Source organism: Pseudomonas sp. PI1, assembly GCF_000812405.1.
In the GTDB taxonomy this organism is placed as follows: Bacteria; Pseudomonadota; Gammaproteobacteria; order Pseudomonadales; family Pseudomonadaceae; genus Pseudomonas; species Pseudomonas citronellolis.
In genome coordinates this window covers 1-57196 of the sequence record NZ_JWMC01000039.1, presented here as the reverse complement: position 1 = coordinate 57196, position 57196 = coordinate 1, and the positions used below count along the sequence as shown (strand labels likewise).

The following is a 57196-nucleotide window of genomic DNA, read 5'->3' as shown; positions in this document are numbered from 1 at the left end:
GCTCCAGCCGTGCCTTGAGCGCCGCCAGCGGCGTGCGCAGTTCGTGGGAGGCTTCGGCGATGAACTGCGACTGGCGCTCGAACAGGCTGCGCAGGCGCACGGTGAAGTGGTTCAGCGCCGCCACCAGCGGGCGCAGTTCGCGCTGCACCGCCACCGGCGGCAGGGGCCGCAGGTCGTCCGCCTGGCGCTCCTCCACCGCCGCGCGCAGGCGGTCGAGCGGGCGCAGGCCGGCGCTCACCGCGTACCAGACCATGACCAGCGCGGCCAGCGCCGACAGCGCCAGGTTGAGCAGGGTGTCGGTGAGCAGCTCGCGGGCCAGGCGCTCGCGCGCGCCGAGGGTCTCGGCCACGCGGATTTCCGCCATGCCGTTGACCGTCGGCTGGCTGACCGGCTGCAGCAGGCTGACCACGCGCACGCCCTGGCCCTGGTATTCGCTGTCGTAGAAGCGCGCCAGCGCCGGATAGTCGTCGGTGCGCAGAGTTCCCGGCGGCGGCGCCGGCAGGTTCTCGTAGCCGGAGATGGACTGCCCGCGGGTGTCGATCACCTGGTAGAAGATGCGCCCGGCGCTGTCGTAGGCGAAGCTGTCCAGGGCCACGTAGGGCACGTTGGCGCGCAGGCTGCCGTCGCTGTCGTAGAGGCCGTCGGCGATGTCCCGCGCCGAGGCCAGCAGGGTGCGGTCGTAGGCGATGTCCGAGGCGTGGCGGGCACGCTGGTAGGTGGCCAGGCTGCCCAGCAGGAGCAGCACCAGCAGCAACCCGCCCAGGCGCCACAGCAGGCGCCAGCGCAGGCTGCCGGAACCGGGCAGGGCCAGGCGCCGGAGCACCTCAGGCATCCACGGCCTCGAGCAGGTAGCCCAGGCCGCGGAAGGTGACGATGCGCACCGCGTCGCCTTCCAGCTTCTTGCGCAGGCGGTGCACGTAGATTTCGATGGCGTCGGCGCTGGCGTCCTGGTCCAGGCCGAACACCTGGGCGGCCAGCTGCTCCTTGCTCAGCACCCGCCCGGGGCGGGCGATCAGCGCTTCCAGCACGGCCTGCTCGCGGGAGGTCAGGGTCAGCGCCTCGCCGGCCAGGCTGAAGCGCCGCGCGCCCAGGTCGTAGACCAGCTCGCCGCAACGCTGCTGCTGTTCGCCGCCGAGCACGCTGCGCCGCAGCAAGGCCTTCACCCGCGCTTCCAGTTCGCTCAGCTCGAAGGGCTTGGCCAGGTAATCGTCGGCGCCGAGGTTGAGGCCATGGACGCGGTCCTTGACCTCGCCGCGGGCGGTCAGCATCAGCACCGGCAGGGTCTTGCCGCGGCCGCGCAGGCGCGCCAGCACCTCGAAGCCGTCCAGGCGCGGCAGGCCGACATCGAGAATGGCCAGGGCGTATTCCTCGCTGGCCAGGGCCAGGTCGGCGGCCACCCCGTCGCGCAGCAGGTCGACCGTCCAGCCCGCGCCCTTGAGCGCCTGCTGCACGCTGTCGCCCAGTTGCGGATGGTCTTCGACCAGAAGGATGCGCACGGCGGTATTCCTCGCTCGGATGTGGACAGGTGCACGCAGTTTACCCGCCCACGGGCGCCTGTGAACGGCTGAAAGCCTGGTGAAAGGCAGCGGCGCTAGGATCGCCCGTCAGACGACGCAGATCGTCCCAAAATCGGCTGGCGGCGTGGCGCCATCCACACAAGAACAAGAAATGGAGTCCACCGATGCTGACTGTCCAGCACCCGGCCCGTGGGGCCAATCCCGTCCTGTTCCGTGTTTTTCCCGCCGGTTTCGGCGCGGCCCTGGCCCTCGGCGGCCTGGCCGGGGAAGCCGACGCCTCCGGCTTCATCGAAGACAGCAGCCTGAAGCTGCAGACGCAGAACATCTACTTCAACCGCGACTTCCGCGACGGCGCCGGCCAGTCCAAGCGCGAGGAGTGGGCGCAAGGTTTCATCCTCGACTTCCAGTCCGGCTACACCGACGGCACCGTCGGCGTCGGCCTCGACGCCCTGGGCATGCTCGGCCTCAAGCTCGACTCCAGCCCCGACCGCACCGGCAGCGGCCTGCTGCCCACCCACGACGACGGCCGCGCCGCGGACGAGTACAGCAAGCTCGGGCTGACCGCCAAGTTCAAGGTCTCGCAGACCGAACTCAAGCTCGGCAGCCTGATCCCCGACCTGCCCACCCTGCAGCCCAACGACAGCCGCCTGTTCCCGCAGATATTCGAGGGCGGCCTGCTGGAGTCCCGCGACCTGCCCGGCCTGACCTTCACCGGCGGGCGCCTGGAAAAGGCCATCGACCGCGACTCCACCGATGCCCAGGACCTGGCGCTGAACAACAAGAACAAGCGCTTCACAGGCAGCGTCGCCGGCGAGCACTACGACCTGGCCGGCGGCGACTACAAGTTCGACGAGCACTTCACCGGCCGCTACCACTACGCCGAGCTGGACGAGGTGTACCGCCAGCACTTCGTCGGCCTGCTCAGCAGCCACAAGCTGGGCGACGGCAAGCTGACCACCGACTGGCGCCTGGCGATCAGCGACGACGACGGCGCCGCCCGCGGCGGCAGGATCGACAACCGCGCCTTCAACGCCATGCTCGGCTACGCCCTCGGCGCCAACAAGTTCAGCATCGGCTGGCAGCAGATGGACGGCGACAGCGCCTTCCCCTACATCGACGGCAGCAACCCCTACCTGGTGAACTTCGTCCAGGTCGGCGACTTCGCCGAGACCAAGGAACGCTCCTGGCAACTGCGCCACGACTTCGACTTCGCCGTGTTCGACATCCCCGGCCTGACCCTGATGAACCGCTACCTCAAGGGCGACAACGCCGAGATCAACGGGCGCGCCGGCGAAGGCCGCGAGTGGGAACGCGACACCGACCTCAAGTACGTGGTGCAGAGCGGCCCGCTGAAGGACTTCGGCGTGCGCCTGCGCAACGCCACCTACCGTTCCAACTTCGCCCGCAACGCCGATGAAACCCGCGTCTACCTCACCTATTCCCTGGCGATCTGGTAAACAACAACAAGAAGAGGCCCCGATGATGACCAAGCTCCGCACCCTCCCCCTGCTTCTCACCGCCGGCGCGCTGTTCACCGCCGCCGTCGCCCACGCCGAGCCCAAGCGCCCGGAATGCATCGCCCCGGCCGCCCCCGGCGGCGGTTTCGACCTGACCTGCAAGCTGGCGCAGAGCGCCCTGCTGGACGAGAAGCTGCTGAGCAGCCCGATGCGCGTCACCTACATGCCCGGCGGCGTCGGCGCGGTGGCCTACAACGCCGTGGTCGCCCAGCGCCCGGCCGACGGCAACAGCATCACCGCCTTCTCCAGCGGCTCGCTGCTGAACCTGGCCCAGGGCAAGTTCGGCCGCTACGACGAGAACGCGGTGAAGTGGCTGGCGGCCATCGGCACCAGCTACGGCGCCATCGCCGTGCGCAGCGATTCGCCCTACAAGAACCTCGCCGACCTGGTGGCCGCGCTCAAGGCCGACCCGAGCAAGGTGGTGATCGGCTCCGGCGGCACCGTCGGCAGCCAGGACTGGATGCAGACCGCGCTGGTCGCCAAGGCCGCCGGCATCGATCCGAAGCGGCTGCGCTACGTCGCCCTGGAAGGCGGCGGCGAGATCGCCACGGCGCTGCTGGGCGGGCACATCCAGGTGGGCAGCACCGACATCTCCGACTCCATGCCGCACATCCGCGCCGGCAAGATGCGCCTGCTGGCGGTGTTCGCCGAGGAGCGCCTGCAGGACGAGGGCATGGCCGACATCCCCACCGCCAGGGAGCAGGGCTTCGACATCGTCTGGCCGGTGGTGCGCGGCTTCTACGTCGGGCCCAAGGTCAGCGACGAGGACTACCAGTTCTGGAAGGCCTCGTTCGACAAGCTGCTGGCCTCGGAGGACTTCGCCAAGCTGCGCGACCAGCGCGAGCTGTTCCCCTTCGCCATGACCGGGCCCGAGCTGGACAGCTACGTCAAGCAGCAGGTCGCCCGCTATCGGCAGATGGCCCATGACTTCGGCCTGATCCAGTAAGCCGCGAGGTTCCCGACATGCACGCCCCCCACTCGCTGCCGCAGCGGCTGTTCGCCGGTGCCTGGCTGCTGGCCTGCCTCGGCCTGGCCGCCGTGGCCTGGAACTACCAGGCGCCCTTTTCCTACGAACCGGTGGGCCCGCGCGCCTACCCGCTGCTGTGCCTGGCGCTGATGGCGATCGGCCTGGCCTGGCTGATCCTGCGGCCGACGCCGGCCCGCCACGACGACGAGGCGCCGCTGGAAGGCGCGCTGCTGCGCAAGGTGGTGGCGTGCATCGGCCTGCTGCTGGTCTACGCCGGGCTCTTCGAGCCGCTGGGCTTCATCCTCGCCAGCGCCCTGGTGGGCAGCTTCATCGCCCTGCTCTACGGCGGCAAGCCAGCCGTCAGCGTGCTCACCTGCACGCTGCTGAGCATCGGCCTGTACCTGCTCTTCGACCGCACCCTGGACGTCCCGCTGCCGCGGGGCGTGCTCGACTTCCTGCCCTTCTGAGGACACCGTCATGGATACCCTGAGCTATCTCGGGCAGGGCTTCGGCGTCGCCCTGAGCCCCTACAACCTCGTCACCGCGTTGATCGGCACGCTGATCGGCACCGTGGTCGGCCTGCTCCCGGGCCTGGGCCCGATCAACGGCGTGGCCCTGCTGATCCCGGTGGCCTTCGCCCTCGGCCTGCCGCCGGAGTCGGCGCTGATCCTGCTGGCCGCGGTGTACCTGGGCTGCGAATACGGCGGGCGGATCTCCTCGATCCTGCTGAACATCCCCGGCGAGGCCTCCACCGTGATGACCACCCTGGACGGCTACCCCATGGCGCGCAACGGCCTGGCCGGCGTGGCCTTGTCGCTGTCGGCCTGGAGCTCGTTCATCGGCGCCTTCATCGCCACCTGCGGCATGGTGCTGTTCGCCCCGCTGCTGGCGAAATGGGCGATCGCCTTCGGCCCGGCGGAATACTTCGTGCTGATGGTCTTCGCCATAGTCGCGCTCGGCGGCCTGGCCGGCGACCGGCCGCTGAAGACGCTGCTGGCGGCGCTGCTCGGGCTGTTCCTGTCCAGCGTGGGCATCGACGCCAACAGCGGCGTGTACCGCTTCACCTTCGAGAGCATCCACGTCGCCGACGGCATCCAGTTCGTGGTGCTGGTGCTGGGCCTGTTCTCGGTCAGCGAGATCCTCCTGCTGCTGGAGAAGACCCACCACGGGCACAAGGCCGTGGAAGCCAGCGGGCGCATGCTGTTCAACCTCAAGGAGGCGGCCTCGGTGTTCGTCGTCAACCTGCGCTGCGGCCTGCTGGGCTTCGTCATGGGCGTGCTGCCCGGCGCCGGCGCCACCCTGGCCAGCGCCGTGGCCTACATGACCGAGAAGCGCTACGCCGGCGCCAGCGGCAAGTTCGGCCAGGGCGACATGCGCGGCCTGGCCGCCCCGGAAACCGCCATCGGCGCTTCCGCCTGCGGCGCCCTGGTGCCGATGCTGACCCTCGGCGTGCCCGGCTCGGGCACCACCGCGGTGATGATCGGCGCGCTCAGCCTGTACAACATCACCCCCGGCCCGCTGCTGTTCCAGGAGCAGCCGACCATCGTCTGGGGCCTGATCGCCTCGCTGTTCATCGCCAACCTGATGCTGATCATCCTCAACGTGCCGATGGTGCGGGTGTTCACCCGCATCCTCGCGGTGCCGAACTGGGCGCTGGTGCCGGGCATCGCGATCATCACCGCCATCGGCGTGTACGCCGTGCATGCCACCACCTTCGACCTGTTCCTGATGGTCGGCATCGGCATCCTCGGCTACATCCTGCGCAAGCTCGACTTCCCGCTCTCGCCGCTGCTGCTGGGCTTCATCCTCGGCGGGCTGATGGAGCAGAACCTGCGCCGCGCGCTGTCGATCTCCAACGGCGAGCTGGGCATCCTCTGGTCCAGCCCCATCGCCATCGGCACCTGGGCCCTGGTGGCGGCGATGCTCGGCCTGCCGCTGTACCGCGCCTGGCGCCGCCGCCTGGCCCGGCGCAACGCGGCGCTGGCCGGCGCCTGAGAAAGACCGACCACGCTCGCCGCGTTCTCTCCTGCGGCGATTTCAGACCCGCCTTGCGCGGGTCTCTTTTTGCCTGGGGTGGGCGCTGGTAAGCCCCGCGATGGGTATCGCTTCGCTCAACCCATCCTACGAGGGACTGCAGGTGCGCCAAGGGGCTTTCGGCAAGATGGCTCTAGCTTGCAATACCCATCGGCTGGGCGGGTCAGCGCGGCGCCAGGTGCACCACCATCAACTGCACGCTCTCGTTGCCGCGGTATTCGTTGACGTCCAGCTTGTAGGCCACTTCCGCCCAGCGCACCGTCGGGTTCGGCCAGACCTCGCGGTCGACGTTGAAGGCGATGCCGTCCAGCTGCAGCGAACCGCACTCGGTCTTGAGCACCAGCTTCAGGTGGCGCTCGCCGACGATGCGCTGCTGGACGATCTGGAACACCCCGTGGAACAGCGGCTCGGGGAAGTGCTGGCCCCAGGGGCCGGCCTGGCGCAGGGCGCGGGCCAGTTCCAGGTGGAACTCGGTCAGGCTCAGCTGGCCGTCGGAGAGGATGCGCCCGGTGAGGTCGTCCTCGCTGAGCTGGCGGCGCACCTCGGCGTCGAAGGCCGCGGCGAAGGCGCCGAAATGCCCTTGCGGCAGCGACAGGCCGGCGGCCATGGCATGCCCGCCGAACTTGCTGATCAGCCCCGGGTGGCGCGCGGCCACGGCGTCCAGCGCATCGCGGATGTGCAGGCCCGGCACCGAGCGCGCCGAACCCTTGAGGCTGCCGTCGCCGGCGTCGGCGAAGGCGATGGTCGGGCGGTGGTAGCGCTCCTTCAGGCGCGAGGCGAGGATGCCGATCACGCCCTGGTGCCAGTCCGGGTCGAACAGGCACAGGCCGAAGGGCATTTCCTCCACCGGCAGCTCCTTGAGCTGGGCCAGGGCCTCGCGCTGCATGCCCTGTTCGATGGCCTTGCGGTCCTGGTTGAGCTGGTCGAGCTGCACCGCCATGTCGCGGGCCAGGGCCTCGTCCTCGCAGAGCAGGCACTCGATGCCCAGGGACATGTCGTCCAGGCGCCCGGCGGCGTTCAGCCGCGGGCCGAGGATGAAGCCCAGGTCGGTGGAGGTGATGCGCCGGGCGTCACGCCCGGCCACTTCCAGCAGCGCGCGCAGGCCCGGGCGGGCGCGGCCGGCGCGGATGCGCGCCAGGCCCTGGTGCACCAGGATGCGGTTGTTGGCGTCCAGCGGCACCACGTCGGCGACGCTGCCCAGGGCCACCAGGTCGAGCAGCTCGGCCAGGTTAGGCTCCGGCGTGCCGCTGCGGGCGAACCAGTCCAGCTCGCGCAGGCGCGCGCGCAGGGCGAGCATCACGTAGAAGATCACGCCAACCCCGGCCATCGCCTTGCTGGGGAATTCGCAGCCCGGCTGGTTGGGGTTGACGATGGCGTCCGCCGCCGGCAGCTCAGGGCCCGGCAGGTGGTGGTCGGTGACCAGCACGCGCAGCCCGGCGGCCTTGGCCGCGGCCACGCCGTCGATGCTGGAGATGCCGTTGTCCACGGTGACCAGCAGCTCCGGGCGTTTCTCCAGGGCGACCGCGACTATCTCCGGGGTCAGGCCGTAGCCGTATTCGAAGCGGTTCGGCACCAGGTAGTCGACCCAGGCCGCGCCGAGCAGGCGCAGGGCCAGCACGCCGACGCTGCTGGCGGTGGCGCCGTCGGCGTCGAAGTCGCCGACGTAGAGGATGCGCTGGCGCTTCTCCAGGGCGTCGACCAGCAGTTCGACGGCGGCGTCGATGCCCTTGAGCTGGCGGTACGGGATCAGCCGCGCCAGGCCCTTGTCCAGCTCCTCGGCGGACTTCACGCCGCGGGCGGCGTAGAGGCGGGTCAGCAGTGGCGGCAGGTCGCCGAGGTCGGGCAGGGTTTCCGGCAACGGGCGGGGGTCGATGCGCATCAGAGCTTTCCAATCCTTCCATTTCAGCCTGACCTTGCGCCTTGCGAGCTAGAGCACGGCTAGGCGAAAACAGGCACGGGCGCGGAGTTTACCGAGTGTAAATGAGCAAGCCCGGGCCTGTTTCGACACAGCCGGGCCGACGCGCAGCTAGCGCAACTCAGCGTTCGCCCATCAGCCATTCGAGTTGCAGTTCATGCTGGCCGTTCTCATCGGTGACGAAGATCGTCCCCTCGCTGATCATCACGGTCCAGTTGATCGAGCGCGGCAGGTCGCGGGCCAGTTCCTCCAGCGGCTCCTGGGGCACGGCGGCGACATTCAGGTTCTTCAGGTGGCGCACGCCGTCGAGAACCTTGGTGGTCCACACGCGCAGGTTGCCGTAGGCCAGCAACGAGAGCTTCTCGCAGCGCCGCGAGCACCACACCAGGCGCTCGCTGTCCGGCTGGCCGACCTCGATCCAGTGCAGGATGCGGTCGTCCAGGCTCTTCTCCCACAGCGACGGTTCCTCGACGTCCGACAGGCCGCGGCCGAAGGCCAGTTGCTCGTTGTACCAGAGCACGAAGGCGATCAGGCGGACCGCCAGGCGCTCCTCGGTTTCCGAGGGGTGGCGGGCGACGGTGAAGCGCAGCGTCTCGTAGACGCCGCGGTCCAGGTCGGTGAGGCTGATGTCGGCCTTGTAGGGGGTGGCAGAGAGGGCCATGGTCTATCCCAGCGATGCGAAGGCGGCAAGTCTACCCCGATTGCGCCGGCCCTGCCGCCCCCGTCGCGCTCAGCGGTGGCCGCGGCCCTCGCGCCCCGGCCTGGGGGCCGACAGCTCGATACGGTTGCGGCCCTTGGCCTTGGCCAGGTACAGCGCCTGGTCGGCCAGCGACAGCAGCCGCGCCAGCTCGTAGCCGCCCTCCTCGCTGGTGGCCACGCCGATGCTGACGCTGAGCAGGCCATCCGCGACGAACGGCACCTCGGCGAACTCCCGGCGGATGCGTTCGGCCACCTGGCAGGCGGCTTCGGTGCCGGCGCCGATCAGCAGGCAGGCGAACTCCTCGCCGCCGATGCGCCCGAACACGTCCTGGCGGCGCATGCGCGAGGCGGTGATGCGGCTGAATTCCTGCAGGGCGCGGTCGCCCACCGGGTGGCCGTAGGCGTCGTTGAGGCGCTTGAAGTTGTCCAGGTCGCAGACCAGCAGCGCCACCGGCTCGCCACGCTCGGCGCACAGGCGCAGCAGGCGCTCGCCGGAATCCATGAAGGCGCGGCGGTTGCCGATGCCGGTCAGGGGGTCGCTCAGGGCCGCCGAACGGAACTTCAGCTCGGCGCGGTCCTTGACCATGGTCAGGGTGGTGAAGGCCAGGCCGACGGCGACCATCATGGTCTCGAACACCAGCAGGGTGAACAGGGTGGTGTAGGTGCCGGCGGGCACCACCGGCACCTCGCCGCGGTCGACGAAGATGCGCAGGGTGTAGAAGCCGGCGTGGAACAGCAACAGGGCCAGGGTCGGCCGCAGCGGCACTTCCAGGCGCTGGCGGCTGCGCCACAGCTCGGCGGCGGCGAGCAGGCAGTAGACCACGGTCAGCGCCGAGTGGACCTGGATGCGCAAGACCATCGACTGCAGGAAGACCGGCCACAGGCACAGCAGCAGCCAGAGCACGGCGCCCGCGGCCACGCCGGGCCAGTAGGGCGCGCGCCCGGCGAACACCCGCATGCTGGTCCACAGCAGCGCGCAGGAAAGCGCCACCACCATGTTGCCGGCGACGATGGCCAGCGTCTCCAGGCCGAAGCTGCGCAGGGCGATGAGGAAGGTGGACAGCGCCCCGAGCAGGAGCATGGCGGCCATGTAGCCAAGGGTCGGCTCGCGGCGCCCGCCGTACCAGGCGAAGAACATCAGCACGCCGACCAGGGCGAGGATGTACAGGTCCACCAGCAGCAGGGTGGGCAGGCTCAGCGACATGCGCCCTCCTTCGGCATCCCGTGCGCAGGCGACGTAGGGTCGACGGAAGGAGGAAGATCAACGGCGCCCATGAGCGGATACCCGGCCGGCCTGAAAAGGGTGTGGGAATGCTCCCTACTCTACGCGTCCAGCGTCGATCGCGGAACGCCTTCACAACCGATCGGTCAGCTTTGCCCGCGCCGCCGCCCCGGCCATGGCTTGCGGCGGGCCGGCGACGGCCCTAGAGTCGCCCCACTGCCCGACTGACGGAAACCTTCGATGAACGCCACCGCCAAACCCCTCGCCGGCCTCAAGGTCGTGGAACTCGGCACCCTGATCGCCGGCCCCTTCGCCGCGCGCCTGTGCGCGGAGTTCGGCGCCGACGTGACCAAGATCGAGTCGCCCGACGGCGGCGACCCGCTGCGCAAGTGGCGCAAGCTCTACGAGGGCACCTCGCTGTGGTGGTTCGTGCAGGCGCGCAACAAGCGCTCGCTGACCCTCAACCTCAAGCAGGAAGCCGGCCGCGAAGTGCTGAAGAAGCTGCTGGCCGAGGCCGACATCCTCATCGAGAACTTCCGCCCCGGCGTGCTGGAGAAGCTCGGCCTGGGCTGGGACGTGCTCCACGCGCTGAACCCCAGGCTGGTGATGGTGCGCCTGTCCGGCTTCGGCCAGAGCGGCCCCTACAAGGACCAGCCGGGCTTCGGCGCGGTGGGCGAATCCATGGGCGGGCTGCGCTACATCACCGGCTTCGAGGACCGCCCGCCGGTGCGCACCGGCATCTCCATCGGCGACTCCATCGCCGCCCTGTGGGGCGTCATAGGCGCGCTCATGGCGCTGCGCCACCGCGAGGTCAACGGCGGCCAGGGTCAGGTGGTGGACGTGGCGCTGTACGAGGCGGTGTTCGCCATGATGGAGTCCATGGTCCCGGAGTTCGACGTGTTCGGCTTCATCCGCGAGCGCAGCGGCAACATCATGCCCGGCATCACCCCGTCCTCGGTGCACACCACGGCCGACGGCAAGCACGTGCAGATCGCCGCCAACGGCGACGCCATCTTCCGCCGCTTCATGCTCGCCATCAGCCGCCAGGACCTGGCCGACGACCCGCAATTGGCCGGCAACGACGGCCGCGATGCGCGGCGCGATGAACTGTACGGGGTGATCGACCGCTGGGCCCGCTCGCTGCCGCTGGAAGAGGTGCTGAAGGTGCTGAACGAGGCCGAGGTGCCGGCCAGCCGCATCTACTCCGCCGAGGACATGTTCGCCGATCCGCAATTCCTCGCCCGCGAGATGTTCCTCTCGGCGAAGCTGCCGGACGGCAAGCCCTTCAAGATGCCCGGCATAGTGCCCAAGCTCTCGGAAACCCCCGGCTCGGCCGAATGGATAGGCCCGAAGCTGGGCGAGCACAACGATGCGATCCTGGCGGAGTTGGGCTACGACGCAGAACAGATCGCCGCGTTGCGGCGGGATGGGGCTGTTTGATAGCGGTGAGCACGCTCTTGTAGGAGCGAGCTTGCTCGCAAACTGGAGTCACCTGCGACTTCGACGCCATGGCTTGGCTCCGTCCCCTCTCCCTAACCCTCGGCTGCGCGCCCCGCCCTGAAGGGAGAGGGGACCGTTGGGCAGAAACGGCTGTTCTGGAGTTAGCCGGCAGCACCGAAGGTTTCCGGCTGAAACCATTCCTCCTCTCGGCACGGACCAGCCCCCTCTCCCTTCAGGGAGAGGGTTGGGGAGAGGGCGCTCTTCAGGTCAAGCGCCGAGATTGCCGGCGAAGCCCCATTCGCGAGCAAGCTCGCTCCTACGAAAAGAACGGAACCACCCGACTGATCCACGCTGGAAAATCCACTACCTGATCCTTTCGGCGCCCATTCCGGGCGCCCCGCAGAGGAGAAGGCTCCATGGAGATGAACCAGCACTGCCTGGACACGCTGCGCAAGCTGGCCCAGGGCATCGACCCGCGCAGCGGCCTGCCGCTTCCCGAGCAGGATGCCTGCCAGGCGCCGGAGGTGATCCGCGCCCTGTTCCAGGCCATCCAGGCCCTCGAAGCCCAGAGCAAGGTACGCCCGCCGCCGGAGCAGGCCGGCAAGCCCTGGAGCGAGGAAGAGGAACAGGCCCTGCTGCAGCGCTTCGACGAGGGCGAGCCGATTACCGCCATCGCCCGCGCCCATGGCCGCACCACCGGGGCCATCCGCGCCCGCCTGGTGCAGTGCGGGCGCCTGTAGAAACACGAATGCCGCCGTCCCGGGCCGGGACGGCGGCATTCGCGATGGAACCGGCGGGCTCAGGTGTCGTAGCTGAGCACCTGGGCGGCACGCTGGCGCAGTGCCAGGATGACGTCGTTGCAGATCCGCCCCTCCTGCACCGCCAGGTCGCGGCTGATGGCTTCCAGCGCCTCCTGGCAATTGCGCTCGTCGGCCAGTTGTTCGCCACTGAGGACGCGACGCAGGACGACCTCGCCTTCGGAAGTGCTCAGGCTCAGCACCCGGCCACCGTCCGGACGCGCGGGTCCGAGATCGTGGGCGTACTGGCTGAAGATGGCTGCGAGCAGGGGCTCGAGTCGGTCCATGGGGTTCTCCTGGGATACAACGGATACGTCAGCAAAAGACCTCTATCTGAAGGAAAAAGTTCAATAACCTCAGATATTTGCCCCGCAAACGAAAAAGCCCGCCAAGCTGGCGGGCTCTTCCTGCGGCCGGTTTAGAGCGGCTTGCCGCGGTTGCCGTGGGCGCTGACGAAGGCCTGGACCTTGGCTAGTTCGTTGGGCAGCACGGTGCAGCGTTCCTCGCGCTGGAACAGGTCGGCCAGGTGCGTCGGCAGCGCCGGGGCCGCCTCGATGCCGGCCTTCTCCACCGCTTCCGGGAATTTCACCGGGTGTGCGGTGCCCAGGGTGACCATGGGGATGGCCAGGCTGCGGCGGCATTCGCGGGCGGCGCGCACGCCGATGGCGGTGTGCGGGTCCAGCAGTTCGCCGCACTCGGCGTAGACCTCGGCGATGGTCTGGCAGGTCTGCTCGTCGTCCACCGCCAGCGAATCGAACAGGCGGCGCGCCTCGGTCCAGCGGTCATCCTCGACGGACAGCTTGCCGGTGGCCTTGAAGCCGTCCATCAGCTCGGCGATGGCCTTGCCGTTGCGGCCGTGCAGGTCGAACAGCAGGCGCTCGAAGTTGGACGAGACCATGATGTCCATGGACGGCGACAGCGATGCGTGCAGGGTGTCCTTGTCGTAGCGGTTGCCGGACATGAAGCGGTGCAGGATGTCGTTGCGGTTGGTCGCCACGATCAGTTGGCTGACCGGCAGGCCCATGTTGCGCGCCAGGTAGCCGGCGAAGATGTCGCCGAAGTTGCCGGTGGGCACCGAGAAGGCCACCGAACGGGCCGGCGCGCCGAGCTGGATGGCGGCGTGGAAGTAGTAGACGATCTGGGCCATGATCCGCGCCCAGTTGATCGAGTTGACCGCCACCAGGCGGGTGCCTTTCAGGAAGCCCTGGTCGGCGAAGCTGGCCTTGACCATCTCCTGGCAGTCGTCGAAGTTGCCTTCGATGGCGATGTTGTGGATGTTTTCGCCGAGGATGGTCGTCATCTGCCGGCGCTGCACCTCGGACACACGGTTGTGCGGGTGCATGATGAAGATGTCGACGTTCTCGCAGGCCTTGCAGCCTTCGATGGCCGCCGAGCCGGTATCGCCGGAGGTGGCGCCCATGATCACCACGCGCTCGCCGCGCTTGGTCAGCACGTGGTCGAGCAGGCGGCCGAGCAGTTGCAGGGCGAAGTCCTTGAAGGCCAGGGTCGGGCCGTGGAACAGCTCCAGCACCCACTCGTTGCCATTCAGTTGGCGCAGCGGCGCCACGGCATTGTGGGCGAAGACGCCGTAGGTCTCCTCGAGGATCTTCTTGAAGTCGGCGTCGCTGATGCTGCCGGCGACGAACGGGCGCATCACCCGGAAGGCCAGCTCGTGGTACGGCAGGCCGGCCCAGGAGGCGATTTCCTCGACGGTGAAGCGCGGCAGGTTTTCCGGCACGTACAGGCCGCCGTCGCTAGCCAGGCCAGCCAGAAGCACGTCTTCGAAGTTCAGCGCGGGCGCCTGGCCGCGGGTACTGATGTAGCGCATGTTAGAAACCTTTCTTGAAAACCGATAAAAGCGCTGGAGGCTTGAGGCTGGACGTAGAAGCCTTCTCGTCCAGCCTTCAGCCTATAGCCTTACGCGAGCTGCTCTACACGAATGCGTACGACATTGCCGACCACGTCATCCAGCGCTTCCAGCGCGGCGATGGCTTCGATGATGCGGGACTCGAGCACGCGGTGGGTAACCAGGATCATCGGCACCAGACCGTCATGCTCTTCGACTTCCATCTGCATGATCGATTCGATGTTGATGCCGCGCTCGGAGAGGATGGTCGCCACCTGGGCCAGTACGCCCGGGTGGTCCTTGGCCTGGATGCGCAGGTAGTAGGCGCTTTCGCAGGCTTCGATCGGCAGGATCGGGTGGTCGGAGAGCGAGTCCGGCTGGAAGGCCAGGTGCGGCACGCGGTTCTCCGGGTCGGTGGTGAGCACGCGGACCACGTCGACCAGGTCGGCGACCACCGAGGAGGCAGTGGGCTCCATGCCGGCGCCGGCGCCGTAGAACAGCGTGGAACCGGCGGCATCGCCGTTGACCATGACCGCGTTCATCACGCCGTTGACGTTGGCGATCAGGCGGTCGGCCGGGATCAGCGTCGGGTGCACGCGCAGCTCGATGCCGGCATCGGTGCGGCGGGCCACGCCCAGGTGCTTGATGCGGTAGCCCAGGGCCTCGGCGTAGTTCACGTCGGCGGTGGTCAGCTTGGTGATGCCCTCGGTGTAGGCCTTGTCGAACTGCAGCGGGATGCCGAAGGCGATGGACGCCAGGATGGTCAGCTTGTGCGCGGCGTCGATGCCCTCGACGTCGAAGGTCGGGTCGGCTTCGGCGTAGCCCAGCGCCTGGGCTTCCTTGAGCACGTCGGCGAAGGCGCGGCCTTTCTCGCGCATCTCGGTGAGGATGAAGTTGCCGGTGCCGTTGATGATGCCGGCCAGCCAGTTGATGCGGTTGGCCGCCAGGCCCTCGCGGATCGCCTTGATCACCGGGATGCCGCCGGCCACCGCGGCCTCGAAGGCGACGATCACGCCCTTCTCGCGGGCCTTGGCGAAGATTTCGTTGCCGTGCACGGCGATCAGCGCCTTGTTCGCGGTGACCACGTGCTTGCCGTTCTCGATGGCCTTGAGCACCAGCTCGTGGGCCAGGGTGTAGCCGCCGATCAGCTCGATGACCACGTCGATTTCCGGGTTGTTCGCCACGTCGAAAATGTCGGCAGTGATGGGGGTGCTGCCGGTTTCGCATTTCGGATTGGGGCGACGGGCGGCAATCTGCGCAACCTCGATACCACGCCCGGCACGGCGGGCAATCTCCTCGGCGTTGCGTTTGAGTACATTGAAGGTACCGCCACCGACGGTCCCCAACCCACAGATTCCCACTTTCACCGGTTTCACGCTGAAACTCCCCATCATCGCGGCAAACGGGGTACGTCCCGGCCCGCGGCGCATGCGCGGCGAGGGCGGGGACGTACCGTACGAAGGCCGGGCGAGCGCCCGGCCTCATGGTTAAAGGAACCGCACATTACGAAGCGGCTCCCTATTAGTCAAATCAGGCGCAGGGCCCGATTCACTTGGTGTCCAGCACCAGCTTGGCGATTTCGCCGGCGCTCTGGTAACCCGGCAGCATCTGGCCGCTTTCGAGGATGATCGCCGGGGTGCCCTGCACGCCGACCATCTGGCCCAGCTGGAACTGCTTGTCCACCGGGTTGGGGCACTGCGCGGCCTTGATTTCCTTGCCGTGGAACATCTCGGTCATGGCCGCCGCGCGGTCCTTGGAGCACCACACCGCCTGCAGTTGCTGGTCACCCGGGGACTTCGGCCCCTGGCGCGGGAAGGCCAGGTAGCGCACCTCGATGCCGCGCTTGTTCAGCTCCGGCACCTCGGCGTGCAGCTTCTGGCAGTAGGGGCAGGTGGTGTCGGTGAACACGGTGATGTGCGCCTTGGCCTTGCCCTGGGCGGGGAACACCACCATGTCGCTGGCCGGCAGAGCATTGATGGTCTTGGCCACGCCGGCCGCCTCGGCGACCTCGGTGATGTTGGTGGCCGCGCCGTCCTTCACCTGGTAGATGTTGCCCTGCACCACGAAGTTGCCGTCGGTGCTGGCGTAGAGCACCCGGCCGCCCTTGAGCTGGACCTGGTACAGGCCCTGCACGGGGCTGGCGCTGATGGTTTCGATGGGCAGGTCGGGCTGCAGCGACTGCAGGGTCTTGCGGATGGTCTGGTCGGGCTCGGCGGCCAGGACGAGGGTGCTGGCGAGGCCCAGGGCCGCGGCAGCCAGGAAACGGGACAGACGCATGGAAAACTCCTGTGGATGAACCTCGCAGCCTACCACAGCAGAGCCTGCGGACCGAACCGCGAGCTTGTAGCACGAGGCTTCAGGGCGCGCCGTTGGTCGATCAGGTCAAGCGGCGGATAACGCGAACGGTTGTTCGTCCTACACCAGACAGGCCTATCTTGCCGGCTGCGCCGAGGCGCGCCTCAACGGATGGGTTGAGCCTTGGCGAAACCCATGCGGTCGTGGTGATGGGTATCGCTTCGCTCAACCCATCCTACGGGGGTGTCCGGCCCATCGCGGACGGAGTCCGCTCCTGCGCTCAACCGCGCGGGTGGTGCTGGGCGTGCAGTTCCTGCAGGCGCGCGCGGGCGATGTGGGTGTAGATCTGCGTGGTCGACAGGTCGCTGTGGCCCAGCAGCATCTGTACCACGCGCAGGTCGGCGCCATGGTTGAGCAGGTGGGTGGCGAAGGCGTGGCGCAGGGTGTGCGGCGACAGCGACTTGCCGATGCCGGCGACCTTGGCGTGGTGCTTGATGCGGTACCAGAAGGTCTGCCGCGTCATCTGTTCGCCGCGCAGGCTGGGGAAGAGCACGTCGCTGGGGCGGCCGCCGAGCAGGTCGTCGCGGGCGTTGCGCAGGTAGCGTTCGAGCCAGACGATGGCTTCCTCGCCCAACGGCACCAGGCGCTCCTTGCTGCCCTTGCCAAACACCCGCACCACGCCCTGGCGCAGGTTGAGCTGTTCGAGAGTCAGGCCGACCAGCTCGCTGACGCGCAGGCCGCAGGCGTAGAGCACCTCCAGCATGGCGCGGTCGCGCAGGCCCAGCGGGTCCTCGGTCTCCGGCGCGGCCAGCAGCGCTTCCACGTCGGCCTCGGACAGCGACTTGGGCAGCGGCTTGCCCAGTTGCGGCAGCTCCACCTGCAGGGTCGGGTCCTCGGCGATGAGTCCCTCGCGCAGGCAGTAGCGGTAGAAACCGCGCACGCCGGAGAGGAAGCGCGCAGTGGAGCGGGCCTTGTAGCCCTGGGCCAGGCGCCAGGCCAGGTGGTCGAGGATTGCCTCGCGGCCGGCGCGCTCCAGGCTCACGCCCTGCTCCCCCAGCCAGCCGTTGAACAGCGCCAGGTCGCTGCCGTAGGCCAGGCGGGTGTTGTCGGCGAGGCCCTTTTCCAGCCAGAGGGCGTCGAGGAAGCGGTCGATCAGTGGGTGCGCAACGGGATTCACGGCGGTTTTCGGATTCTAAAGCGGACGGGGCGCAGCTAGTCTTCCACAGGCGGGCCGTCCGCGGCCAGCCATCCCCTCGTCAAGGAATCCTCCGCATGGATGAAACCCGAGTTCTGCTTTCCCTCGGCGGCATCGGCGCCGGCGCCCTGCTCTGCCAGTGGCTGGCCTGGCGCCTTCGCCTGCCGGCGATCCTCTTCCTGCTGCTGTCCGGCATCCTCGCCGGGCCCCTGCTCGGCCTGCTCGACCCGCAGGCGCTGTTCGGCCCGCTGCTGTTCCCCCTGGTCTCGCTGTCGGTGGCGCTGATCCTCTTCGAGGGCAGCCTCACCCTGCACTTCAGCGAGTGGCGCGAGATCGGCAAGGTGGTGCAGCGCATGGTCACCTGGGGCGCGCTGTTGACCTGGGGCGTGATCGCCCTGGCGGTGCACTGGCTGCTGGACTTCAGCTGGGAGATGGCGCTGCTGTTCGGCACCCTCACCCTGGTCACCGGCCCCACTGTGATAGTGCCGATGCTGCGGGTGGTGCGGCCGAAGGCGGCCATCGCCAACATCCTGCGCTGGGAGGGCATCGTCATCGACCCCATAGGCGCGCTGCTGGCGGTGGTGGTCTACAGCTTCATCGCCGCCAGCGACACCGGCAGCGGCTGGCGCCACAGCCTTGGCGCCTTCGCCGGGGTGATCGCCTGCGGCAGCGCCTTCGGCATCCTCGGCGGCCTGGCCCTGGGCCAGGTGCTGCGCCGCCAGTGGCTGCCGGACTACCTGCACAACCTGGCCGCGCTGTCGGCGGTGCTGGGCATCTTCATCGGCGCCAACCTCACGGTGCACGAGTCCGGCCTGCTGGCGGTGACGCTGATGGGCATGTGCCTGGCCAACATGAAGGGCGTGGACGTGCGGCAGATCCTGCACTTCAAGGAAAACCTCAGCGTGTTGCTGATCTCCGGCCTGTTCATCGTCCTCGCCGCGCGCCTGGACCTGTCCGCCCTGCTCGGCCTGGGCCCGGCGGCGCTGCTGGTGCTGGCGCTGATCCAGTTCGTCGCCCGCCCGCTGAACGTGCTGGTGAGCAGCGCCGGCTCGTCGCTGAACTGGCGCGAACGGGCGCTGCTGGCCTGGATAGCACCGCGCGGGATAGTCGCGGCGGCGGTCTCGGCGATCTTCGCCATCCGTCTGCAGGAGGCCGGTCACCAACAGGCCCAGTTGCTGGTGCCGCTGACCTTCCTGGTGATCATCGGCACCGTGGTCCTGCAAAGCGCCACCGCGCGGCCCCTGGCGCGCCTGCTGAAAGTGGCGGAGCCGGCGCCCAGCGGCTTCCTCATCGTCGGCTCCAACCCGGTGGCGCGGGCCATCGGCACGGCGCTGAAGAACGCCGGCAGCCGCGTGCTGCTCACCGACTCCAGCTGGGAGAACATCCGCGCCGCGCGCATGGACAACCTGCCCACCTACTTCGGCAACCCCACCTCGCAGCATGCCGAGGCGCACCTGGACCTGGTCGGCCTCGGCCACCTGCTGGCCCTGTCGCCCTCCGGCGAGCTGAACACCCTGGCCTGCATGCGCTTCCGCCACGAGTTCGGCGCGCGCCTCTTCAGCCTGACCAGCGGCCAGGAGAGCCGGCGCACCGACAAGCACCGCGCCAGCGACCAGCACCGCGGGCACAACCTGAGCCCGCGCGAGCTGAGCTACCCGCAGTTCGCCGGCCTGCTGTCCCGCGGCGCCGAAGTGCGCAGCACCCTGCTCAGCGAGAGCTTCGGCTGGGAGCAGTACCAGGCGCTGTACGGCAACGCCGCCACCCTGCTGTTCGCCCGCGATCCGTCGGGCTGGATGCACGTGGCCAGCAGCACCCGGCCGCTGAACCCCGCGGAAGGCTGGCTGGTGATAGCGCTGATCGAGGAAGGCGCCCACGCGGCCGGCAAGGAGGACGACCGGCAGTCGGAATGAGCCGGGATCGGCTGGCGAATCGTCCGTCAGCCTATCCTAAGATGGGTGACAGGGCGGAGTGCCGGAGGCAATGATTGCACCACGCCATCATTCTTTCAGCTCCACGGTCCACAACCATGCCCAACACCCAGAATTCCCGCCTCGGCCAGATTCTCGTCAGCAAGGGCCTGATCAGCGCCGCCCAACTGGACCAGGCGATCCAACTGCAATTGCGCAACGGCCTGCGCCTGGGGGAAACCCTGATCGCCCAGGGCTGGGTCAGCGAACGCCAGGTCAAGCGGGCGCTGAAGAAGCAGAACAACCTGCGCCTGGCCGCCACCCTGGTGGCGGCCCTGCTCGGGCCCTTCCAGTTGGCCAGCGCGGACATCCAGCGCCAACAGGCCCCGGCGATCAGCCAGAGCCACCAGCAGCGCGGGCTGAAGCCGCTGAGCGACAGCGAAATGAGCGGCATCAACGCCCAGGGTTTCGATGAAACCCTGCAGAGCCTGTTCGTCAGCGCCGAGGCCGGCGACGGCGTGGGCACCATGAAGCAACTGGCGCGCCTGGTGCTGCCGGTGGTGGACAGCCTGCAGGCCGAGACCTCGATGAAGGACGTGGTCTACGACACCGAGCACATGGCCTCCAGCCTCAACCCCGACGGCTCGATCAGCCTGCGCCTGCCCAGTTCCATCGGCGAAATGCGCTTCGACAACATCCGCGTCGCCGGCGCCCCGCAGAGCCAGAGCATGGGCAGCCTGAGCCTGCAGGACATCGACCTGTCCCAGGCCTCGCTGCACGTCAGCATGCGGCCCTGAGGAAGCCGGGAAGCCCGCTCCTACCGTACCGGCAGGCACGGCTCTTAGTAGGAGCGAGCTTGCTCGCGAACCGCATGGCACCGCGTTTGTTCGCGAGCAAGAACCAGGCGTCCCCCTCGATCCTACGAAGAGCACCTACGCCGTCGTTCTCGGCAGCGGCATTTCGGGCCAACGGCGGATAACCGCGAACGGTTATGCGCCCTACGGTTCCGGAGGCACAGTTGTAGGAGCGCGCCCTGCGCGCGAAATCGCGGACAGGGCCCGCTCCTACAGGCGTCCCCGGCAAATCGCAGGCATGAAAAAAGCAGCCCGAGGGCTGCTTTTTTCCGGATCGACTGGGAGTCGTGGACTCAGACCAGTTTTTCCTTGATGCGCGCTGCCTTGCCGGACAGTTCGCGGAGGTAGTACAGCTTGGCCTTGCGCACGTCGCCGCGACGCTTGACGCTGACGCTGTCGACCAGCGGGCTGTAGGTCTGGAAGGTACGCTCTACGCCTACGCCGTTGGAGATCTTGCGAACGGTGAACGCGCTGTTCAGGCCGCGGTTGCGCTTGCCGATCACGACGCCTTCGAAGGCCTGCAGACGCTGACGGTCGCCTTCCTTCACTTTCACCTGGACGATTACGGTGTCGCCGGGGGCGAACGCCGGAATCTCTTTGTTCATCTGTTCAGCTTCGATCTGCTGAATGATCTTGTTGGTCATCTCAGTGCTCCTAAGACAAGCGCTTGGCGCTCGCCATCGATACGTTAACTATCGTCCCGCTGGCGGATGTATTCCTCCAGCAGCTTCTTCTCTTCTCCAGAAAGCGAGCGGCAATCCAGAAGATCGGCACGTCGTTCCCAGGTCCTTCCAAGGGACTGCTGCAAACGCCAGCGCCGGATGTGTTCGTGGTTGCCGCTTAGCAGCACCTCGGGAACACGTTTGTCTGCGTACACCTCGGGTCGGGTGTAGTGCGGACAGTCGAGCAGGCCGTCGGTGAACGAGTCCTCCTCGGCGGAGTCCACGTGGCCCAATGCACCGGGCAACAAGCGTGTGACCGCGTCGATCAGCACCATGGCCGGAAGCTCACCCCCGGACAGGACATAATCGCCAATCGACCATTCCTCATCCACGTGCTCTTCGATGAAGCGCTCGTCGATGCCTTCGTAACGCCCGGCTATGAGGATCAACCATTCCTCGTTCGCCAGTTCCTTCACGGCCGCCTGCGTCAGTTTGCGGCCCTGCGGCGACAGGTAGATCACCTTCGCCGGTCCGCCTGCGGCTTGCCGGGCATCGCCCAGTGCGCCTTCCAGCGGCTTGATCTTCATCACCATGCCCGGACCACCGCCGAAGGGCCGGTCGTCCACCGTCTGGTGACGGTCATCAGTGTTGTTGCGTGGGTTGAAACACTCGAGCCGGATCAGCTCCTGTTTCACCGCACGGCTGGTGATGCCGTAGTCACTGATGGCGCGGAACATCTCCGGAAAGATGCTGATGACTCCGATCCACATGGGTTGAAACTCCTACCCTGCGGGTCAGAAATCCGCGTCCCAGTCCACCCTGATCTCGCCAGCTGCTAGGTCCACCGATTGCACGCATTGCTCCGTATAGGGCAACAGGCGCTCGCGGTCATCCAGGCTGCCCGCACAGGGCTTGACCACCATCACGTCGTTGGCGCCGGTCTCCAGCATGTGGTCGAGTATCCCGAACAGTTGCCCGTTCGTGTCGATCACCTTGAGACCTTCCAACTGGCTCCAGTAGAACTCGCCGTCGTCCAGTTCCGGGAGCTCGCTGCGCGGTACCAGGATCTCGAAATCCGCATAGGTGCGGGCGACTTCGCGATCGTCCAGTCCCTTCAGCTTCGCCACCAGGACATTGCCCTGCACGCGGCCACTGACCAGTTCAGCCTGTCGAACCTCGGTGCCACGCTTGAGCGTCCAGCGCCGGTAGTCCAGCAGGTTGTCCAACGGGTCGGTAAAGGAATACACCTTCACCTCGCCACGAATGCCATGCACGGAAACTATCTTGCCGAGTACGATCATTTCCTCGGCGGCAGGCATCGTGTTCATCAATCTCAGGCAGCCTTGGCGGCGTCCTTGAGCAGTTGAGCGACGCGCTCGGACGGTTGAGCGCCTTGGCTCAGCCAGTAGTTGACGCGCTCCTGGTTGACCGAGAGTTTGACTTCGGCGCCAGTGGCGACGGGGTTGAAGAAGCCGACGCGCTCGACAAAACGGCCGTCACGAGCGTTGCGGCTGTTGGTCACGGTCAGGTGATAGAACGGGCGCTTCTTGGAGCCGCCACGAGCCAGACGAATGGTTACCATGCGTACGTTGTTCCTATGGTTTGCTTGCAAAAAAGAAATGCAGCCCTCGGGCAAGGAGCCCGAAAGGCCGCATATTCTATGAGCTAAAGCCCCGCGCCGCAAGCCGCAGCACGTCGGCCCGCCAGCCAGGCGGGCCTGCGGGTCACATCTTCGGCATGCCGCCGGGGAACATGCTCCCCATGCCGCGCATCATCTTGGCCATGCCGCCCTTGGCGGTGACCTTCTTCATCATCTTCTGCATCTGCTTGTGCTGCTTGATGAGGCGGCCGACGTCCTGCACCTGGGTGCCGGAGCCCATGGCGATGCGGCGCTTGCGCGAGCCGCTGATCACTTCCGGGTCGCGGCGCTCGGCGGGGGTCATGGAGTTGATGATCGCCTCCATCTGCTTGAACTGCTTCTCCGCCGCGCCCTGGGCGTTGCCCATCTGCGCCAGGTTGACGCCGCCGAGCATCGGCAGCTTGTCCATCAGGCTGCCCAGGCCGCCCATGTTCTTCATCTGCTGCAGCTGGTCGCGGAAGTCCTCGAGGTCGAAGCCCTTGCCCTTCTTGATCTTCTTCGCGAGCTTCTCGGCCTTCTCGCGGTCCATGTTCTGCTCGGCCTGCTCGATCAGGCTGAGCACGTCGCCCATGCCGAGGATGCGCGAGGCCACGCGGTCCGGGTGGAAGGGGTCGAGCGCTTCGCTCTTCTCGCCCATGCCGAGGAACTTGATCGGCTTGCCGGTGATGGCGCGCACCGACAGCGCGGCGCCGCCGCGGGCGTCGCCGTCGACCTTGGTCAGCACCACGCCGGTCAGCGGCAGGGCGTCGTTGAAGGCCTTGGCGGTGTTGGCGGCGTCCTGGCCGGTCATGGCGTCGACCACGAACAGGGTTTCCACCGGCTGGATCGCCGCGTGGACCTGCTTGATCTCGTCCATCATCTGGCTGTCGACGTGCAGGCGACCGGCGGTATCCACGATCACCACGTCGATGAACTTCAGCTTCGCCTCGCGGATCGCCGCCTCGGCGATGGCCACCGGCTTCTGGCTGGTGTCCGAGGGGAAGAAGGTCACGCCGATGTCGTTGGCCAGGGTTTCCAGCTGCTTGATCGCCGCTGGGCGGTAGACGTCCGCCGAGACCACCAGCACCGACTTCTTCTTGCGCTCCTTGAGGAAGCGCGCCAGCTTGCCGGCGGTGGTGGTCTTGCCCGCGCCCTGCAGGCCGGCCATGAGGATGACCGCTGGCGGCGCGGCGTTGAGCGCCAGGTCCTCGTTGGCCGCGCCCATCAGCTCGACCAGCTCGGCCTGCACGATCTTCACGAAGGCCTGGCCCGGGGTCAGGCTCTTGGACACCTCGGTGCCGACCGCGCGCTCCTTGATGCGGTTGACGAAGTCCTTGACCACCGGCAGGGCCACGTCGGCCTCGAGCAGGGCCATCCGCACTTCGCGGAGCGTATCCTTGATGTTGTCCTCGGTCAGCTTGGCTTTGCCGGTGACCTGGCGCAGCGTTTGCGAGAGGCGGTCTGTAAGATTTTCGAACATGCGCGTTCCTATCGGGCCGGCAGCGGCCGGGGTGGGCGTGGCAGCAAGCGCGGGATTATAACCAACTGCGAAGGCCACAGACACCGCCGATGATCCCGCCGCAGCGAGAAAGCGAAGCGTTCCCGGCTGCTTTCTAGGCATGGGCGTTCTGTGCCAAACTCGGCACCTTTCGAAGGATTCGCCCAAGACGCTATGCACCCTCTGCTGCCCAGCCTGCTCGCCGCCCTCCTCTACCTGGGCGCCACGGCCTACCACGGTGTCTGCCTGGCGCGCCGCGCCGCGCCGAACAAACCCCTGCTGCTGGTGCTCGGCCTGGCCGCGCTGGTCGCCCAGTGCCTGGGCCTGACCCCGCAACTGCTGACCGACGCCGGGCTGGTGCTGGACTTCTTCAACGCCGCCAACCTGATCGCCGCGGCGGTGATCGCCCTGACCCTGCTGGCCTGCCTGCGCATCCCGGTGGAGAACCTGCTGCTGTTCCTCTTCCCGCTGGGCATGCTGACCGCCGCGCTGTCGGTGCTGGTGCCCCACGGCACCCTGGAGCCGATCAACGAGCAGCCGGGCATCCTCGCGCACATCCTGCTCTCGGTGCTGGCCTACGGCCTGCTCACCATCGCGGTGTTCCAGGCCCTGCTGCTGCTGGTGCAGGACCATCGCCTGAAGCACAAGCACCCGGCCGGGCTGATCCGCAACTTCCCGCCGCTGCAGACCATGGAAAGCCTGCTGTTCGGCTTCCTCTGGGGCGGCTGGGTGCTGCTCTCGCTGTCGCTGGTGTCCGGCTGGCTGTTCCTCGACAACCTGTTCACCCAGCACCTGGCGCACAAGACCATCCTCTCCTGCTTCGCCTGGGTGGTCTTCGCCGTGCTGCTGTGGGGCCGCCACCAGCTCGGCTGGCGCGGGCACAAGGCGATCCGCTGGACCCTGGCCGGCTTCTGCCTGTTGATGCTGGCCTACTTCGGCAGCAAGCTGGTCAAGGAATTCATCCTGCACATCTGAGGCCGGCGGCGCCTGGGCGCCACGGAACGCTGAGGGCACCCGACGCATGGGCGACATCCATCCCGGCTACCTGGTCGGCCTGCTGGTCTTCCTGCTGCTGTGCTCGGCGTTCTTCTCCAGCGTCGAGACCGGCGTGCTCAGCCTGGACCGCTACCGCCTGCGCCACCAGGCCAAGCAGGGCAACCGCGCGGCGCGGCGCACCAGCTGGCTGCTGCTGCGCACCGACCGCCTGCTGGGCACCATCCTCATCGGCAACAACCTGGTCAACGTCATCGCCTCGTCCCTGGCCACCCTGCTGGCCCTGCGCCTGTGGGGCGACTTCGCGGTGGCGCCCACGGCCCTGGCGCTGACCCTGGTGCTGCTGATCTTCGGCGAGATCACCCCCAAGACCTACGCCACCCTGCGCCCGGAACGCGTGGCCTTCCCCGCCAGCCTGCCGCTGCTGTGGCTGCAGCGCCTGTTCAGCCCGCTGCTGTGGCTGATGAACGGGGTGAGCAACGGCATCCTCCGGCTGTGCGGCCTGGACCCGGTGCAGCGCCGCAGCCGGCCGCTGAACAACGACGAGCTGCGCAGCGTGGTCAGCGAATCCAGCGAGAAGCTCAGCGCCAACCGCCAGGACATGCTGCTGAGCATCCTCGACCTGGAAAAGATCACCGTGAACGACCTCATGGTGCCACGCAACGAGGTGCAGGGCATCGACCTGGACGACGACGTGGAAAGCATCATCGGCCAGCTGCGCAACACCACCCACACGCGCCTGCCGGTGTTCCGCAACGACATCAACCAGGTCGAGGGCATCGTCCACATGCGTCAGATCGCCCGCCTGCTGACGCACAACCAATTGACCAAGGACAGCCTGCGCGCGGCCTGCCTGGAGCCCTACTTCATTCCCGAGAGCACGCCGCTGTCGACCCAGCTGATCAACTTCCAGAAGCAGAAGCGGCGCATCGGCATCGTCGTCGACGAGTATGGCGAGGTGATCGGCATCATCACCCTGGAAGACATCCTCGAGGAGATCGTCGGCGAGTTCAGCAACGCCGACGCCCTGCGCAACCCGGACATCCACCCCCAGGCCGACGGCACCTACGTGATCGACGGCTCGGCGAACATCCGCGAGCTCAACCGCGCCCTCGGCTGGCAGTTGCCCAGCGAGGGGCCGAAGACCCTCAACGGCCTGGTCACCGAGGCCCTGGAGCAGATCCCCGACTGCCCGGTGTGCCTGCGCATCGGTCCCTACCGCCTGGAAATCCTGCAGTCCGGCGAGAACCGCGTGAAGAGCGTGCGCGTCTGGCTCACCGGGCGCGCCGCCGCGCCAGCGCCGGGCAGCGCCGACGGGCTTGCCTGAGCGGCCGGCCCGCGCCCTATAATCGCCCCCTGCTTACCCAGCATCCCGCGCCTGGGCCTGCGCTACCCGCGCAACGCCCGGCGCCAGTCGACCGCCCGCCAGCCCGAGCCCGGCCCCGTGCCTGCGCCCGGCGAAGCACCCGGCCTCGCCCCGACCCGCCGCGAGGTTCCCGTCCCTGCCCCTACCCGGGTGGCGCTTCCCGCCTCGCGCACGGGCATAGCCTCCATCGCCGCCGGACACGCCCGCAGAGCCGTGCCGGCCATGACTGACAGGGACATCCCATGACCACCGCCAGCCTTGCCGCTGCCGCCGAACAGCAACCCGCCAACTCCACCGCGCGAGTCGCGGTCGCCAGCTTCATCGGCACCGCCATCGAGTTCTACGACTTCTACGTCTACGCCACCGCCGCCGCCCTGGTGATCGGCCCGGTGTTCTTCCCGCAGACCTCGGGCACGGCGCAGATGCTCAGCGCCTTCATCACCTTCGGCATCGCCTTCCTCGCCCGGCCGCTGGGCTCGGCGCTGTTCGGCCACTTCGGCGACCGCGTCGGGCGCAAGTCGACGCTGGTCGCCTCGCTGCTGCTGATGGGCCTGTCCACCACCCTGATCGGTCTGCTGCCGGGCTACGACAGCATCGGCGCCTGGGCCCCGGCGCTGCTCTGCCTGCTGCGCTTCGGCCAGGGCCTGGGGCTGGGCGGGGAATGGGGCGGCGCCGCGCTGCTGGCCACGGAGAATGCCCCCAGGCACCGCCGCGCCTGGTTCGGCATGTTCCCGCAGATGGGCCCGTCGATCGGCTTCCTCGCCGCCAACGGCCTGTTCCTCGGCCTGGCCATGACCCTCAGCGAGGAACAGTTCCGCGCCTGGGGCTGGCGCATTCCCTTCATCCTCAGCGCACTGCTGGTGATCGTCGGCCTCTACGTGCGCCTGAAGCTGTCGGAAACCCCGGTGTTCGCCAAGGCCATGGAACGCCAGGAGCGCTCCAGCCTGCCGATCGCCGAGCTGTTCGCCCAGCACTGGCGCCCGGTTCTGCTGGGCGCGCTGGCCATGGTGGTGTGCTACGCGCTCTTCTATATCTCCACCGTGTTCTCGCTGAGCTACGGGGTGACCAGCCTGGGCTACAGCCGCGAGCAGTTCCTCGGCCTGCTGTGCTTCGCGGTGCTGTTCATGGCCGCGGCCACGCCCATCTCCGCCTGGCTGAGCGACCGCTACGGGCGCCGTCCGGTGCTGATCGTCGGCTGCATCGCCGCCATCCTCTCCGGCTTCACCATGCAGCCGCTGCTGAGCCAGGGCTCGTCGGTGGAAGTGGCGATCTTCCTGGCCCTGGAGCTGTTCCTCATGGGCGTGACCTTCGCCCCCATGGGCGCCCTGCTGCCGGAACTCTTCCCCACCCGCGTGCGCTACACCGGCGCCTCGGCGGCCTACAACCTGGGCGGCATCCTCGGCGCCTCGGTGGCGCCCTACATCGCCCAGAAGCTGGTGGGCATGGGCGGGCTGAGCTGGGTCGGCGGCTACGTGTCGGTGGCGGCGGCGCTGAGCCTGATCGCGGTGCTGTGCCTGCACGAGACGCGGGAGCGGGAGCTCTGAGCGGCGCCGATCTCCTGTAGGAGCGCGCCCTGCGCGCGAATCGCGGGCAGGGCCCGCTCCTACAAGAGCCCCGTAGGATGGGTTGAGCGAAGCGATACCCATCGCCGTGGCAACCTCTTGCAGGAGGGACGACCCGTAGCGGATCTCATCCGCGAATCGCGCCGATACGTCCGGCCATCGCGGACAAGGTCCGCTCCTACGGGGCATGGTGTGGCGGGGCGCAGGGGCAACTGTCTTGCGCCGAGGTGTTCTTCGTAGGATGGGTTGAGCTTGCGAAACCCATGTGGTTGCGGCCATGGGTATCGCTTCGCTCAACGCCATCCTACGAAAAGCCGTGCTTCCTGGAGCCGCAGGAGCGGACTCCGTCCGCGATCCGGCCTCAGCAGCGCTCCACGGCCACCAGCCACTGGGCCAGATGCTCGCCCCACACCTGGTAGCCCAGTGCCGACGGGTGATAGCCGTCGATGGCGAGATACTGCGGCTGCATCTCCAGCCCCACCGCGCAGTATCCAGCGCCTAGCGCCGTAGCCAATTCCCGCAACTGGCCATCCAGCAACGCAGCGCGCCAGCCCAGCAACTGCCGCAGCAGCCAGGGCAAGGCGCGGAAATGCCGCAGCGGCGGCACCGCCGTGCACACCACTCGCGCGCCATCGGCCTGGAAATGCCCGATCAGCCGGGCGATGGCCGCCCGCCAGCGCTCGCCGGAACTGAAATGGGTGGTGTCGTTGACGCCGAAGACCAGCGCCACCAGGTCATACCCCCCGTCGGCCAGCGGCAACAGGCGCTCGCAGGCCTCACCGGCGGTAATGCCGTTCTCCCCCAGCGCCCGCCAGGCCACCGGCCGTTGCAGGCGCGCCGCCAGGGCCGTGGCCAGGCGCCCGGCCAGGGCGAAGTCCAGGCAGGAGGCGCCGACGCCGGCGACGGTCGACTCGCCCAGCAACAGCAGGCGCAGGGGCTCGCCGGGAAATTCCGCGCCGGCCAGACGCTCACGGGCCCCCGCGGCCGGGGCCAGGCGCAGCGCCGTGCGCCGGGTGCGCACGGCCATCGGCAGGGCCAGCGGCAGCAACGGCAGCGCCGCCGCCCACCAGGCCAGCCCCGCCAGGCGGTTCACAGCTCGATGACCACCGCCTCGGCCGAACGGGTGGCCTTGGCCCGCGCTTCCTCGATGGTTTCGGCACGCGCCAGGGCCACGCCCATGCGCCGCTGGCCGGAGACTTCCGGCTTACCGAACAGACGCAGGGCGCTGTCCGGCTCGGTCAGCGCGGCGCCCAGGTTGCCGAAGCTGACCTGCTGCGACTCGCCGTCCACCAGGATCACCGCCGAGGCCGAGGGCCCGAACTGGCGGATCGCCGGGATCGGCAGGCCGAGGATGGCCCGCGCGTGCAGGGCGAATTCGGAGAGGTCCTGGGAGATCAGCGTCACCAGGCCGGTGTCGTGGGGGCGCGGCGAGACTTCGCTGAACCACACCTGGTCGCCCTTGACGAACAGCTCCACGCCGAACAGGCCGCGCCCGCCCAATGCCTCGGTGACCGCCCTGGCGACGCGCTCGGACTCGGCCAGGGCCTTCGGGCTCATGGCCTGGGGCTGCCAGGATTCGTGGTAGTCGCCCTTGACCTGGCGGTGGCCGATGGGCGCACAGAAGGTGGTGCCGCCGACGTGGCGCACGGTGAGCAGGGTGATCTCGTAGTCGAAGTCGATGAAGCCTTCGACGATCACCCGGCCCTTGCCGGCGCGGCCGCCTTCCTGGGCGTAGTCCCAGGCGGCCTTGAGCTCGGCGTCGGACTTGAGCACGCTCTGGCCCTTGCCCGAGGAGCTCATGATCGGCTTGACCACGCAGGGGTAGCCCACCGAGGCGACGCCGGCGAGGTAGTCCTCGTAGGTATCGGCGAAATGGTATGGCGAGGTGGGCAGGCCCAGCTCCTCGGCGGCCAGGCGGCGGATGCCCTCGCGGTTCATGGTCAGCTGCGCGGCGCGGGCGCTGGGCACCACGGTGTAGCCTTCGGCCTCCAGCTCCACCAGGGTGGCGGTGGCGATGGCCTCGATTTCCGGGACTATGTAGTGCGGCTTCTCCTGCTCGATCACCGCGCGCAGGGCGGCGCCATCGAGCATGCTCAGCACGTGGCTGCGGTGCGCCACCTGCATGGCCGGGGCGTTGGCGTAGCGGTCGCAGGCGATCACTTCGCAGCCCAGGCGTTGCAGTTCGATCACCACTTCCTTGCCCAGCTCGCCGGAGCCACAGAGCAGTACGCGGGTCGCCGTGGGCGACAGGGGGGTTCCAATACGGGGCATTGCGTGCAACCTCGGGAAGGGGATGTTCTGTCGGCGCGCTAGAGCAGCACGCCCTGTTCGCGAGCGCGCTCGTGGCACAGGCGCAGCACCTCGCGGCGCTCGTCGTTGTCCATGCGGCCCCAGCGGGTGATTTCGTCGGCCGTGCGCTGGCAGCCTATGCACAGGTCCTGATCGTCCAGGGTGCAGACGTAGACGCAGGGCGAGGCCACCGGGCGTTCCTGGCTCATTCTTCCTGCCCGGCCAGGTCGCGGGCGTAGCGCCGGGCGTTGTGCACGTAGTGGGCGGCGCTGGCCTCGAGCATCTTCTTCTGCTGCTCGCTCAGCTCGCGCACCACCTTGCCGGGCGAGCCCATGACCAGCGAGCCGTCGGGAATCACCTTGCCCTCGGGGATCAGCGAATTGGCGCCGATGATGCAGTACTTGCCGATCTTCGCGCCGTTGAGCACCACGGCGTTGATGCCGATCAGGCTGTAGTCGTCCACCGTGCAGCCGTGCAGCATGACGTTGTGGCCGATGGTCACGCCCTTGCCGATGTTCAGCGGGAAGCCCATGTCGGTGTGCATCACGGTGCCGTCCTGGACGTTGCTGTTCTCGCCGATGTGGATCAGCTCGTTGTCGCCACGCAGCACGGCGTTGAACCAGACGCTGGCGCCGGCATCCAGGCGCACCTTGCCGATCACCGCGGCGTTCGGGGCGATCCAGCTGTCGGGGTGGGTTTCGACTCGGGCGTCGCCCAGGCGGTATTTCATCGGTGGCTCCTCAGGCATCTCGTTGTTGTACGCGCCGCTCAGCTGAGCTTGATGAATTGTGGCGGCGCTTGGTGCAGGTCGATGCGGTCATCGAACAGCAGGTTGACCAGTTCGACGACCATGATCGCCGACAGGCCCCAGATCTTGTATTCGCCGAAGCGGTAGCTGGGCACGTACCAGCTGCGCCCGAAGTAGTCGATGCGGTGGGTCATTTCCCGCGGGTCGCCGCGGAAGAACTCCAGCGGCACCTTGAACACCGCGGCGATCTCGCCGTCGTTGGGGGTGTACTCGACGAAGTCGGGAACGAAACCGACGAACGGCGTCACCTTGATGCCATGGCGCGAGACCAGGGTGCTCAGCGGCCCGACCACCTCCACCAGGCTCGGCGGCAGGGCGATCTCCTCCTCGGCCTCGCGCAGCGCGGTGTGGATCAGGTCGACGTCCTCGGGGTCGCGGCGCCCGCCGGGGAAGGCCACCTCGCCGCTGTGGGTGGACAACCCGGTGGCGCGCAGGGTCAGCACCAGCTCCTCGCTGGGGGTGATGGGCAGCAGCACCGCCGCTTCGGGGAAGCGCTGCTCGCTGTTCAGGTCCTGGGGGGTGTGCGCCGTGATGCGCCGGCGCAGCTCGTCCAGCATGCGGACATCCTGCGTGTAAGCCATTCTCTCAATTGTGGAATCATGGCATGAAAGGCTGCCTCGCCCAAGCCCCACCCCCTTGCTGCGCGGGCCTTCCGGCGAGCAAGATGGCTGTATCGATTCCCAGGGAAAGTGCATGAAATTCTGCAGTCAGTGCGGCGCCAGCGTGAGCCTGCGCATCCCCAGCGGCGACAACCGGCCGCGCTACATCTGCGACCAGTGCCATACGGTGCATTACCAGAACCCGCGCATCGTCGCCGGCTGCCTGCCGGTGTGGGAGGGGCGCATCCTCCTGTGCCGCCGCGCCATCGCCCCGCGCCAGGGCTTCTGGACGCTGCCGGCGGGCTTCATGGAGAACGGCGAGACCCTCGAGCAGGCCGCCGCCCGCGAGACGCTGGAGGAGGCCTGCGCCCGCGTGCGACAGTTGCAGCTCTATACCCTGTTCGACCTGCCGCACATCAGCCAGGTGTACATGTTCTTCCGCGCCGAGCTGGCCGACCTGGATTTCGCCGCCGGCGAGGAAAGCCTGGAGGTGGGCCTGTTCGAGGAATCGGCGATTCCCTGGTCGGAGCTGGCTTTCCCCACCGTGGGCCGTACCTTAGAATGCTACTTCAGCGACCGGCAGAGGCAGGACTTCCCGGTGCGCAACGAGGCCATAGCACCCATGCCGGGCCACTACAAGAAGACCTGAACACTTTGCAGGGCCGTGCATCGCGGCGCTTTATCGAACATCCGGGGGATAGTCTTTCCATGCGCTGGCTGCTTGCCTTTCTGTGCCTGACCTTTGCCGCTCTATCGCAGGCCAATGCGACGCCGACCCTGGAAGGCCGCATCGACAAGGTGCTGGTGCTCAAGTCCGAGCACAAGCTGCACCTCTTGAGCAACGGCAAGATCCTCAAGAGCTACCGCATCTCCCTGGGCAAGAGCCCGCGCGGCACCAAGCTGGCCGAGGGCGACAACCGCACGCCGGAGGGCTTCTACTGGATCGACTGGCGCAAGACCAGCGACAAGTTCAACCTCTCCATGCACATCTCCTACCCCAACGCCCGCGACGTGGTGCGCGCCCGCGAGAAGGGCCTGTCGCCCGGCGGCATGATCATGATCCACGGCACCCCGCTGAGCGACGAGTACCCGGAGTGGTACTTCTCCACCCTGGACTGGACCAACGGCTGCATCGCCATGACCAACCCGGACATGCAGGAGGTCTGGAGCCTAGTCAAGGACGGCACGCTGATCGAGATCCGCCCCTGACGGTGGAACGAAAAAAGGCGCCCGAGGGCGCCTTTTTCATTTCGCGGCGGCTAGAAGACCATGTCCGACAGCCGCCATACCTCGAAGGCCGGCGTCTCGTAGGGGTGCGCGGCCTTCAGCGCCTTGACCGAGTCGTGGATCAGCTCGTCGGCCACCACCATCTCCACCTTCCATTCGGCCACCTGCTCGACGAGGCCGGCCGAGCCGAGGAAGGGGTTGCTGCCCTGCAGCGGGCGGAACTGGCCCTGGCCGAGGGCCTGCCAGCAGCAACTGTCATAAGCACCGATGCGTCCTGCACCTGCGGCGAACACCGCTTTCTTCACCGTTTCCAGGTGAGTCTCGGGAACATAGAAGCAGAGTTTGTACATCGGACGCTCCGTGGCGGAAAACGGGACCGGGTGGGGAGTCGAGGAGCGAATGCTGCCACAGGTGATGGCATTTTGCCTCCAATGACTCAGCGGTCATGCTCGGCAAATATCGACAGCGCGATTGCCTTCACGTTCTGGAGGAAAATTCTTCGAATTCGTAAAACGTGATGGAGCGCAGATTCAGTCGGAATCACTTTCCGATAAAGCGCCGCCAGCGCCCAGCCCAACCTTTGGTGGGGTCCGATTCGCTGCACCGCGATGCTCGTAGGAGCAACTGTCTTGCCGGCTGCGCCGAGGCGCTCTTCGTAGGATGGGTTGAGCTTGCGATACCCATGCGGTTGCGCTGATGGGTATCGCTTCGCTCAACACCATCCTACGAAAAGCCATGCTCGCTCATACGGAGCCACCTGTAGGAGCAGGCCCTGCCTGCGATTCGCGCGCAGGGCGCGCTCCTACAGGAGGTCGGGTTCGCGAGCCCGCAACGAAAAAGGGGAAGGCCGAAGCCTTCCCCTTTTCCTGCTGCGTCAGATGCGGCCTCAGCCCACCCAGACGCGGGCGTTGCGGAACATGCGCATCCAGCCGCCGTCTTCCTGCCACTCGTCCGGGCGCCAGGAGTTCTGCACCGCGCGGAACACCCGCTCCGGGTGCGGCATCATGATGGTCACGCGGCCGTCGCGGCTGGTCAGGCCGGTGATCCCGCGCGGCGAGCCGTTGGGGTTGGCCGGGTAGGTCTCGGTGACCTTGCCGTGGTTGTCGACGAAGCGCAGCGCCACGCAGCCGGACAGGTCCGACTCGAGCAGGGCTTCCTCGCTCTCGAACTCCGCATGGCCCTCGCCGTGGGCGATGGCGATGGGCAGGCGCGAACCGGCCATGCCCTGCAGGAAGATCGACTGCGACTCCTGCACCTGGACCATGGCCACACGCGCCTCGAACTGCTCGGAGCGGTTGCGCACGAAGTGCGGCCAGAACTCGGTGCCGGGGATCAGCTCGTGCAGGTTGGACATCATCTGGCAACCGTTGCACACGCCCAGGGCGAAGCTGTCCTTGCGCTCGAAGAAGGCCTGGAAGCCATCGCGGGCGCGGGCGTTGAACAGGATCGACTTGGCCCAGCCCTCGCCGGCGCCGAGCACGTCGCCGTAGGAGAAGCCGCCGCAGGCCACCAGGCCCTTGAAGTCTTCCAGGCTGACGCGGCCGGCGAGGATGTCGCTCATGTGCACGTCCACCGCGGCGAAGCCGGCGCGGTCGAAGGCCGCGGCCATTTCCACCTGGCCGTTGACGCCCTGCTCGCGGAGGATAGCCACCTGCGGGCGCACGCCCTTCTTGATGTAGGGCGCGGCGATGTCGTCGTTGACGTCGAAGCTGAGCCTGGCGGACAGGCCGGGATTGTCCTCGGCCAGCAGGCCGTCGAACTCCTGGTCGGCGCACTCGGCGTTGTCGCGCAGGCGCTGGATCTGGTAGCTGGTTTCGCTCCAGATACGCTGCAGCAGGCGGCGCTCGGCGCTGTACACCGGCTCGCCGTTAAAGCCCAGCTCAATGGCGTCGCCGTTGACCGGCTGGCCGATCACCGCCACGCAGTCGTCCAGGCCGGCGGCGCTGAACTGCGCCAGCACTTCCGGGGTGGCCGCTTCGCGGACCTGGATGATCGCGCCCAGCTCCTCGCTGAACAGCGCGGCATTGAGTTCCTCGCGGCTGGAAGCCAGGTCGTCGAGGCGCAGGGACAGGCCGCAGTGGCCGGCGAAGGCCATTTCCAGCACGCTGGCCAGCAGGCCGCCGTCGGAACGGTCGTGGTAGGCCAGCAGGTGGCCGTCGGCGTTGAGGCCCTGGATCACCGCGAAGAAGGCCTTGAGGTCCTCGGCGTCGTCGACATCCGGGGCTTGCTGGCCGATCTTGCCGTAGGTCTGCGCCAGGATCGAGCCGCCCAGGCGGTTCTTGCCGCGGCCCAGGTCGATCAGGATCAGGTCGGTCTCGCCCTTGTCCAGGCGCAGTTGCGGGGTGAGGGTCTTGCGCACGTCGCCGACCGGGGCGAAGCCGGAGATGATCAGCGACATGGGCGCGGTGACGCTCTTCTCCACGCCCGCGTCCTGCCAGCGGGTCTTCATGGACATGGAGTCCTTGCCCACCGGGATGGTGATGCCCAGCGCCGGGCACAGTTCCATGCCCACCGCCTTGACGGTGTCGTACAGGCGCGCGTCCTCGCCCGGGTGGCCGGCGGCGGCCATCCAGTTGGCCGACAGCTTGATGTCGGAGATCGCACCGATGCGGGCGGCAGCCAGGTTGGTGATGGTCTCGCCGATGGCCATGCGGCCCGAAGCCGGAGCATCGAGCAGGGCCAGCGGGGTGCGCTCGCCCATGGCCATGGCTTCGCCGGTGTAGACGTCGAAGCTGGTGGCGGTGACGGCGCAGTCGGCCACCGGCACCTGCCAGGGGCCGACGAACTGGTCGCGGGCCACCAGGCCGGTGATGGTGCGGTCGCCGATGGTGATCAGGAAGCTCTTGCTGGCCACGGCCGGGTGGCGCAGCACGCGCTCGGTGGCTTCGCCCAGGTCCAGGGCGGCGGCGCTGAAGTCATCGCCGATCTCAGCTTCGCGGGCGACCGAGCGGTGCATCCGCGGCGGCTTGCCGAGCAGCACGTCGAGCGGCATGTCCACCGGCTTGTTGCCGAAGTGGCTGTCGGCGACGGTCAGGTGCTTCTCCTCGGTGGCTTCGCCGACCACGGCGAACGGGCAGCGCTCGCGCTCGCAGATGGCCTTGAAGGTCTCGAAGTCGGCGGCGTCGACGGACAGGACGTAGCGCTCCTGGGACTCGTTGCACCAGATTTCCAGCGGGCTCATGCCCGGCTCGTCGTTGGGCACCGCGCGCAGTTCGAAGCGGCCGCCGCGGCCGCCGTCGTTGATCAGTTCCGGCAGGGCGTTGGAGATGCCGCCGGCGCCAACGTCGTGGATGAACTTGATCGGGTTGTCGGCGCCCAGCTGCCAGCAGCGGTCGATGACCTCCTGGCAGCGGCGTTCCATTTCCGGGTTCTCGCGCTGCACCGAGGCGAAGTCCAGGTCGGCGGCGGAAGCGCCGGTGGCCATGGACGAGGCCGCGCCGCCGCCCAGGCCGATGAGCATGGCCGGGCCGCCGAGCACGATGAGCTTGGCGCCGACGCTGATCTCGCCCTTCTGCACGTGGTCTTCGCGGATGTTGCCCAGGCCGCCGGCGATCATGATCGGCTTGTGGTAGCCGCGCACTTCCTCGCCGCGCGGGGTGGCCACGGCCTGCTCGAAGGTGCGGAAGTAGCCGGTCAGGTTGGGACGGCCGAATTCGTTGTTGAACGCGGCGCCGCCCAGCGGGCCTTCGATCATGATGTCCAGCGCGGTGACGATGCGCTCGGGCTTGCCGTAGGGCACTTCCCAGGGCTGCTCGTAACCGGGGATGTTCAGGTTGGAGACGGTGAAGCCGACCAGGCCGGCCTTGGGCTTGGCGCCGCGGCCGGTGGCGCCTTCGTCGCGGATTTCGCCGCCGGAGCCGGTGGAGGCGCCGGGGAACGGGGCGATGGCGGTCGGGTGGTTGTGCGTCTCGACCTTCATCAGGATGTGCACCGGCTCTTCGCTGGCGCCGTACTGGCGGGTCTCGGGGTTGGGGTAGAAGCGCCCGGCGACCGAGCCCACCATCACCGCGGCGTTGTCCTTGTACGCGGACAGCACGCCTTCGCGGTGCATTTCATAGGTGTTCTTGATCATGCCGAACAGGCTCTTGTCCTGGGCCTGGCCGTCGATGTCCCAACTGGCGTTGAAGATCTTGTGGCGGCAGTGCTCGGAGTTGGCCTGGGCGAACATCATCAGCTCGACGTCGTGCGGGTTGCGGCCCAGCTCGACGAAGCTCTTCACCAGGTAGTCGATCTCGTCCTCGGCCAGGGCCAGGCCCAGCTCCAGGTTGGCCTTCTCCAGCGCGGCGCGGCCGCCGCCGAGGATGTCGACCACGGTCAGCGGCTTGGGCTGGGCGTGGCTGAACAGGCCGGCGGCCTCTTCCATCTGGTTCAGCACCAGTTGCGTCATGCGGTCGTGCAGGCGCGCGGCGACTTGCGCGGCGTCGGCCTCGGACAGCTCGCCGGCGACGTAGTAGGCGATGCCGCGCTCGATGCGCTCGAGCTTCGCCAGGCCGCAGTTGTGAGCGATGTCGGTGGCCTTGCTGGACCACGGCGATATGGTGCCGAAGCGCGGCACCACCAGGAACAGCCGGCCCTTGGGCTCCTGCACCGGCACGCTCGGGCCGTACTTGAGCAGCCGTCCGAGCACCTGTTCCTCATCGGCGGTCAGCACGCCACTGACCTCGGCGAAATGCGCAAACTCGGCGTACAGCCCGGTGACAGCGGGTACCTGCCGGGTCAGCAGGTCGAGCAGTTTGCCGTGGCGGAAGGCGGAAAGGGCGGGAGCGCCGCGCAGGATCAGCATTGTCGGAACAGCCTCTGGAGACAGGGGAATTCGCAGGGCCGGGAGGGCCGGCCCGCAGAGGCCGTGCATTCTACCGTAAAGCATGCCCCGGCGGCACCTGCAGCTCGGCCGACGGCGAGGGCTTTCTGCCATTGGGCGGGGGAGCGGCGCCATTCATCTTCGAACGCTTTCGAGCGGGCTCGCCGCACGCCCGCTCCAGGCGCGCCCCGGGCCCCCGGCCGGCGTCTGGCACGGCCCCTGAAACGAAGCCGCTAGCAGAGATGCCCCCGGCTGTCCAGATATTGGGCTCCGCGACCTTGGCGTATACTGCGCCGATGTTTGCCCTGAACCCGTCCCGCGTGCGCTCCGCCGTATGGATCCTGGCGACCTGTATCTTTCTGCTGCTCTCCGGCTGTAGCGAGGCGAAAGCCCCCACGGCCCTGGAGCGGGTACAGAAGGACGGAGTGCTGCGGGTGATAACCCGCAACAGCCCGGCCACCTACTTCCAGGATCGCAACGGCGAGACCGGCTTCGAATACGAGCTGGCCAAGCGCTTCGCCGATCACCTGGGGGTGAAGCTGCAGATGGAGACCGCCGACAACCTCGACGACCTCTACAGCAAGCTCGGCCAATCCGGCGGCCCCGACCTGGCCGCCGCCGGCCTCACCCCCGGCGGCGAGCGGGAGACCTCCGTACGCTTCTCGCACTCCTACCTGGACGTCACTCCCCAGGTCGTCTACCGCAATGGCGACCCGCGCCCCACCCGCCCTGACGACCTGGTCGGCAAGCGCATCGTGGTGCTCAAGGGCAGCAGCCACGCCATGCAGCTGGCCGAGCTGAAGAAGAAGTACCCGAAGCTGGAGTACAAGGAATCCGACGCCGACGAGATGGTCGACCTGCTGCGCATGGTGGACGTCGGCGACATCGACCTGACGCTGATCGACTCCAACGAGCTGGCGATGAACCAGGTCTACTTCCCCAACGTGCGCGTGGCCTTCGACTTCGGCGACGCCCGCGGCCTGGCCTGGGCCTTGCCCGGCGGGACGGACGACAGCCTGTACGCCGAGGTCAACAAGTTCCTCGACAAGGTCAAGCAGGACGGCACCCTGCAGCACCTGAAGGACCGCTACTACGGCCACGTCGACGTGCTCGGCTACGTCGGCGCCTACACCTTCGCCCAGCACCTGCAGCAGCGCCTGCCGCGCTACGAAACGCACTTCAAGCAGATCGCCCAGACGCTGAAGATGGACTGGCGCCTGCTCGCCGCCATCGGCTACCAGGAGTCCATGTGGCAGCCCGACGCCACCTCCAAGACCGGCGTGCGCGGCCTGATGATGCTGACCAACCGCACCGCCCAGGCCATGGGCGTGTCCAACCGCCTCGACGCCAAGCAGAGCATCCAGGGCGGCGGCAAGTACTTCGACCAGATCCGCGACGAGCTGCCGGACAGCATCAAGGAGCCGGACCGCAGCTGGTTCGCCCTGGCCTCCTACAACATCGGCAGCGCCCACCTCGACGACGCCCGCAAGCTGGCCCAGCAGGAAGGCCTGAACCCGGACAAGTGGCTGGACGTGAAGAAGATGCTGCCGCGCCTGTCGCAGAAGCAGTGGTTCCGCAAGACCCGCTACGGCTACGCCCGCGGCGGCGAGACCGTGCATTTCGTGCAGAACGTGCGGCGCTACTACGACATCCTCACCTGGGTGACCCAGCCGCAACTCGAGGGTGGCCAACTGGCCGAGAGCGGCCTGCACCTGCCGGGGGTGAACAAGACCCGGCCCAGCGAAGAGCCCGACGAGAAGCTCTGAAGCGCAGAGCATCTGCGGACAACTGTAGGAGCGGGCCCTGCCCGCGATTTCGCGCGCAGGGCGCGCTCCTACATGGGAATGGCGCGAGCGGGGCAGCGTAGCGGCTCTCATCCGCGAATCGCGCCGGAGCCTCCGGCAAACACAACACCCGTAGGATGGTGTTGAGCGAAGCGATACCCATCACCATGATCCGATGGGTATCGCAAGCTCAACCCATCCTACGAAAAGCGCCTCGGCGCTCCGCCGGCAAGACAGTTTTCAGGAATGCACTATCGCAGGAGCAGACTCCGTCCGCGATTCGCGTAGGACGCCGCGCCCTATCCCTTGCGCCGAGCCTTAAAAAAGGCCGACAACATCGCACTGCACTCCTCCGCCAGCACCCCACCCTCCACCAGCACCTTGTGGTTGAGGAACTCCTGGGCAAAGAACTCCCCCCGGCTGACCACCACCCCCGACTTCGGCTCGGTGGCGGCATAGACCAGGCGCTGGATGCGCGCGTGCACCAGCAGGCCGGCGCACATGCTGCAGGGCTCCAGGGTGACGTAGAGGGTGCTGCCGGGCAGGCGGTAGTTGCCGGCCGCCGCCGCGGCTTCGCGAATGGCGACCATCTCGGCATGAGCGCTGGGGTCGTGGGCGGTGATCGGCTGGTTGAAGCCACGGCCGACGACCTGGCCCTCCAGCACCAGCACCGCGCCCACCGGCACCTCGCCCAGGGCCGCGCCCTGCTCGGCCAGGGCCATGGCCTCGCGCATGAATTCGCGGTCGCGGCTGCGGTCGATCACCGGGGCCAGCCCCTTCACCGTCGGGTGGCCCTTGCTGTTGGTCAGCCGCACCAGGCGTCACCCACGGCGATGGTGCCCATCAGGCCGGTCTCCATATGGTCGATGACGTGGCAGTGGAACATCCACAGGCCGGGGTTGTCCGCCACCAGCGCCACCTTCGCGCTCTCGTTCTTGCCCAGCAGGTAGGTATCACTGTAGTACGGGATGATCTTGCGGCGGTTGGACGCCAGCACCTTGAAGGTCATGCCGTGCAGGTGGATCGGGTGCTGGTACTGCGTCAGGTTGCGCAGGGTGAAGATGTAGCTCTTGCCCAGCTCCAGCTTGGCCAGCGGCGGCGCGTTGTGCTTGTGCTCCTCGCCGCCCTGCCAGGCCACGCCGTTGATCTGCCACAGCGACGGGGTCGCCTGGCCCTTGGAGTAGTCGGTCATGGCGCCCACCCACTCGAACTTGAAGTCGATGGTCTCGGCCTTGTCCAGGTCCGGCTCGCTCACCGGGTTGTGCGGCAGCGCCGGCGGCCATTCGGCGGAACCACCCTGCAGCGGCGCCACGCCGCGCACCGTGCCCAGGCGCACCACGCCGTCGCGCAGGGACAGCTCCTGGCCCTCGGCCGGGCCGCGGATGGCCAGCTCCAGGCGCATGCCCGGGCCGATCCAGTACTGCTCGTCGAGGTCCCGCGGCTCCACCGGGTGGCCGTCGATGGCGTAGATCTTCGCCTCGCTGCCCGGCAGGTTGAGCCGGTAGGTCACGGTGTTGTCGATGTTGAGGATGCGCACGCGGGTCACTTGGCCGGCGGGCAGCTCGATCACCGGCACGTGCTCGCCGTTGATGGTCGACAGGCTGCCGCGGGTGCCCTCGCGGGCGGCCTCGCGCGGCACGCTGAAGGCGGTGAAGGCGCCCTGCTCGTCCACGTGCCAGGTCTTCAGGCAGAGGATTTTCTCGTGGCTGAAGCCGCTGGGCTCGCGCTCGTCGATGATCAGCGGGCCGACCAGGCCGCGGCCCAGCTGCTCGCTGCTCATCAGGTGCGGGTGGTACCAGTAGCTGCCGGCGTCGGGGGTCTTGAACAGGTAGACGAAGCTCTGCCCCGGCTGCACCGGCGGCTGCGAGATGTAGGGCACGCCGTCCATCTCGATGGGCAGGCGGATGCCGTGCCAGTGGATGGTGGTCGGCTGGTCCAGTTTGTTGGTGAAGCGCACGCGCAGCCAGTCGCCCTGGCGGGCGCGGATCTCGAAGCCGGGGAAGCGGTTGCCGTAGAGCAGCGCCGGGGTCTTGTGCCCGGGCACCAGCTCCAGGTCCATGGGCGCGGCGATCAGTTCGTAGTCGTGCTCCGCGGTCACCTGCGGGCGCGCCAGCCATAGACGCGCGCCGCCGGCGCCGAGGCCGACCACGGCGAGGCCGGCGATGCCACCCAGTACCTGTCTGCGGGTAAAGCTCATGTCTCCCCCAACCCCTGCGGGTATCTCGCAAATGCAAGATTTTCTCATTTTCCCGGTGGCAAGGCGAGCGCGAAGACGGCGCGCGATGTCGCATCCCGGGCAGCCTCAGCAAATGCCTGACAGACATGGACAGCGGCGCCGCGGAAGGCTATCTGGATAACTTCGCTTCCACGGCGGCACCCCGCCATTGACGACGAGAGAGACGAGGCATGAGCCAGAAACTGAAGGTGGAACGAAAGGGCCATGTGCTCTGCATCGGGCTGAACCGCCCGGAAAAGTACAACGCCATGGACGTGGAGCTGTATCTGGCGCTGGCCGACGCCTACGGTGAACTGCAAGGCGACGACGAACTGCGCTGCGGCCTGCTCTACGGCGAGGGCCAGCACTTCTGCGCCGGCCTGGAGCTGGACAAGTGGGGCCCGCAGTTCGCCAGCGGCCGCTTCCCCGAACTGCCCCCGGGCGCCTGCGACCCCTTCGGCCTGGACCCGGCGCGGCGGGTGGCCAAGCCGATCGTGGTCGCCGCCCGCGGCGTCTGCTTCACCGCCGCCCTGGAACTGATGCTGGCCGCCGACGTGCGCGTCGCCGCGGAAGATGCGCGCTTCGGCCAGATCGAGGTCAAGCGCGGCATCTACGCCGTGGGCGGGGCAACCATCCGCTTCGTGCAGAACATCGGCTGGGGCAACACCATGCGCTACCTGCTCACCGGCGACGAATTCGACGCCCGGGAAGCCCAGCGCATGGGCCTGGTGCAGGAAGTGACGGCCCCCGGCGAGGAATTCGCCGCAGCCCTGGCCATAGCCGAACGCATCGCCCGCCAGGCCCCGCTGGGCGTGCGCGCCACCCTGGCCAGCGCGCGCCTGGCCCTGGCCGAAGGCGAGACGGAAGCCGCCCGCCGCCTGCTGCCGGACCTGCAACCGCTGATGGGCAGCGAGGACGTCAAGGAAGGCGTGGCCTCCTTCCTCGAACGCCGCGAGGCGAACTTCGTCGGCCGCTGAAACGACGACGGGGCGGCGCAGGCCATACAACTGGCGTTGGTTGCGACAAGGGATACCCCCTGTGCACCTAACGCAAAGCGGAATGGCATTATCAACCAGCCTGAAACGAGAAGGAGACGGGCCCACACCCGCCTCCCCTCTCACACTATCGCACGTACGGTTCCCCGCCTCGAGACCGCAGGGTTCGCCCCACGCGTCGAGCGTGGTTGAAGCCGCAGGCTCCGACTCGGTAATGAGGGAAAGCACCTCACCTCATCTGGCACCAAGGATCCGATCCAGCGTTTCCTCCAGCAGCTTCCGATCCGCCAGCCGCTTGGCATCGGTGCGCTGGGCCAGGTTGTGCAGCTTGCGCCGCACAGCCGGCAAATCGGCTGCCTGCGCAAGCCCGATCAGATCGAAATCCGGCTGCTGATCCTCGATGGATAGCAGGAACGCACACGACGACTCATCCAGCCAACCGGCTACACGCGTCAGCAGGCGCTCATGGATGTCCAGCAAGGCTCTGGCCTCGATAGGCTCAGCCGTCATGCCTTTGAAATGCGCTTCGAAGGTCGCCGAGAAATCCGCTGGCACGCGAGGCGCCAGCATCTCCCAAGCAGGTTTGGGACTACAGCTCAGGTAGACGAGAAAAGTCCGCCAGAGCATCTGATCCGCTCGTTCGTCTTCAAGCAGCAGGCCGATATCGAAAAGATCGCGTGGATGCTGCCTCGACAACGCGGCAGCCAGCTTACCGGCATAGAGGTCGGCAAAGTTCAGCACCTGCACCGAGGCGAAGCCGAATGCCTCCTCGACTCTCGGGCGCACCACCATTTTCCGCGGCGGGTGCACCGTGCCACGCATAACCGGCGTCGTCTCGATCTGCACGCGCGCACGGCCGCGACTGGCCACCAGTCGCGTGACACCAGCGCCCTCCCCAGCCGCCTCCTGCACCTGCAGCCGCAGGGGATGGGCACGCAGTACATCGGCCAGTCGCCCGAGCGCTTCCGCGATCAGCTTTGCATCTTCGGCATAGTCATGCACCGGCAACCAGGCTAAATCGATGTCCACCGACAAGCGTGGCAGGTCGTGCTCGAACAGATTGATGGCCGTACCGCCCTTGAGCGCAAAGCGCGGCTCCTGCTCCAGCACTGGCAGTATCTCGACCAAGAGCCGCACACGGTCGGTATAGCGCTGGTCCAAATGCTCAAGCCAAGTGTTCATCGAGGTCTTCCGGCAAGGTGATCTGGTAAGTCGGATGCAATCGCCCACCGGGCACCAGCGCACGCTTTCCTCGCCCCAGATCTACGCCATCCAGTGAAACGTGCGACAGCCACGCATGCCGATGGCGCTCGGCCAACGCCAGGAACACCCGCTTGGCCTTGATGCTGCAGCAGTGACGCAACAACGAGCTGAGCCGCTGCGGCCGCAGAGTCGTCATGCCTTGCATCAACGCATCGGCTTCATAGACCAACGCTGCGTCCGCAACGCCATCGCACAGCTCCAGCATGGCCCGCTCGGGCGTAGAGCAGACCAGGGAATCGGCGCCCGGCGCAGCCCGGTACCAGGCCAGCCCTTGCTCGGATAGAGTCTTCTCGGACACCGCCACGGTGAACGACAAGGGCGGTAGATCGAAGACTCCCCTGCCCAGGAACTCGAAACGCTGCGCCAGTGGCAGCTTGCCGAGCCAACCCGGTGGCCGTTCCGGCCCATATAGCGTGATGGTTCCGGCATCGCCCAAGCGCAGGTAGTGCTCATGCCCCTGCAGGCTCAACGCGAAACGGCCACCGACATGCAAAGGCATGCCTTCCCCAACCTGTATGCTGCGAACCACACCCTCCCATTGCAGGCGGCCGCCCTTGCGCATATACACGCCGCGTACTGGCGACACCAGCCAGCCGCTGCTCACATAGCGCGCGACGAGGCTGTTGGAATAGCCGTGGGCCCGCAACCAGCGACTCGAGATAAGCCGCGTATCACTTAGCTCAGTCAGCAGCAGGTTCAGCTTTCCTGACTTTTGATCACTTATAGTGCTCAAAATACAGTTTTTATAAACCTTTCAAGATCGAAGCGGTTTAACGAAAGACAAAAAAGACCACTGATATTGATCTTTTTCTTTGAACGGTAAACCCAACACCGCCCAGCTGCAACAGATGCACAGGAGAACACCATGCCATCGACCTTTCGTGGCCAGGGCGAGAGAAATATCGGCAGGCCCTGATGCCGACAGCCAGGGTTCTGGCGCTCATTGAGACGATAATCGTAAAGGAAGGTGACGGTTCGTAACGGCTTCTACCGTCAGGGGCCAAGAGCCGGCCGATGCAAGGAAAGCCGCATGAAGCAAGCTTTCCAAGAAGACTTTTACCGTCAAGAGTGGGGGAGTGAACGAGAGGATCCTGAATTACCGCTTCAACCACCAGCCCGTTCCGCTGGCAGGCGGCAGCACCGACAGCCGCCGTAACATATCTTCCAATGGATCAATATGCTACGGCAGGCTTTCAAGCATTAGTGATAGCCCCGCAGGGAGGCTAACTCACTCCCACTCGATGGTCGCCGGCGGCTTGCTCGACACGTCGTAGGTGACGCGGGAGATGCCTTCGATCTCGTTGATGATGCGGTTGCTGACCTTCTCCAGCAGCTCGTAGGGCAGGTGCGCCCAGCGTGCGGTCATGAAGTCGATGGTTTCCACCGCGCGCAGGGCCACGACCCAGGCGTAGCGGCGGCCGTCGCCGACCACGCCGACGGATTTCACCGGCTGGAACACCACGAAGGCCTGGCTGGTCTTGTGGTACCAGTCGAAGTTGCGCAGCTCTTCGATGAAGATGTGGTCGGCGCGGCGCAGCAGGTCGGCGTATTCCTTCTTCACTTCGCCGAGGATGCGCACGCCCAGGCCCGGGCCGGGGAACGGGTGGCGGTAGACCATGTCGTAGGGCAGGCCCAGCTCCAGGCCGATCTTGCGCACTTCGTCCTTGAACAGCTCGCGCAGCGGCTCGACCAGTTCGAACTGCATGTCTTCGGGCAGGCCGCCGACGTTGTGGTGCGACTTGATCACGTGGGCCTTGCCGGTCTTGGCGCCGGCCGACTCGATCACGTCGGGGTAGATGGTGCCCTGGGCGAGGAACTTCACGTCCTGCAGCTTGGTGGCTTCCTCATCGAAGACCTCAATGAAGGTGCGGCCGATGATCTTGCGCTTCTCTTCCGGGTCGGCGACGCCGGCCAAGCGGCCGAGGAACTTGTCTTCGGCGTTGGCGCGGATCACCTTGACGCCCATGTTCTCGGCGAACATGGCCATCACCTGGTCGCCCTCGTGCAGGCGCAGCAGGCCGTTGTCGACGAAGACGCAGGTCAGCTGGTCGCCGATGGCCTTGTGCAGCAGGGCCGCGACCACCGAGGAGTCGACGCCGCCGGACAGGCCCAGCAGCACCTTGGCGTTGCCCACCTGGGCGCGCACGGTGGCGATGGCGTCGTTGACGATGTTCGACGGCGTCCACAGGGCTTCGCAGCCGCAGATGTCCAGCACGAAGCGCGAGAGGATGCGGCCGCCCTGCTTGGTGTGGGTCACTTCCGGGTGGAACTGCACGCCGTAGTAGCCGCGGGCGTCGTCGGCCATGGCGGCGATCGGGCAGCTCGGGGTACTGGCGAGGATGTGGAAGCCCTCGGGGATGTCGGTGACCTTGTCGCCGTGGCTCATCCACACGTCGAGGCCGAGCACGCCGTCTTCATCGACGTGGTCCTCGATGCCGTCCAGCAGGCGCGCCTTGCCGACCACGTCTACGCGGGCGTAGCCGAACTCGCGCAGGTCCGAACCCTGCACCTTGCCGCCCAGTTGCTCGGCCATGGTCTGCATGCCGTAGCAGATGCCGAACAGCGGCACGTTCAGGTCGAACACCGCCTTGGGCGCGCGCGGGCTGTCCAGCTCGTGCACCGACTCCGGGCCGCCGGCCAGGATGATGCCGCGCGGGGCGAAGGCGCGGATGTCGTCGTCGCTCATGTCGAACGGGTGGATTTCGCAGTACACACCGATCTCGCGCACGCGGCGGGCGATCAGCTGGGTGTACTGGGAACCGAAGTCGAGGATCAGGATCCGGTGAGCGTGAATGTCTTGGGACATGGGCTTTCCTTCGGAATAGCTGGAAGCTGAAAGCCAGAAGCTGGAAGCAGAGACCGGAATTCAACTTCCAGCTTCTGGCTTCCAGCTTCCAGCGCCAATTCGATTGCGACCCGATCAACCTACACGGTAGTTCGGGGCCTCTTTGGTGATCTGCACGTCATGCACGTGGGATTCGGCCATGCCGGCGCCGGTGATGCGCACGAATTGCGGCCGGGTGCGCATGTCCTGGATGTCGGCGCTGCCGGTGTAGCCCATGGCGGCGCGCAGGCCACCCATCAGCTGGTGGACGATGGCGGTCAGCTGGCCCTTGTACGGGACGCGGCCTTCGATGCCCTCGGGGACCAGCTTCTCGGCGCCGGCGGAGGCGTCCTGGAAGTAGCGGTCGGAGGAGCCGGTGGCGCCAGCCATCGCACCCAGGGAGCCCATGCCGCGGTAGGACTTGTAGGAACGGCCCTGGAACAGCTCGATCTCGCCCGGGGCCTCTTCGGTGCCGGCGAACATGGAGCCCATCATCACGCAGTAGGCGCCAGCCACCATGGCCTTGGCCAGGTCGCCGGAGAAGCGGATGCCGCCATCGGCGATCAGCGGGACGCCGGTGCCCTCAAGGGCGGCGGCGACGTTGGCGATGGCCGAGATCTGCGGCACGCCGACACCGGCGACGATGCGGGTGGTGCAGATGGAGCCCGGGCCGATGCCGACCTTGACCGCGTCGGCGCCGGCGTCGGCCAGGGCCTTGGCGGCTTCGCCGGTGGCGATGTTGCCGCCGATCACCTGGACCTGCGGGAAGGTTTCCTTCACCCAGCGCACGCGGTCGATCACGCCCTTGGAGTGGCCGTGGGCGGTGTCCACCACCACTACGTCGACGCCGGCGGCGACCAGCGCGGCGACGCGCTCGGCGGTATCGGCGCCGGTGCCGACGGCGGCGCCGACGCGCAGGCGGCCCTGCTCGTCCTTGGAGGCCAGCGGGTAGGTCTTGGCCTTCTCGATGTCACGGAAGGTGACCAGGCCGGTGAGGCGGAACTGTTCGTCGACCACCAGCATCTTCTCGATGCGGTTCTCGTACAGCTTGGCCTTGATCTCTTCCAGGGCGGTGCCTTCGCGGGCGGTGATCAGCTTGTCCTTGGGCGTCATGATCGCCGCCACGCTGTCGCCGACGTTCGGCTTCACGCGCAGGTCGCGGCCGGTGACGATGCCCACCAGCTCACCCTCTTCCACCACCGGGAAGCCGGAGAAGCCGTACTCGCGGGCGATCTGCAGCAGCTCGATGATCTTGGTCGAGGGCGTCACGGTGACCGGGTCGCGAACGATGGCGGTCTCGTGCTTCTTGACCTTGCGCACCTCGGCAGCCTGCTGCTCGATGCCCATGTTCTTGTGGATGATGCCGATACCGCCTTCCTGCGCCATGGCGATCGCCAGGCGGGATTCGGTCACGGTATCCATGGCGGCGGACACCAGCGGGATGTTCAGTTCGATGCCCCGGGTCAGGCGAGTCTTCAGACTCACGTCCTTGGGCAGGACCTCGGAGTAACCGGGGATGAGGAGGACGTCGTCGAACGTCAGGGCTTCTTGGCTGATGCGCAGCATGGCGAGGGCTCCCACACGGGAAAATGGAAGCGCGGCATTATACCCCAGCTTCACGCTCGGGCTCAACGCGCCCGACCGCTGGATTCGCGGGTTTCGCGCTGGCCCTCGGCAAGGCCCCGGGCTTATCATCCAGCGCCATGCTCAATGACCCTTTTCAACGGCTGGGCCTCGACCGCGAGGTGCTGACCGTCAGCCAGCTCAACCAGCGCGCCCGCCAGCTCCTGGAGGACGTGTTCCCGCAGGTGTGGGTGGAAGGCGAGATATCCAACCTCGCCCGCCCCGCCTCCGGGCACATCTATTTCACTCTGAAGGACGGCAACGCCCAGGTGCGCTGCGCGCTGTTCCGCCAGCACGCCCTGCGCGTGCGCCAGGCCCTGCGCGACGGCCTGGCGGTCAAGGTGCGCGGCAAGGTCTCGCTGTTCGAGGGCCGCGGCGACTACCAGCTGATCGCCGACGCCGTCGAACCGGCCGGCGACGGCGCCCTGCGCCTGGCCTTCGAGGCGCTGAAGCAGAAGCTCGCCGCCGAGGGCCTGTTCGCCGCCGAGCGCAAGCGGCCGCTGCCGGCACATCCGCGGCGCATCGGCATCGTCAGCTCGCCCACCGGCGCGGTGATCCGCGACATTATCAGCGTGTTCCGCCGCCGCGCACCCCAGGTCGAGCTGACCCTGGTGCCCACCGCGGTGCAGGGCCGCGAGGCCACCGCGCAGATCGTCCGCGCCCTGAAGCTGGCCGATGCGCGCGGCTTCGACGCCATCATCCTGGCCCGCGGCGGCGGCTCGCTGGAGGACCTCTGGTGCTTCAACGAGGAAGTCGTGGCCCGCGCCATCGCCGCCTGCGCCACCCCGGTGGTCAGCGCCGTGGGACACGAGACCGACGTTTCCATCAGCGATTTCGTCGCCGACGTCCGCGCGCCCACGCCCTCGGCCGCCGCCGAGCTGCTGGCGCCGCACGCCGGCGACCTGCAGCAGCGCCTGGACGGCCTGCGCCGCCGGCTGATCCTGCGCATCCAGGACCGCCTGACCCGCGAGCGCCTGCGCCTGGAAGGCACCGCGCGGCGCCTGCGCCACCCCGGCGAGCGCCTGCGCCAGCAGGCCCAGCGCCTGGACGACCTGGACATGCGCCTGCGCCGCGCCTTCGAGCGCCAGCTGCAGGTGCGCCAGGAACGCATCGGCCGCCTGCAGACGCGCCTGCAGGCACAGCACCCGGGCCGTGCCCTGGCGCTGCTGCGGCAGAAGCTCGACAGCCTGGCCGCGCGCCTGCCCCACGCCACCCGGGCGATCCTCCGCGAACGCCGCCAGCGCCTCGACGGCCTGGCCCAGAGCCTGCACATCGTCAGCCCGCTGGCGACCCTCGGGCGCGGCTACAGCATCCTCCTCGACGAACGCGGCCAGGCCATCCGCCGCGCCGCCCAGGCCCAGCCCGGCCAGCGCCTGACCGCGAAACTGGGCGAAGGCCAACTGGAAGTGCGGGTGGAAGACAACCACCAGGCCCCGGTCACCCTCTCGCTGCTGGACTGACCTGGGCATTGACCGCATGGGTTTCGCAGGCTCAACCCATCCTACGAAGAGCCCTCCGGCGCAAGATTGCCCGTAGGATGGTGTTGAGCGAAGCGATACCCATCACCACGACCGCATGGGTTTCGCAGGCTCAACCCATCCTACGAAGAGCCCTCCGGCACAAGGTTGCCCCGTAGGATGGCGTTGAGCGAAGCGATACCCATCACCACGACCGCATGGGTTTCGCAGGCTCAACCCATCCTACGAAGAGCCCTCCGGCGCAAGATTGCCCCGTAGGATGGCGTTGAGCGAAGCGATACCCATCACCACGACCGCATGGGTTTCGCAGGCTCAACCCATCCTACGAAGAACCCTCCGGCGCAAGACTGCCCCGTAGGATGGCGTTGAGCGGAGCGATACCCATCACCCCGGCGCAGCTGGCAAGACAGTTGCTCCTACAGGGACTGACGAATAACCGCCAACGGTTACACCGCCGGGGTTCATGCCATGTAGACTGCCGGCTTTACCGGATTTACGGAAAGCCCATGTTCCGCGTCTTCTGCCTGCTGTTCGCCACCCTTCTCGCCCTGCCCTCCCATGCCGAGGGTTTCATCAGCCGTACCCTGAACAAGCCGGTGCCCGGCGGCGTCGCCGTGGTCCAGCTGGGCAGCGCGGGGCCGGCGCCGAGCGCCAGCTACCAGGGCAAGCCGGTGCTGGTGGTGCGCGAGGAAGGCCGCGACTGGATCGCCGTGGTCGGCATCCCGCTCAGCGTCAAGCCGGGCCAGCAACAACTGCAGGTGAAGCAGGCCGGCGCCAACCGCAGCCTGCCGTTCCAGGTCGGCAGCAAGCACTACCGCGAGCAGCGCATCACCCTGAAGAACACCCGCCAGGTCAACCCGCTGCCCGAGGACCTCAAGCGCATCAACCGCGAGCTGGCCGAGCAGACCGCCGCCTACCGCAGCTTCAGCCCCGGCACGCCGAGCAACCTGGTGCTGGACAAGCCGGTGAACGGCCCGCTCTCCAGCCCCTTCGGCCTGCGCCGGTTCTTCAATGGCGAGGAACGCAACCCGCACTCCGGGCTGGACTTCGCGGTGCCCGCCGGCACGCCGATCAAGGCCCCGGCGGCGGGCAAGGTGATCCTCATCGGCAACTACTTCTTCAACGGCAACACCGTGTTCGTCGACCATGGCCAGGGCTTCATCAGCATGTTCTGCCACATGTCGAAGATCGACGTGAAGCTCGGCGACCAGGTACCGCGCGGCGGCGTGGTCGGCCGCGTCGGCGCCACCGGCCGCGCCACCGGGCCGCACATGCACTGGAACGTCAGCCTCAACGACGCCCGCGTCGACCCGGCGATCTTCATCGGCGCCTTCAAGCCCTAAGCTTCATTCCGCGCGGCTGGGCAAGCGCTCCAGGCGATAGAGCTCGCCGATCAGGCAGGGCTCGGGGATGCCGCTCGAGTCATACGAGAGGATGCGGTCGAGCCTGGTCACCGCTCCCACCGTGCTGCCGATGTTCAGGCGGTTGCTGAACGACAGGTTGTCGCACGGCGAGGAGAAGGCCACCAGGTAGCGCCGGCCGGGCGCGTGGCCGAGGACGATGTGGCCCTTGTCGAGGTATTCCCAGCCCTGGGTTTCCCACACCGGGATCGACTTGACCGTCTCGCCCTGGCGGTAGCCGAGGCGTTCCAGGTGCTGGTCGAGGGGCAACTGGTCGTTGCGCAGCCCGGACTGGCTGCAGGCGGCCAGCAGAACGGCAGCCGCCAGCATGGCGGCGCTGCGGACATTGCGCATGCTCACCTCCCGGCCACGACGGGTGGCCCCTGTCGAGCCGAAACCGGCCCGGTTCCATTTTCCCACCCTGGAGAAAGGCCGGCGCACGGCCGGCCGGACGGTCAGTTCATCTTCATCCCGGGCATGTCGTGGCCCGACATATCGTGGCCGGACATGCCGTGCTCACCTGCCTCGGGCGCCTGCTTCTGCACCTGCACCTCGACCTTGAGGTCGCCGGCCTGCTGGAAGTGCAGGGTCACAGGGAAGCGCTCGCCGTCGGCCAGCGGCTTCTTCAGGCCGAGCAGCATCAGGTGGTAATGGCCCGGGGCGAAGGTGACGGTGCCGCCGGCGGGGATGTCCACGCCGTCGATCTTCTGCATCTTCATCATGCCGTCCTTCATCTGGTGCTCGTGGACCTCGGCGCTGGCCGCGCGCTCGGTGTCGGCGCCGAGCAGGCGGTCGGCCGCCTTGCCGTGGTTGTGCACGACGAAATAGGCCGCGCCGTTCTCCGAGTTGGCCGGCAGCAGCAGCGACCAGGGGTGTTCGACGTCGAGGTCGCCGGCCTTGTATTCGTGGGCCAGCAGCGGGGTGGAGAAGGACAGCATGGCCGCCAGGGCCAGGAGGGTCTTGCGCATGTTGGAAACTCCTAACGATCTCATGGGCCGCCCGTCGAGCGGGCGGCTTCGCCGGGGGCACGGCCAGCATAGCCGCTTCGCGCCCCCACTCAAGCCGGCGACCGCGGTCGCCGGGGCTCAGAAGCTGAAGTCCACCTTGGTCCAGAGCGTGCGGCCCGGTTCGCGGATCGCCTGGGGGTCGTTCGCCGGGTAGCCGAAGCCGGCGTTGCCGGCGAGGTTGAGGTGCTCGGCGTAGTCCTTGTCGAACAGGTTGTCGACGCCGGTGCTGACCTTGAAGTGCTTGTTCACGCGGTACGCGGCGTTGAGCGAGAAGACGCCGAAGCCGGCGCTCTCGTCGAAGTCCTGGCCGACCACGTTGCCCTGCCCCTCGGCCACCCGCCCCTGCTTCGCCACCAGGCGCCAGAGGGCGCCGGCGCTCCAGTCGCCCTGCTCGTAGGTCAGGCCCAGGCGGGTTTCCAGCGGCGGCATCTGCGGCAGCGCGCGGTCGTCGCTGGTGTTCTTGCCCCAGGCGTAGGCCAGGGTGGCGTCGGTCTTCCAGTTCGGCGTCAGCTGGTAGGCCGCGCCCAGCTCACCGCCCATGATGCGTGCGTCCACGTTGGTCGCCTGGGACGTTGCACCCATCATGCCGCCGCTGGTGTAGGTGAACAGGATGTAGTCGCGGATCTCACCGACGTAGCCCGAAGCCCAGGCCTTGAGCTTCTCGCCCTCGTACTGGGCGCCGAAGTCGAGCTGGGTGGTCTTCTCCGGCTTGATGGCGTCGAAGGCGTTGGCCGAGCCGGCCGGGCCCATGTTCGGGGAAAACAGCTCCCAGTAGTCGGGGAAGCGCTGCACATGGCCGAGGCCGGCGTAGAGTGTGGTGGGCGAGTCGGCCAGGTCGTGCTCGTAGCGCAGGAAGCCGCTGGGCAGGGTGTCGGCGCGGGTGTCGTCGGCCGTGGGGTTGGGCCGCGTCATCATTCCCGAGCCGGTGGTCTGCCGGTAGTCCTTGGCCGAGGCGCGGTCCAGGCGCGCGCCGGCGATCACCCGGTCGCGCTCGGCGGCGTACCAGGTTAGCTCGGCGAAGGCGCCGTAGTCGTGGAAGACCGCGTCCTTGTTCCACGGCACCTCGTCGTAGGCGCCGATGCCCATGGCGCTGCGCTGGCGGTGCTCGCTGCTCTGGGCGTCGACGCCGGAGATCAGCTTGAAATCATCCCAGCGCCAGGTGGCCGCCAGGCGCCCGCCGAGGGTGCGGCGGTCGACGTTGGAGGCCATGGGCCCGGCCATCATGCCGGTGCCCGAGGGCGTGCGCAGGCTGTAGTTGTCCATCACGTGGTCGGCGTAGTTGTAGTAGACCTGCGCCTCCAGCTTGTCGAGCACGCCGCCGAGGTTGGACTTCTCGAAGCGCAGGCCCAGGCTCTCGCGCTTGAACTGCGAGCCATCCATGCCGCGCCCGGCGTAGCGCGCCTCGCCGTCGCCCTTGCCGGCGGTCAGCTCGACCAGGGTGTCGGCGTCCGGCGTCCAGCCCAGGGCGACGTCGCCGTTCCACTTGTTCCAGCGCGAGGGCACGGTGTTGCCGCCGCCGTCCTCGTAGTCGTCGGACTGCGAGCGGTTGCCGGTGAAGCGCAGGTAGCCCTCGGGGCCGCCGGCGGCTGCGTCCAGCACGCGGTCGAAGCGGCCGTTGGAGCCGGCCACCAGGCTGCCGTTTATCCGCGTGCCCAGCTCGCCGAAGCGCTCCGGATCGCGGTCGAAGCGGATGGTCCCGGCCGAGGCGCCAGGGCCCCAGATCACGGTTTCCGGGCCCTTGACCACGGTGAGCTTGTCGTAGGTCTCCGGGGAGATATAGGAAGTGGGCGCGTCCATCCGCGCCGGGCAGGCGCCGAGCATCACGCCGCCGTTGGTGAGGATGTTCAGCCGCGAGCCGAACATGCCGCGCAGCACCGGGTCGCCGTTGCTGCCGCCGTTGCGGATGGCGGAGAAGCCGGGGATGGTCTTCAGGTAGTCGGCGCCGTCGCTGGCCGGGATCGGCTGGCGCGCCTGCTTCGGATCGGTGACCACGGTCAGCGGCGAACTCTGCGCCACCGCGGTGATGACACTGGGTTGCAGTTCGATGGCGTGGTGGCCGGCGTGCGGGTCGTCGGCCTCGTCGGCGCGAACGGAAGGGCTCAGGCCGACGATGCCGCCGAGGGCGGTGAGTGCGCAAAGGGTGCGTAGGCGTGCCGGGCGAACGCGCCCGCGCAGGAAGAGTCTGGACATGCGAAATTCCATGATCATGACGATGTTCTTCTGGCCAGGCGCGGCGGACGCGCGCGGAGGAAGGTTCCTGTGCGCGATGGCGCTTGCGCTGGCTACGGCGAAAGAAAGGTCAGGCGCTCATGGACGGCGGCGCGCGCGAACGGGCGCCGGGGAAGATCGGCGAAGGCGGGATGGATTGTTCGATGACGACCTGGGGCGCCGGGGCGGCCCCGGGCAGGTCGGCGGAGAGCGCCAGGCGCGGGGTTTGCAGCGCCGGGCTGTGGAGCAGCAGGCCGCAGTAGCCGCACTTCTCCATGAAGTGGTCGGCGGAGAAGCCCTGCTGCGCGGCATCGGAGCCGTGGTGGCCGCCGCGCATCTGTTCGGAGCAGGCCATGTCTTCCATGCCGGCCATGGCCGGCATGGGGTGGTCCATGGGCATGGACTGCGACAGCAGCGGGCCGAGGTGGATCATCAGCATGGCGAAGAGCGCCAGCCAGATGCCCGTGCCTTGTCCTGTGCCTCGCCGTCTGCGACCTGTCACTGGAAGTCCCCGAATCGATTGGCGGCGTTTTACCCTGCCGGGCCGATGGGCGCAATTCGCCGATGGCTCAATGCTGTGCGGCATGGAGACGCATCAGGGAGTAAAGCAGAAAAAGCGCTTCGCAATTCCTTGCGCAATAAAGCGAATACAGAAGCAGAAAATCTCGTTTATTTTTATAACCCGATTATGGCTACCAATTTTTCCACAATGCTTGCCATCCACCCCCAAAGCGCACTAGGGTGGTCGTCATGAAAACCGCACACACCCTCATCCTGCTTCGCCAACACGCCTGCCTGCGCCTGGTCAGCCCGCGACTGCGTGGCTGAATCCGTTTCCCGGCTTCACCTCTTCATCTTTCTACCGCGCAGGGCCGCCGCTGGCCCGGAAGAACAAGGATTCCGCCCATGACCATGCTCAAAGACCCGTCGAAGAAATACCGTCCCTTCACCCCGATCACCCTGCCCGACCGCACCTGGCCGGACAAGATCATCGACAAGGCGCCGATCTGGCTGAGCACCGACCTGCGCGACGGCAACCAGTCGCTGATCGAGCCGATGGACGCCGAGAAGAAGATGCGCTTCTTCAAGTGCCTGGTGCAGGTGGGCCTGAAGGAAATCGAAGTGGGCTTCCCGTCCGCCTCGCAGACCGACTTCGACTTCGTTCGCGAGCTGATCGAGGGCGGCCACATTCCCGATGACGTCACCATCCAGGTGCTGACCCAGGCCCGCGACGACCTCATCGAGCGTACCTTCGAGTCGCTGAAGGGCGCCAAGCGCGCCATCGTGCACTACTACAACGCCTGCGCGCCGAGCTTCCGCAAGATCGTCTTCAACCAGGACAAGGAAGGCGTCAAGCAGATCGCCATCGCCGCCGGCAAGACCATCAAGCGCCTGGCCGCCGCCGCGCCGGAAACCCAGTGGGGCTTCGAGTACTCCCCCGAGGTGTTCAGCTCCACCGAGACCGACTTCGCCGTCGAGGTGTGCAACGCGGTGATCGACGTGTTCCAGCCGACCCCGGCCAACCGCCTGATCCTCAACCTGCCGGCCACCGTCGAGTGCGCCACGCCGAACAACTACGCCGACCAGATCGAGTGGTTCGGCCGCCACATCGACAAGCGCGACAGCGTGATCATCAGCCTGCACACCCACAACGACCGCGGCACCGGCGTGGCCGCCTCGGAGCTGGCGCTGATGGCCGGCGCCGACCGCGTGGAAGGCTGCCTGTTCGGCAACGGCGAGCGCACCGGCAACCTCTGCCTGGTGACCATGGCGCTGAACATGTACACCCAAGGCATCAACCCGGGGCTGGACTTCTCCGACATCGACGCCGTGCGCAAGGTGGTGGAAGAGTGCAACCAGATTCCGGTGCACCCGCGTCACCCCTACGTCGGCGACCTGGTCCACACCGCCTTCTCCGGCTCCCACCAGGACGCCATCCGCAAGGGCTTCGCCCAGCAGAAGGACGACGCCGTGTGGGAAGTGCCCTACCTGCCGATCGACCCGGCCGACATCGGCCGCAGCTACGAGGCGGTCATCCGCGTCAACAGCCAGTCGGGCAAGGGCGGCATCACCTTCCTGCTCGAACAGGAATACGGCATCAGCCTGCCGCGCCGCATGCAGATCGAGTTCAGCCAGGTGGTGCAGAACGAGACCGACCGTCTCGGCCTGGAAATGACCGCCGAGCAGATCTACAACCTGCTGCAGAGCGAGTACCTGCAAGCCGTCTCGCCGTTCGGCCTGAAGAACTACCGCCTGCAGGAAGAGAACGGCATCTGCGCCATCGACATCGACGTGACCCACAAGGGCGAGCAGCACCGCTGGCACGGCAAGGGCAAGGGCACCCTGGAAGCCCTGGTCGCCGCGCTGCCGGTTGAAGTCGAGATCATGGACTACAACGAGCACGCCATCGGCGCCGGCACCAACGCCCGCGCGGCAGCCTACATCGAGCTGCGCGTCGAAGGCGGCCGCTCGCTGCACGGCATCGGCATCGACGAGAACATCACCACCGCCAGCTTCCGCGCCCTGTTCAGCGCGCTGAACCGCGCCGTGACCCTGGGCCAGGCGAAAGCTGCCTGAACCCGCCGGTGATGTGGAAAAGGGGCCTTCGAGCCCCTTTTTCATCTTCTCGGTCAGGCGTCGATTCGTAGGATGGGTTGAGCTTGCGATAGCCATCGGACCCTGGTGATGGGTATCGCTTCGCTCAACCCATCCTACGGGGTGTGGTGTTTGCCGGAGGCGTAGGAGCGGACCTTGTCCGCGATGACCGGACG

The 57196-nt window shown here is 67.5% G+C and carries 50 protein-coding genes (1 of these 50 cut by a window edge); 18 read left to right on the top strand and 32 right to left on the bottom strand.

Annotated elements, in window-relative coordinates:
- Both RN02_RS13405 and RN02_RS13400 read right to left on the bottom strand, forming a co-directional pair.
- Positions 1-832 carry the 5' portion of a sensor histidine kinase gene (locus RN02_RS13405; protein ID WP_052267731.1) on the bottom strand. Its footprint begins 584 nt before the window's first position, so 832 of the gene's 1416 nt are visible here — the first part of the coding sequence; it begins with the start codon at positions 830-832; its stop codon lies beyond the left edge, outside the window.
- Positions 825-1496, bottom strand: coding sequence for a response regulator (locus RN02_RS13400; protein ID WP_009616396.1), 672 nt, complete (start codon positions 1494-1496; stop codon positions 825-827). Before RN02_RS13400 ends, RN02_RS13405 begins: the two co-directional genes overlap by 8 nt.
- A gap of 185 nt (positions 1497-1681) precedes the next feature.
- Here RN02_RS13400 and RN02_RS13395 point away from each other — a divergent pair, with 185 nt between their 5' ends.
- Genes RN02_RS13395 through RN02_RS13380 form a run of 4 tightly spaced genes read left to right on the top strand, consistent with a single transcriptional unit; the run spans position 1682 to position 5996 of the window.
- Entirely contained in the window at positions 1682-2974 is a 1293-nt protein-coding gene (locus RN02_RS13395) for an OprD family porin (protein ID WP_043314934.1), read from the top strand.
- Between the two features lie 22 nt (positions 2975-2996).
- Positions 2997-3980 (top strand): Bug family tripartite tricarboxylate transporter substrate binding protein, encoded by a 984-nt coding sequence (locus RN02_RS13390; RefSeq protein WP_043314933.1) that lies wholly within the window; start codon positions 2997-2999, stop codon positions 3978-3980.
- A gap of 17 nt (positions 3981-3997) precedes the next feature.
- On the top strand, positions 3998-4468 hold the full coding sequence (locus RN02_RS13385) for a tripartite tricarboxylate transporter TctB family protein (RefSeq protein ID WP_043314932.1): 471 nt from the start codon (positions 3998-4000) through the stop codon (positions 4466-4468).
- Between the two features lie 10 nt (positions 4469-4478).
- Positions 4479-5996, top strand: coding sequence for a tripartite tricarboxylate transporter permease (locus tag RN02_RS13380; protein ID WP_043314931.1), 1518 nt, complete (start codon positions 4479-4481; stop codon positions 5994-5996).
- A gap of 202 nt (positions 5997-6198) precedes the next feature.
- On the opposite strand, the gene recJ is transcribed toward RN02_RS13380, so the two are convergent.
- The 3 genes from recJ to RN02_RS13365 all read right to left on the bottom strand — a co-directional run bounded on the left by recJ (position 6199) and on the right by RN02_RS13365 (position 9853).
- Entirely contained in the window at positions 6199-7914 is a 1716-nt protein-coding gene (gene recJ / locus RN02_RS13375) for a single-stranded-DNA-specific exonuclease RecJ (RefSeq protein WP_043314930.1), read from the bottom strand.
- A gap of 157 nt (positions 7915-8071) precedes the next feature.
- Positions 8072-8611 carry a YaeQ family protein gene (locus RN02_RS13370; RefSeq protein ID WP_009616386.1) on the bottom strand — a complete coding sequence of 180 codons (540 nt, stop codon included), beginning with the start codon at positions 8609-8611 and terminating at the stop codon, positions 8072-8074.
- Between the two features lie 69 nt (positions 8612-8680).
- Positions 8681-9853: a GGDEF domain-containing protein gene (locus RN02_RS13365; protein ID WP_043271405.1), complete on the bottom strand. Its 1173-nt coding sequence runs from the start codon at positions 9851-9853 to the stop codon at positions 8681-8683.
- Between the two features lie 258 nt (positions 9854-10111).
- Here RN02_RS13365 and RN02_RS13360 point away from each other — a divergent pair, with 258 nt between their 5' ends.
- Together RN02_RS13360 and RN02_RS13355 are read left to right on the top strand one after the other, a co-directional pair.
- On the top strand, positions 10112-11311 hold the full coding sequence (locus tag RN02_RS13360; RefSeq protein ID WP_043314929.1) for a CaiB/BaiF CoA transferase family protein: 1200 nt from the start codon (positions 10112-10114) through the stop codon (positions 11309-11311).
- A 416-nt stretch (positions 11312-11727) separates the two neighbouring features.
- Positions 11728-12051, top strand: a complete 324-nt coding sequence (locus RN02_RS13355) for a hypothetical protein (RefSeq protein WP_043314928.1) — start codon at positions 11728-11730, stop codon at positions 12049-12051.
- Positions 12052-12110: 59 nt separating this feature from the next.
- Here RN02_RS13355 and RN02_RS13350 read toward each other — a convergent pair whose 3' ends face one another.
- The 5 genes from RN02_RS13350 to xerD all read right to left on the bottom strand — a co-directional run bounded on the left by RN02_RS13350 (position 12111) and on the right by xerD (position 17426).
- Positions 12111-12395, bottom strand: a complete 285-nt coding sequence (locus tag RN02_RS13350; RefSeq protein ID WP_009616381.1) for a DUF3509 domain-containing protein — start codon at positions 12393-12395, stop codon at positions 12111-12113.
- Positions 12396-12526: 131 nt separating this feature from the next.
- Positions 12527-13936, bottom strand: coding sequence for a threonine synthase (gene thrC, locus RN02_RS13345; protein ID WP_043314927.1), 1410 nt, complete (start codon positions 13934-13936; stop codon positions 12527-12529).
- An 89-nt stretch (positions 13937-14025) separates the two neighbouring features.
- Positions 14026-15330 (bottom strand): homoserine dehydrogenase, encoded by a 1305-nt coding sequence (locus RN02_RS13340; RefSeq protein WP_024128495.1) that lies wholly within the window; start codon positions 15328-15330, stop codon positions 14026-14028.
- 172 nt (positions 15331-15502) lie between these two features.
- The gene (locus tag RN02_RS13335) at positions 15503-16231 is read right to left on the bottom strand and encodes a DsbC family protein (RefSeq protein WP_043314926.1); all 729 of its coding nucleotides are present in this window, start codon (positions 16229-16231) and stop codon (positions 15503-15505) included.
- Positions 16232-16529: 298 nt separating this feature from the next.
- Positions 16530-17426, bottom strand: coding sequence for a site-specific tyrosine recombinase XerD (gene xerD / locus RN02_RS13330; RefSeq protein ID WP_043314925.1), 897 nt, complete (start codon positions 17424-17426; stop codon positions 16530-16532).
- Between the two features lie 95 nt (positions 17427-17521).
- Between xerD and RN02_RS13325 the strand changes: the two genes are divergently transcribed.
- Together RN02_RS13325 and RN02_RS13320 are read left to right on the top strand one after the other, a co-directional pair.
- Positions 17522-19354: a cation:proton antiporter gene (locus tag RN02_RS13325; RefSeq protein WP_043314924.1), complete on the top strand. Its 1833-nt coding sequence runs from the start codon at positions 17522-17524 to the stop codon at positions 19352-19354.
- A 116-nt stretch (positions 19355-19470) separates the two neighbouring features.
- Positions 19471-20148, top strand: coding sequence for a hypothetical protein (locus tag RN02_RS13320; protein WP_009616368.1), 678 nt, complete (start codon positions 19471-19473; stop codon positions 20146-20148).
- A gap of 350 nt (positions 20149-20498) precedes the next feature.
- On the opposite strand, the gene rplS is transcribed toward RN02_RS13320, so the two are convergent.
- From rplS to ffh, 5 genes are all read right to left on the bottom strand, one after another.
- Complete coding sequence (rplS, locus tag RN02_RS13315) at positions 20499-20849, bottom strand: 50S ribosomal protein L19 (protein ID WP_009616363.1); 351 nt, start codon at positions 20847-20849, stop codon at positions 20499-20501.
- Positions 20850-20893: 44 nt separating this feature from the next.
- Positions 20894-21637 (bottom strand): tRNA (guanosine(37)-N1)-methyltransferase TrmD, encoded by a 744-nt coding sequence (gene trmD / locus RN02_RS13310; RefSeq protein ID WP_043314923.1) that lies wholly within the window; start codon positions 21635-21637, stop codon positions 20894-20896.
- 24 nt (positions 21638-21661) lie between these two features.
- Positions 21662-22195: a ribosome maturation factor RimM gene (rimM, locus tag RN02_RS13305; protein ID WP_009616348.1), complete on the bottom strand. Its 534-nt coding sequence runs from the start codon at positions 22193-22195 to the stop codon at positions 21662-21664.
- A gap of 5 nt (positions 22196-22200) precedes the next feature.
- On the bottom strand, positions 22201-22449 hold the full coding sequence (gene rpsP / locus RN02_RS13300; RefSeq protein WP_009616346.1) for a 30S ribosomal protein S16: 249 nt from the start codon (positions 22447-22449) through the stop codon (positions 22201-22203).
- A gap of 142 nt (positions 22450-22591) precedes the next feature.
- Positions 22592-23965 (bottom strand): signal recognition particle protein, encoded by a 1374-nt coding sequence (gene ffh / locus RN02_RS13295; RefSeq protein WP_009616344.1) that lies wholly within the window; start codon positions 23963-23965, stop codon positions 22592-22594.
- A 192-nt stretch (positions 23966-24157) separates the two neighbouring features.
- Here ffh and RN02_RS13290 point away from each other — a divergent pair, with 192 nt between their 5' ends.
- From RN02_RS13290 to RN02_RS13280, 3 genes are all read left to right on the top strand, one after another.
- A complete protein-coding gene (locus tag RN02_RS13290) occupies positions 24158-24958 on the top strand; it encodes a cytochrome C assembly family protein (protein WP_009616342.1) in 801 nt (266 codons plus the stop codon).
- A gap of 46 nt (positions 24959-25004) precedes the next feature.
- Positions 25005-26303 (top strand): HlyC/CorC family transporter, encoded by a 1299-nt coding sequence (locus RN02_RS13285; protein WP_043314922.1) that lies wholly within the window; start codon positions 25005-25007, stop codon positions 26301-26303.
- Positions 26304-26584: 281 nt separating this feature from the next.
- On the top strand, positions 26585-27886 hold the full coding sequence (locus tag RN02_RS13280) for an MFS transporter (RefSeq protein ID WP_043314921.1): 1302 nt from the start codon (positions 26585-26587) through the stop codon (positions 27884-27886).
- Positions 27887-28265: 379 nt separating this feature from the next.
- Here RN02_RS13280 and RN02_RS13275 read toward each other — a convergent pair whose 3' ends face one another.
- Genes RN02_RS13275 through RN02_RS13255 form a run of 5 tightly spaced genes read right to left on the bottom strand, consistent with a single transcriptional unit; the run spans position 28266 to position 31558 of the window.
- On the bottom strand, positions 28266-28997 hold the full coding sequence (locus RN02_RS13275) for an SGNH/GDSL hydrolase family protein (protein ID WP_043314920.1): 732 nt from the start codon (positions 28995-28997) through the stop codon (positions 28266-28268).
- Entirely contained in the window at positions 28994-30175 is a 1182-nt protein-coding gene (purT, locus tag RN02_RS13270) for a formate-dependent phosphoribosylglycinamide formyltransferase (RefSeq protein ID WP_043314919.1), read from the bottom strand. Before purT ends, RN02_RS13275 begins: the two co-directional genes overlap by 4 nt.
- 38 nt (positions 30176-30213) lie before the next feature.
- The gene (locus RN02_RS13265) at positions 30214-30402 is read right to left on the bottom strand and encodes a DUF1289 domain-containing protein (RefSeq protein ID WP_009616323.1); all 189 of its coding nucleotides are present in this window, start codon (positions 30400-30402) and stop codon (positions 30214-30216) included.
- Positions 30399-30923, bottom strand: coding sequence for a gamma carbonic anhydrase family protein (locus RN02_RS13260; protein WP_043314918.1), 525 nt, complete (start codon positions 30921-30923; stop codon positions 30399-30401). The genes RN02_RS13265 and RN02_RS13260 overlap by 4 nt, the downstream gene beginning before the upstream one ends.
- 38 nt (positions 30924-30961) lie before the next feature.
- Positions 30962-31558, bottom strand: a complete 597-nt coding sequence (locus RN02_RS13255; protein ID WP_009616320.1) for a CoA pyrophosphatase — start codon at positions 31556-31558, stop codon at positions 30962-30964.
- A 136-nt stretch (positions 31559-31694) separates the two neighbouring features.
- On the opposite strand from RN02_RS13255, the gene RN02_RS13250 reads away from it, so the two are divergent.
- Together RN02_RS13250 and RN02_RS13245 are read left to right on the top strand one after the other, a co-directional pair.
- Positions 31695-32249 carry an NUDIX hydrolase gene (locus RN02_RS13250; RefSeq protein ID WP_009616318.1) on the top strand — a complete coding sequence of 185 codons (555 nt, stop codon included), beginning with the start codon at positions 31695-31697 and terminating at the stop codon, positions 32247-32249.
- Between the two features lie 59 nt (positions 32250-32308).
- On the top strand, positions 32309-32809 hold the full coding sequence (locus RN02_RS13245; protein ID WP_009616312.1) for a L,D-transpeptidase family protein: 501 nt from the start codon (positions 32309-32311) through the stop codon (positions 32807-32809).
- A gap of 50 nt (positions 32810-32859) precedes the next feature.
- On the opposite strand, the gene RN02_RS13240 is transcribed toward RN02_RS13245, so the two are convergent.
- Entirely contained in the window at positions 32860-33177 is a 318-nt protein-coding gene (locus tag RN02_RS13240; protein WP_043314917.1) for a Nif3-like dinuclear metal center hexameric protein, read from the bottom strand.
- 536 nt (positions 33178-33713) lie between these two features.
- Positions 33714-37610, bottom strand: coding sequence for a phosphoribosylformylglycinamidine synthase (purL, locus tag RN02_RS13235; RefSeq protein ID WP_043314916.1), 3897 nt, complete (start codon positions 37608-37610; stop codon positions 33714-33716).
- Between the two features lie 314 nt (positions 37611-37924).
- Here purL and mltF point away from each other — a divergent pair, with 314 nt between their 5' ends.
- Positions 37925-39394, top strand: coding sequence for a membrane-bound lytic murein transglycosylase MltF (mltF, locus tag RN02_RS13230; protein WP_043271429.1), 1470 nt, complete (start codon positions 37925-37927; stop codon positions 39392-39394).
- A 317-nt stretch (positions 39395-39711) separates the two neighbouring features.
- Here mltF and tadA read toward each other — a convergent pair whose 3' ends face one another.
- Together tadA and RN02_RS13220 are read right to left on the bottom strand one after the other, a co-directional pair.
- Positions 39712-40230 carry a tRNA adenosine(34) deaminase TadA gene (gene tadA, locus RN02_RS13225; RefSeq protein ID WP_043314914.1) on the bottom strand — a complete coding sequence of 173 codons (519 nt, stop codon included), beginning with the start codon at positions 40228-40230 and terminating at the stop codon, positions 39712-39714.
- On the bottom strand, positions 40218-41609 hold the full coding sequence (locus RN02_RS13220) for a multicopper oxidase family protein (protein WP_009616296.1): 1392 nt from the start codon (positions 41607-41609) through the stop codon (positions 40218-40220). Before RN02_RS13220 ends, tadA begins: the two co-directional genes overlap by 13 nt.
- A 209-nt stretch (positions 41610-41818) precedes the next feature.
- Here RN02_RS13220 and RN02_RS13215 point away from each other — a divergent pair, with 209 nt between their 5' ends.
- Positions 41819-42604, top strand: coding sequence for a crotonase/enoyl-CoA hydratase family protein (locus RN02_RS13215; RefSeq protein ID WP_043314913.1), 786 nt, complete (start codon positions 41819-41821; stop codon positions 42602-42604).
- Between the two features lie 252 nt (positions 42605-42856).
- On the opposite strand, the gene RN02_RS13210 is transcribed toward RN02_RS13215, so the two are convergent.
- From RN02_RS13210 to guaB, 4 genes are all read right to left on the bottom strand, one after another.
- Positions 42857-43804, bottom strand: a complete 948-nt coding sequence (locus RN02_RS13210) for a nucleotidyl transferase AbiEii/AbiGii toxin family protein (RefSeq protein WP_043314912.1) — start codon at positions 43802-43804, stop codon at positions 42857-42859.
- Positions 43788-44618 (bottom strand): type IV toxin-antitoxin system AbiEi family antitoxin domain-containing protein, encoded by an 831-nt coding sequence (locus RN02_RS13205; RefSeq protein WP_236695184.1) that lies wholly within the window; start codon positions 44616-44618, stop codon positions 43788-43790. Before RN02_RS13205 ends, RN02_RS13210 begins: the two co-directional genes overlap by 17 nt.
- Positions 44619-45113: 495 nt before the next feature.
- Positions 45114-46691: a glutamine-hydrolyzing GMP synthase gene (guaA, locus tag RN02_RS13200; protein ID WP_043271436.1), complete on the bottom strand. Its 1578-nt coding sequence runs from the start codon at positions 46689-46691 to the stop codon at positions 45114-45116.
- A 114-nt stretch (positions 46692-46805) separates the two neighbouring features.
- The gene (gene guaB / locus RN02_RS13195; protein ID WP_009616195.1) at positions 46806-48275 is read right to left on the bottom strand and encodes an IMP dehydrogenase; all 1470 of its coding nucleotides are present in this window, start codon (positions 48273-48275) and stop codon (positions 46806-46808) included.
- A 137-nt stretch (positions 48276-48412) separates the two neighbouring features.
- On the opposite strand from guaB, the gene xseA reads away from it, so the two are divergent.
- Entirely contained in the window at positions 48413-49792 is a 1380-nt protein-coding gene (gene xseA, locus RN02_RS13190; protein ID WP_043314911.1) for an exodeoxyribonuclease VII large subunit, read from the top strand.
- A 524-nt stretch (positions 49793-50316) separates the two neighbouring features.
- Positions 50317-51153, top strand: a complete 837-nt coding sequence (locus tag RN02_RS13185; protein ID WP_043314909.1) for a M23 family metallopeptidase — start codon at positions 50317-50319, stop codon at positions 51151-51153.
- 3 nt (positions 51154-51156) lie between these two features.
- Here the strand turns inward: RN02_RS13185 and RN02_RS13180 are convergent, their stop codons facing one another.
- The 4 genes from RN02_RS13180 to RN02_RS13165 form a co-directional block, all read right to left on the bottom strand.
- A complete protein-coding gene (locus RN02_RS13180) occupies positions 51157-51564 on the bottom strand; it encodes a DUF6491 family protein (RefSeq protein WP_043314908.1) in 408 nt (135 codons plus the stop codon).
- A gap of 101 nt (positions 51565-51665) precedes the next feature.
- Positions 51666-52178, bottom strand: a complete 513-nt coding sequence (locus RN02_RS13175) for a copper chaperone PCu(A)C (protein WP_043314907.1) — start codon at positions 52176-52178, stop codon at positions 51666-51668.
- Between the two features lie 117 nt (positions 52179-52295).
- On the bottom strand, positions 52296-54407 hold the full coding sequence (locus RN02_RS13170) for a TonB-dependent copper receptor (RefSeq protein WP_152623757.1): 2112 nt from the start codon (positions 54405-54407) through the stop codon (positions 52296-52298).
- A 109-nt stretch (positions 54408-54516) separates the two neighbouring features.
- Positions 54517-54927, bottom strand: a complete 411-nt coding sequence (locus RN02_RS13165) for a DUF2946 domain-containing protein (protein ID WP_043314906.1) — start codon at positions 54925-54927, stop codon at positions 54517-54519.
- A gap of 404 nt (positions 54928-55331) precedes the next feature.
- Between RN02_RS13165 and leuA the strand changes: the two genes are divergently transcribed.
- Positions 55332-57002: a 2-isopropylmalate synthase gene (leuA, locus tag RN02_RS13160; RefSeq protein ID WP_043314905.1), complete on the top strand. Its 1671-nt coding sequence runs from the start codon at positions 55332-55334 to the stop codon at positions 57000-57002.
- Positions 57003-57196 lie beyond the last annotated feature (194 nt).

Coding starts and splice junctions, on each gene's coding strand:
- RN02_RS13285 (WP_043314922.1), top strand. CDS start 25,005: ATGGGCGACATCCATCCCGGCTACCTGGTCGGCCTGCTGGTCTTCCTG.
- RN02_RS13175 (WP_043314907.1), bottom strand. CDS start 52,178: ATGCGCAAGACCCTCCTGGCCCTGGCGGCCATGCTGTCCTTCTCCACC.
- xseA (WP_043314911.1), top strand. CDS start 48,413: ATGCTCAATGACCCTTTTCAACGGCTGGGCCTCGACCGCGAGGTGCTG.
- purT (WP_043314919.1), bottom strand. CDS start 30,175: ATGCCCCGTATTGGAACCCCCCTGTCGCCCACGGCGACCCGCGTACTG.
- RN02_RS13240 (WP_043314917.1), bottom strand. CDS start 33,177: ATGTACAAACTCTGCTTCTATGTTCCCGAGACTCACCTGGAAACGGTG.
- RN02_RS13255 (WP_009616320.1), bottom strand. CDS start 31,558: ATGCTGGACGAGCTGCGCCGGCGCATCACGGCGCACACCCCCCAGGAC.
- rimM (WP_009616348.1), bottom strand. CDS start 22,195: ATGAACACGATGCCTGCCGCCGAGGAAATGATCGTACTCGGCAAGATA.
- rpsP (WP_009616346.1), bottom strand. CDS start 22,449: ATGGTAACCATTCGTCTGGCTCGTGGCGGCTCCAAGAAGCGCCCGTTC.
- RN02_RS13260 (WP_043314918.1), bottom strand. CDS start 30,923: ATGAAATACCGCCTGGGCGACGCCCGAGTCGAAACCCACCCCGACAGC.
- recJ (WP_043314930.1), bottom strand. CDS start 7,914: ATGCGCATCGACCCCCGCCCGTTGCCGGAAACCCTGCCCGACCTCGGC.
- RN02_RS13290 (WP_009616342.1), top strand. CDS start 24,158: ATGCACCCTCTGCTGCCCAGCCTGCTCGCCGCCCTCCTCTACCTGGGC.
- RN02_RS13280 (WP_043314921.1), top strand. CDS start 26,585: ATGACCACCGCCAGCCTTGCCGCTGCCGCCGAACAGCAACCCGCCAAC.
- RN02_RS13365 (WP_043271405.1), bottom strand. CDS start 9,853: ATGTCGCTGAGCCTGCCCACCCTGCTGCTGGTGGACCTGTACATCCTC.
- mltF (WP_043271429.1), top strand. CDS start 37,925: ATGTTTGCCCTGAACCCGTCCCGCGTGCGCTCCGCCGTATGGATCCTG.
- guaA (WP_043271436.1), bottom strand. CDS start 46,691: ATGTCCCAAGACATTCACGCTCACCGGATCCTGATCCTCGACTTCGGT.
- RN02_RS13170 (WP_152623757.1), bottom strand. CDS start 54,407: ATGTCCAGACTCTTCCTGCGCGGGCGCGTTCGCCCGGCACGCCTACGC.
- RN02_RS13325 (WP_043314924.1), top strand. CDS start 17,522: ATGGATGAAACCCGAGTTCTGCTTTCCCTCGGCGGCATCGGCGCCGGC.
- RN02_RS13220 (WP_009616296.1), bottom strand. CDS start 41,609: ATGAGCTTTACCCGCAGACAGGTACTGGGTGGCATCGCCGGCCTCGCC.
- rplS (WP_009616363.1), bottom strand. CDS start 20,849: ATGACCAACAAGATCATTCAGCAGATCGAAGCTGAACAGATGAACAAA.
- RN02_RS13350 (WP_009616381.1), bottom strand. CDS start 12,395: ATGGACCGACTCGAGCCCCTGCTCGCAGCCATCTTCAGCCAGTACGCC.
- RN02_RS13320 (WP_009616368.1), top strand. CDS start 19,471: ATGCCCAACACCCAGAATTCCCGCCTCGGCCAGATTCTCGTCAGCAAG.
- RN02_RS13250 (WP_009616318.1), top strand. CDS start 31,695: ATGAAATTCTGCAGTCAGTGCGGCGCCAGCGTGAGCCTGCGCATCCCC.
- RN02_RS13360 (WP_043314929.1), top strand. CDS start 10,112: ATGAACGCCACCGCCAAACCCCTCGCCGGCCTCAAGGTCGTGGAACTC.
- ffh (WP_009616344.1), bottom strand. CDS start 23,965: ATGTTCGAAAATCTTACAGACCGCCTCTCGCAAACGCTGCGCCAGGTC.
- RN02_RS13335 (WP_043314926.1), bottom strand. CDS start 16,231: ATGCGTCTGTCCCGTTTCCTGGCTGCCGCGGCCCTGGGCCTCGCCAGC.
- RN02_RS13215 (WP_043314913.1), top strand. CDS start 41,819: ATGAGCCAGAAACTGAAGGTGGAACGAAAGGGCCATGTGCTCTGCATC.
- RN02_RS13380 (WP_043314931.1), top strand. CDS start 4,479: ATGGATACCCTGAGCTATCTCGGGCAGGGCTTCGGCGTCGCCCTGAGC.
- trmD (WP_043314923.1), bottom strand. CDS start 21,637: ATGTGGATCGGAGTCATCAGCATCTTTCCGGAGATGTTCCGCGCCATC.
- leuA (WP_043314905.1), top strand. CDS start 55,332: ATGACCATGCTCAAAGACCCGTCGAAGAAATACCGTCCCTTCACCCCG.
- RN02_RS13385 (WP_043314932.1), top strand. CDS start 3,998: ATGCACGCCCCCCACTCGCTGCCGCAGCGGCTGTTCGCCGGTGCCTGG.
- RN02_RS13265 (WP_009616323.1), bottom strand. CDS start 30,402: ATGAGCCAGGAACGCCCGGTGGCCTCGCCCTGCGTCTACGTCTGCACC.
- guaB (WP_009616195.1), bottom strand. CDS start 48,275: ATGCTGCGCATCAGCCAAGAAGCCCTGACGTTCGACGACGTCCTCCTC.
- thrC (WP_043314927.1), bottom strand. CDS start 13,936: ATGCGCTACATCAGTACCCGCGGCCAGGCGCCCGCGCTGAACTTCGAA.
- RN02_RS13370 (WP_009616386.1), bottom strand. CDS start 8,611: ATGGCCCTCTCTGCCACCCCCTACAAGGCCGACATCAGCCTCACCGAC.
- RN02_RS13390 (WP_043314933.1), top strand. CDS start 2,997: ATGATGACCAAGCTCCGCACCCTCCCCCTGCTTCTCACCGCCGGCGCG.
- RN02_RS13185 (WP_043314909.1), top strand. CDS start 50,317: ATGTTCCGCGTCTTCTGCCTGCTGTTCGCCACCCTTCTCGCCCTGCCC.
- RN02_RS13210 (WP_043314912.1), bottom strand. CDS start 43,804: ATGAACACTTGGCTTGAGCATTTGGACCAGCGCTATACCGACCGTGTG.
- RN02_RS13180 (WP_043314908.1), bottom strand. CDS start 51,564: ATGCGCAATGTCCGCAGCGCCGCCATGCTGGCGGCTGCCGTTCTGCTG.
- purL (WP_043314916.1), bottom strand. CDS start 37,610: ATGCTGATCCTGCGCGGCGCTCCCGCCCTTTCCGCCTTCCGCCACGGC.
- RN02_RS13245 (WP_009616312.1), top strand. CDS start 32,309: ATGCGCTGGCTGCTTGCCTTTCTGTGCCTGACCTTTGCCGCTCTATCG.
- RN02_RS13395 (WP_043314934.1), top strand. CDS start 1,682: ATGCTGACTGTCCAGCACCCGGCCCGTGGGGCCAATCCCGTCCTGTTC.
- RN02_RS13355 (WP_043314928.1), top strand. CDS start 11,728: ATGGAGATGAACCAGCACTGCCTGGACACGCTGCGCAAGCTGGCCCAG.